This window comes from Azospirillum sp. UENF 312511, assembly GCF_058780635.1.
Genome location: NZ_JBSNCG010000004.1, coordinates 630,842 through 678,784 on the forward strand (window position 1 = coordinate 630,842; position 47,943 = coordinate 678,784).

The 47,943-nt window shown below is 69.3% G+C and carries 45 protein-coding genes and 2 pseudogenes (1 of these 47 running past the window's edge); 32 read left to right on the forward strand and 15 right to left on the reverse strand.

Going from position 1 to position 47,943, the window contains the following annotated elements; all coding sequences use genetic code 11:
• The 10 genes and pseudogenes from ACWPN7_RS28170 to ACWPN7_RS28215 form a co-directional block, all read left to right on the forward strand.
• Positions 1 to 227: the end of an oligosaccharide flippase family protein gene (locus ACWPN7_RS28170; RefSeq protein WP_200476154.1), read on the forward strand. Its footprint begins 1,090 nt before the window's first position; 227 of the gene's 1,317 nt are visible here — the last part of the coding sequence; its start codon lies beyond the left edge, outside the window; the stop codon is at positions 225 to 227.
• A gap of 60 nt (positions 228 to 287) precedes the next feature.
• Positions 288 to 545: a type II toxin-antitoxin system Phd/YefM family antitoxin gene (locus ACWPN7_RS28175; RefSeq protein WP_459196342.1), complete on the forward strand. Its 258-nt coding sequence runs from the start codon at positions 288 to 290 to the stop codon at positions 543 to 545.
• Entirely contained in the window at positions 545 to 931 is a 387-nt protein-coding gene (locus tag ACWPN7_RS28180) for a type II toxin-antitoxin system VapC family toxin (protein ID WP_040137541.1), read from the forward strand. Before ACWPN7_RS28175 ends, ACWPN7_RS28180 begins: the two co-directional genes overlap by 1 nt.
• A gap of 160 nt (positions 932 to 1,091) precedes the next feature.
• Positions 1,092 to 1,598: pseudogene (locus ACWPN7_RS28185) on the forward strand (transposase); the annotation flags it as partial.
• Positions 1,596 to 2,825 (forward strand): ABC transporter substrate-binding protein, encoded by a 1,230-nt coding sequence (locus ACWPN7_RS28190; protein WP_459196408.1) that lies wholly within the window; start codon positions 1,596 to 1,598, stop codon positions 2,823 to 2,825. The pseudogene ACWPN7_RS28185 and the gene ACWPN7_RS28190, both read left to right, overlap by 3 nt.
• Before the next feature lie 8 nt (positions 2,826 to 2,833).
• A complete protein-coding gene (locus tag ACWPN7_RS28195) occupies positions 2,834 to 3,658 on the forward strand; it encodes an ABC transporter permease (protein ID WP_456529340.1) in 825 nt (274 codons plus the stop codon).
• Positions 3,659 to 3,819: 161 nt separating this feature from the next.
• The gene (locus ACWPN7_RS28200) at positions 3,820 to 6,105 is read left to right on the forward strand and encodes a TonB-dependent receptor family protein (RefSeq protein WP_459196343.1); all 2,286 of its coding nucleotides are present in this window, start codon (positions 3,820 to 3,822) and stop codon (positions 6,103 to 6,105) included.
• 20 nt (positions 6,106 to 6,125) lie between these two features.
• Positions 6,126 to 6,899: an ATP-binding cassette domain-containing protein gene (locus ACWPN7_RS28205; RefSeq protein ID WP_459196344.1), complete on the forward strand. Its 774-nt coding sequence runs from the start codon at positions 6,126 to 6,128 to the stop codon at positions 6,897 to 6,899.
• The gene (locus tag ACWPN7_RS28210; RefSeq protein ID WP_459196345.1) at positions 6,896 to 8,110 is read left to right on the forward strand and encodes an NnrS family protein; all 1,215 of its coding nucleotides are present in this window, start codon (positions 6,896 to 6,898) and stop codon (positions 8,108 to 8,110) included. The genes ACWPN7_RS28205 and ACWPN7_RS28210 overlap by 4 nt, the downstream gene beginning before the upstream one ends.
• 26 nt (positions 8,111 to 8,136) lie before the next feature.
• Positions 8,137 to 9,327: an NnrS family protein gene (locus ACWPN7_RS28215; RefSeq protein WP_492273528.1), complete on the forward strand. Its 1,191-nt coding sequence runs from the start codon at positions 8,137 to 8,139 to the stop codon at positions 9,325 to 9,327.
• 45 nt (positions 9,328 to 9,372) lie between these two features.
• Here the strand turns inward: ACWPN7_RS28215 and ACWPN7_RS28220 are convergent, their stop codons facing one another.
• Entirely contained in the window at positions 9,373 to 10,089 is a 717-nt protein-coding gene (locus ACWPN7_RS28220) for a TetR/AcrR family transcriptional regulator (protein WP_349619367.1), read from the reverse strand.
• Positions 10,090 to 10,245: 156 nt separating this feature from the next.
• On the opposite strand from ACWPN7_RS28220, the gene ACWPN7_RS28225 reads away from it, so the two are divergent.
• The 15 genes from ACWPN7_RS28225 to ACWPN7_RS28295 all read left to right on the forward strand — a co-directional run bounded on the left by ACWPN7_RS28225 (position 10,246) and on the right by ACWPN7_RS28295 (position 26,024).
• On the forward strand, positions 10,246 to 11,388 hold the full coding sequence (locus ACWPN7_RS28225) for an ABC transporter ATP-binding protein (RefSeq protein ID WP_247874678.1): 1,143 nt from the start codon (positions 10,246 to 10,248) through the stop codon (positions 11,386 to 11,388).
• A 22-nt stretch (positions 11,389 to 11,410) separates the two neighbouring features.
• Positions 11,411 to 12,475, forward strand: a complete 1,065-nt coding sequence (locus ACWPN7_RS28230; RefSeq protein WP_040137521.1) for an ABC transporter substrate-binding protein — start codon at positions 11,411 to 11,413, stop codon at positions 12,473 to 12,475.
• 14 nt (positions 12,476 to 12,489) lie between these two features.
• Complete coding sequence (locus ACWPN7_RS28235) at positions 12,490 to 13,368, forward strand: ABC transporter permease (RefSeq protein WP_492273529.1); 879 nt, start codon at positions 12,490 to 12,492, stop codon at positions 13,366 to 13,368.
• Entirely contained in the window at positions 13,365 to 14,165 is an 801-nt protein-coding gene (locus ACWPN7_RS28240) for an ABC transporter permease (protein WP_014198829.1), read from the forward strand. The genes ACWPN7_RS28235 and ACWPN7_RS28240 overlap by 4 nt, the downstream gene beginning before the upstream one ends.
• Before the next feature lie 54 nt (positions 14,166 to 14,219).
• Positions 14,220 to 15,845, forward strand: coding sequence for a class I adenylate-forming enzyme family protein (locus tag ACWPN7_RS28245; protein ID WP_459196347.1), 1,626 nt, complete (start codon positions 14,220 to 14,222; stop codon positions 15,843 to 15,845).
• A gap of 58 nt (positions 15,846 to 15,903) precedes the next feature.
• Positions 15,904 to 16,671: an enoyl-CoA hydratase/isomerase family protein gene (locus tag ACWPN7_RS28250; RefSeq protein WP_349619365.1), complete on the forward strand. Its 768-nt coding sequence runs from the start codon at positions 15,904 to 15,906 to the stop codon at positions 16,669 to 16,671.
• Positions 16,672 to 16,715: 44 nt separating this feature from the next.
• Positions 16,716 to 17,711, forward strand: a complete 996-nt coding sequence (locus ACWPN7_RS28255) for an MDR family oxidoreductase (RefSeq protein WP_459196348.1) — start codon at positions 16,716 to 16,718, stop codon at positions 17,709 to 17,711.
• Between the two features lie 328 nt (positions 17,712 to 18,039).
• Complete coding sequence (locus tag ACWPN7_RS28260) at positions 18,040 to 18,333, forward strand: ethanolamine ammonia-lyase light chain EutC (RefSeq protein WP_040137518.1); 294 nt, start codon at positions 18,040 to 18,042, stop codon at positions 18,331 to 18,333.
• Between the two features lie 443 nt (positions 18,334 to 18,776).
• On the forward strand, positions 18,777 to 19,529 hold the full coding sequence (locus ACWPN7_RS28265; RefSeq protein ID WP_103040125.1) for an IclR family transcriptional regulator: 753 nt from the start codon (positions 18,777 to 18,779) through the stop codon (positions 19,527 to 19,529).
• A gap of 75 nt (positions 19,530 to 19,604) precedes the next feature.
• A complete protein-coding gene (locus ACWPN7_RS28270; protein WP_459196349.1) occupies positions 19,605 to 21,134 on the forward strand; it encodes an ABC transporter substrate-binding protein in 1,530 nt (509 codons plus the stop codon).
• 61 nt (positions 21,135 to 21,195) lie between these two features.
• Positions 21,196 to 22,113, forward strand: coding sequence for an ABC transporter permease (locus ACWPN7_RS28275; RefSeq protein WP_103040127.1), 918 nt, complete (start codon positions 21,196 to 21,198; stop codon positions 22,111 to 22,113).
• Positions 22,114 to 23,028, forward strand: a complete 915-nt coding sequence (locus tag ACWPN7_RS28280; RefSeq protein ID WP_103040128.1) for an ABC transporter permease — start codon at positions 22,114 to 22,116, stop codon at positions 23,026 to 23,028.
• 10 nt (positions 23,029 to 23,038) lie between these two features.
• Positions 23,039 to 24,019: an ABC transporter ATP-binding protein gene (locus tag ACWPN7_RS28285; protein WP_459196350.1), complete on the forward strand. Its 981-nt coding sequence runs from the start codon at positions 23,039 to 23,041 to the stop codon at positions 24,017 to 24,019.
• On the forward strand, positions 24,016 to 25,035 hold the full coding sequence (locus ACWPN7_RS28290; protein WP_459196351.1) for an ABC transporter ATP-binding protein: 1,020 nt from the start codon (positions 24,016 to 24,018) through the stop codon (positions 25,033 to 25,035). The genes ACWPN7_RS28285 and ACWPN7_RS28290 overlap by 4 nt, the downstream gene beginning before the upstream one ends.
• Positions 25,032 to 26,024 (forward strand): alpha/beta hydrolase, encoded by a 993-nt coding sequence (locus ACWPN7_RS28295; protein WP_451996850.1) that lies wholly within the window; start codon positions 25,032 to 25,034, stop codon positions 26,022 to 26,024. The genes ACWPN7_RS28290 and ACWPN7_RS28295 overlap by 4 nt, the downstream gene beginning before the upstream one ends.
• 88 nt (positions 26,025 to 26,112) lie before the next feature.
• Here ACWPN7_RS28295 and ACWPN7_RS28300 read toward each other — a convergent pair whose 3' ends face one another.
• Both ACWPN7_RS28300 and ACWPN7_RS28305 read right to left on the reverse strand, forming a co-directional pair.
• On the reverse strand, positions 26,113 to 27,231 hold the full coding sequence (locus tag ACWPN7_RS28300; protein ID WP_040137512.1) for an HD-GYP domain-containing protein: 1,119 nt from the start codon (positions 27,229 to 27,231) through the stop codon (positions 26,113 to 26,115).
• 465 nt (positions 27,232 to 27,696) lie between these two features.
• Positions 27,697 to 28,785, reverse strand: a complete 1,089-nt coding sequence (locus ACWPN7_RS28305) for a LacI family DNA-binding transcriptional regulator (protein WP_459196352.1) — start codon at positions 28,783 to 28,785, stop codon at positions 27,697 to 27,699.
• Positions 28,786 to 28,992: 207 nt separating this feature from the next.
• Between ACWPN7_RS28305 and ACWPN7_RS28310 the strand changes: the two genes are divergently transcribed.
• The 6 genes from ACWPN7_RS28310 to ACWPN7_RS28335 all read left to right on the forward strand — a co-directional run bounded on the left by ACWPN7_RS28310 (position 28,993) and on the right by ACWPN7_RS28335 (position 37,244).
• Positions 28,993 to 30,837 carry a glycoside hydrolase family 2 protein gene (locus ACWPN7_RS28310; RefSeq protein WP_459196353.1) on the forward strand — a complete coding sequence of 615 codons (1,845 nt, stop codon included), beginning with the start codon at positions 28,993 to 28,995 and terminating at the stop codon, positions 30,835 to 30,837.
• Positions 30,838 to 30,851: 14 nt separating this feature from the next.
• Positions 30,852 to 31,835 (forward strand): TRAP transporter substrate-binding protein, encoded by a 984-nt coding sequence (locus ACWPN7_RS28315; protein WP_349619358.1) that lies wholly within the window; start codon positions 30,852 to 30,854, stop codon positions 31,833 to 31,835.
• A gap of 42 nt (positions 31,836 to 31,877) precedes the next feature.
• The gene (locus ACWPN7_RS28320) at positions 31,878 to 32,387 is read left to right on the forward strand and encodes a TRAP transporter small permease (protein WP_040137509.1); all 510 of its coding nucleotides are present in this window, start codon (positions 31,878 to 31,880) and stop codon (positions 32,385 to 32,387) included.
• A 147-nt stretch (positions 32,388 to 32,534) separates the two neighbouring features.
• Positions 32,535 to 33,836 carry a TRAP transporter large permease gene (locus tag ACWPN7_RS28325; RefSeq protein WP_103040133.1) on the forward strand — a complete coding sequence of 434 codons (1,302 nt, stop codon included), beginning with the start codon at positions 32,535 to 32,537 and terminating at the stop codon, positions 33,834 to 33,836.
• 81 nt (positions 33,837 to 33,917) lie between these two features.
• Positions 33,918 to 36,296, forward strand: coding sequence for a glycoside hydrolase family 31 protein (locus tag ACWPN7_RS28330; RefSeq protein ID WP_492273530.1), 2,379 nt, complete (start codon positions 33,918 to 33,920; stop codon positions 36,294 to 36,296).
• 276 nt (positions 36,297 to 36,572) lie between these two features.
• Positions 36,573 to 37,244, forward strand: coding sequence for a TerC family protein (locus ACWPN7_RS28335; protein WP_014199023.1), 672 nt, complete (start codon positions 36,573 to 36,575; stop codon positions 37,242 to 37,244).
• 104 nt (positions 37,245 to 37,348) lie between these two features.
• Here the strand turns inward: ACWPN7_RS28335 and ACWPN7_RS28340 are convergent, their stop codons facing one another.
• From ACWPN7_RS28340 to ACWPN7_RS28395, 12 genes and pseudogenes are all read right to left on the reverse strand, one after another.
• Complete coding sequence (locus ACWPN7_RS28340; RefSeq protein WP_035680290.1) at positions 37,349 to 37,696, reverse strand: RidA family protein; 348 nt, start codon at positions 37,694 to 37,696, stop codon at positions 37,349 to 37,351.
• Positions 37,697 to 37,738: 42 nt separating this feature from the next.
• A complete protein-coding gene (locus ACWPN7_RS28345; protein WP_451996862.1) occupies positions 37,739 to 38,518 on the reverse strand; it encodes a transporter substrate-binding domain-containing protein in 780 nt (259 codons plus the stop codon).
• 35 nt (positions 38,519 to 38,553) lie between these two features.
• Positions 38,554 to 38,916: a RidA family protein gene (locus ACWPN7_RS28350; RefSeq protein ID WP_035680295.1), complete on the reverse strand. Its 363-nt coding sequence runs from the start codon at positions 38,914 to 38,916 to the stop codon at positions 38,554 to 38,556.
• A 38-nt stretch (positions 38,917 to 38,954) separates the two neighbouring features.
• On the reverse strand, positions 38,955 to 40,082 hold the full coding sequence (locus ACWPN7_RS28355) for an NAD(P)/FAD-dependent oxidoreductase (protein ID WP_451996864.1): 1,128 nt from the start codon (positions 40,080 to 40,082) through the stop codon (positions 38,955 to 38,957).
• Positions 40,083 to 40,099: 17 nt separating this feature from the next.
• Positions 40,100 to 40,366 (reverse strand): bacterioferritin-associated ferredoxin, encoded by a 267-nt coding sequence (locus ACWPN7_RS28360; protein ID WP_492273532.1) that lies wholly within the window; start codon positions 40,364 to 40,366, stop codon positions 40,100 to 40,102.
• Between the two features lie 310 nt (positions 40,367 to 40,676).
• A pseudogene (locus tag ACWPN7_RS28365) lies at positions 40,677 to 41,519 on the reverse strand (NAD(P)/FAD-dependent oxidoreductase); the annotation flags it as partial.
• On the reverse strand, positions 41,516 to 41,812 hold the full coding sequence (locus tag ACWPN7_RS28370) for a (2Fe-2S)-binding protein (protein ID WP_349619352.1): 297 nt from the start codon (positions 41,810 to 41,812) through the stop codon (positions 41,516 to 41,518). The pseudogene ACWPN7_RS28365 and the gene ACWPN7_RS28370, both read right to left, overlap by 4 nt.
• Positions 41,793 to 42,926, reverse strand: coding sequence for an NAD(P)/FAD-dependent oxidoreductase (locus tag ACWPN7_RS28375; protein WP_459196356.1), 1,134 nt, complete (start codon positions 42,924 to 42,926; stop codon positions 41,793 to 41,795). The genes ACWPN7_RS28370 and ACWPN7_RS28375 overlap by 20 nt, the downstream gene beginning before the upstream one ends.
• A gap of 8 nt (positions 42,927 to 42,934) precedes the next feature.
• A complete protein-coding gene (locus ACWPN7_RS28380; protein ID WP_456529357.1) occupies positions 42,935 to 43,735 on the reverse strand; it encodes an ABC transporter permease in 801 nt (266 codons plus the stop codon).
• Positions 43,732 to 44,664, reverse strand: coding sequence for an ABC transporter permease (locus ACWPN7_RS28385; RefSeq protein WP_201042402.1), 933 nt, complete (start codon positions 44,662 to 44,664; stop codon positions 43,732 to 43,734). The genes ACWPN7_RS28380 and ACWPN7_RS28385 overlap by 4 nt, the downstream gene beginning before the upstream one ends.
• Positions 44,661 to 45,704: an ABC transporter ATP-binding protein gene (locus tag ACWPN7_RS28390; protein WP_459196357.1), complete on the reverse strand. Its 1,044-nt coding sequence runs from the start codon at positions 45,702 to 45,704 to the stop codon at positions 44,661 to 44,663. Before ACWPN7_RS28390 ends, ACWPN7_RS28385 begins: the two co-directional genes overlap by 4 nt.
• A 67-nt stretch (positions 45,705 to 45,771) precedes the next feature.
• Positions 45,772 to 46,806: an ABC transporter substrate-binding protein gene (locus tag ACWPN7_RS28395; protein ID WP_349619348.1), complete on the reverse strand. Its 1,035-nt coding sequence runs from the start codon at positions 46,804 to 46,806 to the stop codon at positions 45,772 to 45,774.
• A 161-nt stretch (positions 46,807 to 46,967) separates the two neighbouring features.
• Between ACWPN7_RS28395 and ACWPN7_RS28400 the strand changes: the two genes are divergently transcribed.
• Entirely contained in the window at positions 46,968 to 47,873 is a 906-nt protein-coding gene (locus ACWPN7_RS28400; RefSeq protein WP_137118571.1) for a LysR substrate-binding domain-containing protein, read from the forward strand.
• The last annotated feature ends 70 nt before the right edge of the window (positions 47,874 to 47,943 follow it).

Here is a 47,943-nt window from a genome sequence, read left to right on the forward strand (position 1 = left end):
ACATCCTGCTGGCCATGACCGGGCATGGGCGCACGCTGCGCCGGCTGAACCTGCTGCAGCTTGCCGTGTGCATCGTGCTTGGCGCCGTCCTGATCCCGGCCTTCGGCATGACCGGAGCGGCGGCGGTGACGGCCCTGACGGTTGCCCAGGGAGCGATCGGAACGACGCTGGTGCGCCTCCTGCTTTTCAGGAGCCCCAAGGAGTCCGCGATGGCCGGCCGCCTCTAACCAACTTGACCAAGCCATAGGCCCCACCCATATTGGTCAAGCTGGTTAAGGGGAGGGGCCATGGGGCACATCAGCCTGTATGACGCGAAGACGCACCTCTCGGGTCTGGTCGACCGGGCGGCGGCCGGCGAGGAATTCGTCATCGCCAAGAACGGCGTTCCCATGGCCAAGCTGGTTCCGCTGCCCAAGGTGACGGCACCCCGCACCCCGGCCCGCGCGCTGGGCGTCACCCGGATCGCGCCGGATTTCGACGATCCCGACCCGCAGATTGAAGCGCTGTTCGCCGGTGGCAACCCGCATGATGGACCGGACCGCTGATGGACCTGCTGCTCGACACCCACGTCTTCCTCTGGTGGGATGCCGGCGCTGACCCGATCAGCCCGGCGGTGCGGGACGCGATCGCCAATCCGGACAATCGCGTCTATGTGAGCGCGGCCTCCGTGTGGGAGATCGCAATCAAGAGCAGCAAGGGGAAGCTGGCTTTCTCCGGCTCTCCGAGCGCCGCGATTGCCTTGAACAGCTTCCTGCCTCTGGCCATCGACCCGGCGCACGCGGAGCGGGCCGGAGGCTTGGAGTGGTCGCATCCCGACCCGTTCGACCGCATGCTGGTGGCGCAGGCCCAAGCCCGGAACCTGACGCTGGTTCACGCCGATGGCGTGATCGCCGATTACAAGGGCGTTGCGCAGATGTGGGCACGTTCTTAGCGCAGCAACGGATGGGCTAGTGGCGCCATCCCAGAGGTCGCTTTCGCTTCATATTTTCCATAATTTCCCTTATGGAACATTCTGACTGCGCAAGGTAGGTTCTATCCTGAAGTGCAACTCTTGTGTCAGTACAAGAGCTTACCGGCTTCAGGGGGTCAGGATGGGCACGCGGTATTCCCACATCGATTTGGCGGAACGGCAGCGCATTCAGAAGATGCGTGACGCCAGGGTGCCGGTGGCGGTGATCGCAGCCGAGCTGGGCCGGCACCGCTCGACCATCCACCGCGAGATCCGGCGCAATTTCTATCACGATCCCTTCCGTGACCGCTGGGGCCAGGAATACCGGGGCTACTATTGCACCACGGCTGATCACTACGCCCGCAAGCGGCGGGCACGGCGGGCCAAGCTGACGTTGCGCCCTGAACTGCGCGACCATGTCATCGCCAAGTTGCGTGCGGGCTGGTCGCCCCAGCAGATCGCCGGCCGGCTCCGGCGCGCGCCCCTGCCCTGCGGCACCGTCTCGCACGAGACCATTTACCGCTTTGTCTATGGCCCCGATGGCCTTGGTCTGAATTTGTACGCGCTGCTGGCCGTGGCGCGGCGGCGTCGCCGGCAACGCTCGGGGCGCAAGCCGCGCAGCGGTCCGATCCCGGCGGAGCATGGGATGGTGGCCTCTGCCCTGAAGTGCCACTCTTGTGTCAGTACCAAAGCTTACCGGCTGTCGGGGGTCGGGATGGTGGGCGTGCACGAAGCCCGCGGTGATCCTGCTTGCTCTTGCGCAACGATCTCCGGCCCGCCGACCGGCACTGTCGCATCCGACACCGCTCATGAGCATGCGGCCCCGGTCGGAGACACCAATCATGCCCAAAGATCCGCAAGCCTACATTCGATGGCCTTTCCCATGATCCATCCGAACCGCCGCACCGCGCTGGCGGGGATCGCCGCGCTGCTGGCCCTGCCCGCCCTCCACCGCCCCGCCGCAGCCGCCACGACCCCTCTGCCGCAACTGACGTTGTGGGGGCCACCGGCGGGGCCATCAATCACGCTGGTCCATGCCATCGCCTCCGACCTGCTTCGCCCGGTCGCCGACAAGGTGCTGTTCAAGGCGTGGCGCACCCCCGACGAATTGCGCGCTGGCCTGACCTCCGGCACCATGCAGACCTTTGTGCTGCCGACCCAGTCCGCCGCCAACCTGTTCAACAAGGGGCTCGGCGTCCGGCTGGTCAACGTGATGACCAACGGGCTGCTCTATCTGCTGTCGGCCGATCCGTCGCTGACTTCGGTGGCGGCGCTGAAAGGCCGGAGCGTCGCGATCCCCTTCCGCAACGACACGCCGGAATATGTGTTCCGGCGCCTCCTGGCGGCGGAGCGGCTGACCGCCGACGGCGATGTCGCCCTACACTTCACCGGCACGCCGATGGAAGCGATCCAGCTTCTCGTCACCGGACGGGCCGACACCGCCCTGCTGCCCGAGCCGGCGGCCTCCGCCGCCATCCTGCGCGCCGGGATGGCTGGAAAGACGGTGACCCGGGTCCTCGACATCCAGCGGGCCTGGGGCGCCGCCACCGGGTTGGCGACCGTGCTGCCGCAGGCCGGCCTCGGCGTCTCCGCCGCCTTCCTGGCGGAGCATCCCGCCGCCGTCGAGGCGCTGCACGACGCGCTGGTCAAGGCGACCGCCGCGGTCAACGCCGACCCGGCGCGGGCCGCCAACGACGCCGCGGCGCCGCTCGGCCTGCCCTGGCCGGTCATCGAGCAGGCAATCCCCCATTCCAATCTGGTCGCCCAGCGCGCCAGCGCCGTCCGCGAACCGATGGAGGCCGTCTTCCGCGCCCTGGCGGAGTTTGACCCCAAGATCATCGGCGGCGCGCTGCCGGCGGCGGACTTCTATCTGTGAGGTACGGCATGACGACGGCGCGCGCCGACGCGGTTCTCGACCGGCTGGGCCGGGTCGGGCAATTCCTGTGGTCGGGCTGGGCCGGGCTGGCCGGGTTGGCCCTGTTCGCCGCCCTCTGGCAGGCGGGGCATGAGCGCTACGGCGACTTCATCCTGCCGGCCCCGCTGGCGACGCTGGCCGCCGGACTGACCATCGCCGCCGATCCCGCCGCCTGGGAACTGGCCGGACAGACCACGCTGCGCGCGGTCGAAGGCTTCGCGCTGGCCGCCTTTGCCGGTGCGGCGGGCGGGCTGGCCGCCGGCTATTCCCCGGCGACGATGCGGCTGGCCCGCCCGATCCTGACCGTCCTGCTGGGGGTCCCGCCCATCGCCTGGATCGTGCTGGCGATGATCTGGTTCGGCTCCACCGACGGAACGATCATCACGACGGTGCTGGTCGCCGCGATCCCGGTGGTCTTCGTCGGCGTGGCCGAGGGCGCCGTCACCCGCGACCGCGGGCTGGACGACATGGCCCGCGCCTTCGGCGCCGGCCCGCTCGCCCGATTGACCACGCTCGGGCTGCGCCACGTCGCCGCCTTCCTGTTCCCGGCGCTGACCGTGGCGCTCGGCTCGGCCTTCAAGGTGGCGGTGATGGCCGAGCTTCTCGCCAACACCGGCGGCATTGGCGGCGCGCTGGCCGCCGCCCGCGCCAACCTCGACGTGGCCGAGGCGCTGGCCTGGGTGCTGATCGCGGTGACCGGGCTGATCGTCGTCGAATACACGCTGGTCCACCCCATCCGGTCCGAGTTCGAACGCTGGCGCAACGCCGCGCGCCCCTGGGGCGTCAAACGCTGACTGCCAGAGCAGGCGCCAGCGGAAAAATCGACCGTGCACACTGCTTTTCCGCCTCGAACTTGACCGCGGACAAACAGCCCGCCCGAAAGGCCGATAAAATGCGAACGACAATCATTTGCATTTAAGTCCGAGACATCGGCTTTTTCGGGGAAACGAGCACCATGACGACACGGGGACAGGCCGGCCAAGCGGCGTTCCGAACCGCGCGAGCGGACACCGCCACCCGCGCCCCCATCCTTCTGGCCGGATTGGCCCTGGCCTCCCTGGGCGCCGCGGCCTCGCCGCCGGCCCAGGCGCAGTCGGCGGCACCGGGGGCCGCCGTCGTGCTCTCCCCGGTCATGGTCAAGGGACAGGCCGACAGCGCCGAGGCGACCGCCCGCCGCCGTCTGGAGGCGATCCCCGGCGGCACCGCCCTGGTGGCGGAGGAGGATCTGGCCGGCAAGGCGAACGTCACCGTGTCCGACGCGCTGTCCGGGGTGCCCGGCGTGGTGGTGCAGAACTTCTTCGGCGGCAACGACCAGCCGCGCATCCAGATCCGCGGCTCCGGGCTCCAGCAAAATCCGGTGGAGCGCGGCATCCTGGCCCTGCAGAACGGCCTGCCGCTGAACCGGGCCGACGGTTCCTACATCGTCGGTCTGGCCAACCCGCGGCAGGCGGAATTCACCGAGATCTACCGCGGCTACACCGCCAACCGGCTGGGCGCCAGCATGCTGGGCGGGGCGATCAATGTCATCTCCCCCACCGGTTCCTCCGCGCCGGGCTACCGGCTGGGAGTCGAGGGTGGCAGCTTCGGCCAGTTCAACACCAGCCTGCAGGCCGGCGGCAGCGCCGGGAATCTCGACGGGCTGGTCCAGGTCCAGCGCAGCCAGCGCGACGGCTACCGCGATTACAACAGCTCCGAGCGCACCGGCTTCGACGCCAATGTGGGCGCCGTGCTGTCCGACACCGTCACCACCCGCTTCTTCGCCGGCTACACCGACCTGTCCTTCGACGTGGCCGGTCCGCTGACCCGCCAGCTTCTGGAATCGAACCCCAAGGCGGTCTACACCGGCCCCCGCGTGGTCGGCGGCGTCGCCACCAACCCGGGACCGAACGTCGTTCGCGACCGGCCCGAGCGCGAAGCCAGGCAGTTCCGCGTCGGCAACCGGACGACGGCGACCTTCGGGGCGCACCTGCTGGACGTGGCGCTGGGCTACACCCACACGGACGACACGTTCCGCTTCCCGATCTCCTCGGGCATCCGCAAGACGGAGGGCGGCGACGTCACCGCCGTCGCGCGCTACGCCTACAGCCCCGACGCCAGCCAGCCCCTGCCGCTGTTCGAGACGGCCCTGCGCTACGTCATCGGCTCGGCCGACCGCGAGGACTACCTGAACAACGCCGGCAGCCAGGGCCCCCTGTTCGGACGCAGCACGATGGACGCCTCCACCCTGGCGCTCCACGGCGGCCTGAACCTGCCGCTCGGCAACGCGGTCACCCTGTCCCCGGCGCTCACCGTCACCCACGCCACGCGCGAGAACGACGACACCTTCGGCGCGGCGCGGCGGCCGACCATCGCCTTCAACCCGGCCAACCCGCGGGCGGCGCTGCCCGCCGGTTCGATCCCCGCCGGCGACACCAGCTACGACCGCAGCTACACCGGATTCAGCCCCAGCCTCGGCCTGACCTGGAAGCCGCTGGAGGACCACACCCTCTACGCCGCGGTCAGCCGCAGCTTCGAGCCGCCGACCCACGACGACCTGATCGCCACCGTCAACGGCACGCCGAACAGCAGCGCGGGGCGCCCGAACCCGGCCCAGCCCGGCCTCGTCTCCACCGCCTACCGCACACCGGACCTCGAGGCGCAGACGGCGACCACCGTCGAGGCGGGCTGGCGCGGCCGTTTCGGGGTCGTCGCGGTCGATGCCGGGACCTATTACTCCTGGGTCAAGAACGAGCTGCTCAGCCTGCGCGACGCCACCGGGGCCTCGCTCGGCGCGGTGAACGCCGACCAGACGCGGCATTTCGGCGTCGATCTCGGGTTGTCGGCCTTCCTCACCGAGCGGCTGAGCGGCCGGGTCGCCTACACCTTCCAGGATTTCCGCTTCCAGGACGATCCGGTGCGCGGCGACAACCGGCTGGCCGGCGCGCCACGTCACGTCATCAACGCCTCGGCGCGCTACGACATCACCGGCGCGTGGTCGGTGGGGGCGGAGGTGGACTGGTATCCCGGCAGGACCCCGGTGGACAACATGAACAGCGTCTACACGGACGGTTACGCCACCGTCGACCTGCGCAGCACTTACGCCATCAACGAGCGTGTCAGCGTCTATGGCGAGGCGCGCAACATCTTCGACGCGACCTACGCCTCCTCGACCCTGATCGTCGATCAGGCGTCGCCCACCCAGGCGGTCTATCTGCCGGGCGACGGGCGGGCCGTCTACGTCGGCCTGAAGGTCAGCTTCTAAAATCGGAAAGGCACTTAGCCATGACCCGGGAAACGACGGGCGCCGCCCCCTCCCTGACGCTGTCCGGCATCGGCCACGCCTATCTCGGCCGCACGGTGCTCGACGCCGTGGACCTGTCGCTGGCGGCGGGCGAGGTGGCGGCGCTCGTCGGCCCCTCGGGCTGCGGCAAGAGCACGCTGGCGCACATCGCCGCCGGGGTGGTCGAGCCGTCGCGGGGCCGCGTCACGCGGCGCTACCGCCGCCACGGCATGGTGTTCCAGGACCCGCGCCTGCTGCCCTGGGCGACGGCGCGGGCCAACATCGCCTACCCGCTGCGCCTGCTCGGCCTGCCCCGCCGCGAACGGCGGGAGCGGGCGGAGGAGGCCGCGCGTCGGGTGGCGCTCGACCGCGCCGACCTCGACAAATACCCCGTCGAGCTGTCGGGCGGCATGCGCCAACGCGCCGCCATCGCGCGGGCGCTGGCGATCGACCCCGACTTCATCTATTTCGACGAGCCCTTCACCGCGCTCGACGTTGCGCTGAAGCGCCGCATGCAGAATCTGGTGATCGAGGCGGCGCGCGGGGCGCGGTTCGGCGCCCTGTTCATCACCCACGACCTGATGGAGGCGGTGCGCATCGCCCACCGCGTCGTGGTCATGGACGCGCAGGGGCGCGGCATCGCCGGGACGCGCGCCGTTCCCGGCGAACCGGGCGGGCGCGACGACGGCACCGTCTACCGGCTGGTCGCCGGATTCCTGACCGACGACCCGCTGTTCCGCCACATCCACGACATCGACGAAAGGCGGACGCCATGACGGACGCGATCCGAACCGCCCGCGCGCCGACCCTCGCCGGCATTCTCGGCGACGAGGGGCTGCGGCTGTTCTTCCCGCTGTCGGCCCTGCACGCCGCTCTGTGGCCGGTGCTGTGGGCGGTGGTCAACGGCTTCGCCCTGCCCTTCGACGGCGCGATCCCGCCGGGACTGTGGCACGCGCACGAGATGCTGTTCGGTTCCTTCGGCGCGGCGGTGCTCGGCTTCATCACCACGGCCATCCCGGAATGGACCGACAGCCGGCGGCTTCAGGGGCGCGCCCTCTTCGCGCTGGCGGCGCTGTGGGGGATCGGACGGGTCGCCGGGCTGACCGGTGCCGACGGCGCGGCCGTTGTCGCCGCGGTGGCCGACACGGCGTGGCTCGCCGCCCTGCCCGTCTACGTCGCGGCGGTGTCCTGGCGCAAGCGCACGGTCCGGCTGGTCGGCGTTCTCCTCTGGCTGAGCGCGCTCGCGGTGTGCGGTGCCGTGGTTCACGCCGCGTTCGTCATCGGTGACGTGGAACGGGCGCGGGCCGGGCTGCACGCCGCCGGTCTGGTGCTGCTCGGGTTGCTCGGTCTCGTTCTGGCGCGCATTTCGGTGCCCGTCACGAATCTCGTGCTCGACCCCGCTCAGAGCAGTTCGCCCTACCGGCCCCATCCGGGACGCCTCAATCTGGCGCCCGGTCTGGTCGCCGTCGCCCTGGCCGGGGAGATCGCCGGGCTGTCGCCCGCGGTGAGCGCCTATCTCTTCATCGCCGCCGGGGCCGCCTTTCTCGACCGGGTCGCGGAGTCCTTCATCGGACGCGCCGTCTTCCGCGCGGAGATCCTGGTCCTTGCCGGGTCGAGCCTGATGGCGGGCGCCGGTCTGCTGCTGGTCGGCGCTTCCCGGCTGGGGGCCGGGTTCGCCGAAACGCCAGCGCTGCATCTGGCTCTGATGGGCGGGCTGGGCCTCGGCGTGCTGGCGGTCTTCGCCATCGCCGGGCTGTTCCACACCGGCCGGACCTTTCCCCTTCCAGCGGCGGCGCGTCTGGCCGTTGCGCTGCTGATCGGGGCCGTGGTCCTGCGGGTCCTGCCGGAGCTGGGTGTCCTGCCGGCGCCGCCCGGACTGCCCCACGCGCTGGCGGCCCTGCTCTGGGCGGCAGCCTTCCTATCCTGGCTCAAGGTCTATTGGCCCTTCCTGTCGCGGCCCCGCGTAGAGGAGGCCGCCGTGTGCTGATCCCGCGGCGAGACCGGCGAACCCCGATGAATCCCCCCTCCCCCTCCAAAGCCGGCGGCGGCCCTTTCCTCCTCCTCGGAGCGCTCCACGCCGCAGTGCTGGCCGCCGTCTCGGTGCCGTGGTTCCTCGGCCTCATCAGTCCGGAGATGCCGCTCTCACCCCCCTCCTGGCACGCGCACGAGTTTCTGTTCGGCGTCGTGCCGGCCATCATCGCTGGCGTTCTGCTGACGGCGGCGCCGAACCGGACCGGTCATCCGCCTCCGGGCGGCTGGCCGCTGACCATGCTGTTGGCCGTCTGGATCGTCGGGCGGCTGGGCCTAGCCGGATCGGCGGTGCTGGAGCCGCTGACCATCGCTCTGCTTGCCCTGCTGTTCCCGGTGGCCCTCGTCGCTGTGGCCGGACGGGAATTCCTTCTGACGAGAAACGGCCGCAACCTGACGGTCCTCGCCGTCCTTGCCATCCTGGTCGGCGCGCAGGGCCTGTTCCATTGGGAGTTGTGGCGCTTCGGGCGAAGTGTTCACGGCACGCGCCTCGCCGTGGCGGCGCTCCTGGCCTGGACCGTGCTGGAGGCCGGGATCATGCCGGGCATCGCCGGAGGTTGGCGGAAGGCGTACGGCCCCTCCCATCCGCAAGTTCCCTCCTCCCGCATCGACGGGGTGGCGATGGGGCTCGGTCTGCTCGCCCTCGGGATCTGGATCGTTCAAGACGAGGGCATTTTGAACGAACACCTGTCCGGCGCTCTGCTGCTGGCCGCCGGATTCGCGCAGGCGGCGCGACTCGCGCGGTGGCGACCGCGTCACGCACCGTCCGGGCGATCCGTGCCCGTCCTGCGTGTTTCCTGCGCCTTCATCCCGGCCGGGTTCCTGCTGGCGGCCGGGGCCTCGCTGGGCGGCGGTACGGCCTTCAACACCGCGGCGCTCCACGCCTGGACCATGGGCGCCATTGGCGGCATGGCCCTGACGGTGCTGGTGCGGACCGCTGCCTGCCACAGCGGGGCTGCGCCCACGGCTTCCCGGCTGACGACCGGCATCCACCTCGCCGTGGCGGCGGCAGCCTGCGCGCGGATCGCCGCCGCGCTCGACCCGCAGCGCACGATGCTGTTGATTCCCCTGGCGGGTGCCTTGTGGGTCGCCGCTTTCCTGACGTTCGTCCTGCTTCATGGGCGGATGTCAGGCCGCAGGGCGAGCGGGGCCGTGCGGCCGGCGACACCGGACTGAGAGTCCGTCCGGAGAGGGAAACCGGCGCCCGGCTTGGGCAGGGGCTCATGTGGCGTCGGTGGCGGGACCGTCGAAATCCGCCATCGCCTTGTGCCACTGGTCCGACAGGGCTTTTGCCAAGCTGTCGGCGGTGGGGAACGACCGGCACAGCAGCGCGTCGCCATGGACGAAGCGCTCGCGAAGGCTTTCGATCGTCATCGCGATCATCAATCTCAGCACGCCTTCGAATTTACCGCGCTCTTCCTCGGTGAAGGGATGGCCGCGACGGCGGGCGACCACCGCTATGATGCGCTCGACCCACTCGGAATTCATGCGTTCGCGCATGCGCAGCACCTCCGGGTCACGCGTGGCGAGTTCGGAAAACAGGCTGTAGACACCCGCGTTCGCCTCGTAAGCGCGGCAATAGACCGTGTTGGCGTCCAGGATCGCATCGTAACTGCTCCTCGGCCCCCGGGTTGCGGAGCGCCGATACGTCACATGCTCGAAGAACAGGGTGACAAGGACGGCCGCGCACTCGTCCATATCCTTGAAGTGATTATAGAACGTGCCCCGGGACAACCCGGCTTCGTCGAGCAGCGCCTCGACGGTCATCAGCTTTCCCGGAAACGTGCGAAGATGGCGGGCGACGATCGAGAGCAGCATGTAGCGCGTCCGCTCCCGTTTCGGGCGCGTCCGGTCCCGGCTCCACATCGCGAGCACCTCTTCGAAGAACAGCGGAGCGGAGCCTTCGCCGCACGCGGGCTCGCTTCCCGGTTCATCCACACCCTCCCGCATCCTTGCGCCCTCACCCTTCGACCGAATCGGTCCTGACCATGAATGTTGGACAATCGCACTGTACCCACTTGACGCGGTATATTTTTATACATACTGTCATTTTTAGACAATGCGTCATCACTGGACAGGCCGATGGTACCTACGATGGTGGACGTGAATAAACCTTCAAGTGGCACCTTGACCAGGGAGGCGAACCTGCAAACGAGGTCCACCGGCGCGACGATCGAGTTCCAATCCGTCAGGAAGGCCTATGGATCGGTAAAGGCGCTTCATGACTTCTCCTTGACCATTCGTCCGGGAGAGTTCCTGACGATCCTTGGGTCGAGCGGGTCCGGCAAAACCACCGCGCTCAATGCACTTGCGGGCTTTTCCACGGCCGACTCGGGCGATATCCGCATCGACGGGCGTTCGGTGATCGACGAGCCGCCGGAGCGGCGAAACCTGGGGATGGTGTTCCAGAACTACTCCCTGTTCCCCCACATGTCGGTGTTCGACAACATCGCCTTTCCGCTGCGCATGCGCCGTATGCCGCGCCGGGACATCAAGGAGCGGGTGGAGCGGGTGCTGGAGATCGTGCGGCTCGGCCCGTTGGCCGGTCGCATGCCGCGCGACCTGTCCGGCGGACAACAGCAGCGCGTCGCCTTCGCCCGGGCCATCGTGTTCGAGCCTCCGGTCCTGCTCATGGACGAACCGCTGGGCGCCCTCGACCTCAAACTGCGCGAGGCGCTGCAGTTCGAGATCAAGGAAATCCAGCACCAGCTCGGCTGCACCGTGGTCTATGTGACCCACGATCAGCGCGAGGCCCTGGCCATGTCGTCGCGCATCGTCGTGTTGCGCGACGGGCGGATCGAGCAGGTCGGCACGCCGTCCGAAATGTACGACGCGCCGCAAAGCCGCTTCGTCGCCGATTTCATCGGGCAGACCAACCTGCTTGCCGCCGACGTGGCGCAGCCCGGATCGGTGGCCATACCCGAACTCGGCATCACCTATCGGGAAAACACATTCACGGCCCGTGCAGGCTCCTGGTACGCAAGCATTCGCCCCGAGAAGCTGCAGCGCCGCCCGGCCGAAGGGCCGGACATCGCCGTGTCGGTCACCATCCAGGAGGCCGTGTTCCTCGGCGACGTGATCGAATACAGCGCCCGCACCGACCATGGTGCGCTCATCCACTTCCGGGAACAGAGACGCGACAGGGATCGGATCCCGGAACGCGGAGAGACGACGAACCTCGTTCTCCGCCCGTCCGACGTCGTCCTCGTTCCGGACCTCCCCAGAACCAGTCGATGAAAAGCTGAAAGAGGAGCGTTCTATGAACAAGCTGCTGTGGAGCCTCTCTCTCGGAGCGGCGCTCGTCGGCGCCGCGGGTGGTGCGGCGCTGGCTCAATCCCGGGACAAGACGGTCGTGATCGCGAATTACGGCGGCGCCTGGGCGGAAACACTCAACCGCATCTGCATCCAGCCCTTCACCAAGGAGACGGGAATCACCGTCACGCAGGCCGCGACGGAGGACTCCCTCGCCCAGATCCGCGCCCAGCAGACCACCAGGAACATTCTGTGGGACATCGCGCCCACCGAGCGTTCCGGTCTGCCGGTGTCGCAGAAGAACGGTTGGCTGGAGCCCATCGACTGGTCGGTGGTCGACCCCGAAAACAAGCTGCCGCCGATCGCCCGCAAGACCCACGCGATCGGATCGGTGGCCTACTCCACCACCATCGGCGTGCGCACGGACAAGCTGCCGGAAGGCAAGACCTTCACCGGCTGGAAGGACTTCTGGGACGTCAAGCAGTTCCCCGGCCCCCGCACGCTGCGCAACTCCCCGGCCGAGAACCTGGAATTCGCGCTGATTGCCGACGGCGTGAAGCCGTCCGAGGTCTATGACGTGCTCCGTTCGCCGGAAGGCGTGGATCGCGCCTTCAAGAAGCTCGACGAGATCAAGCCGGCGATCACCGTATGGTGGACGAGCGGGCAGCAGCCGGTCCAGCTTCTGGCCAGCGGCGAAGTGTTCTACGCGACCGCCTTCAACGGCCGTATCCAGCAGTTGCAGAAGGACAAGCTCCCGGTCGCGCTGATCTGGAACGGCGGCTCGCTCGACGTCAGCTACTATTCGATCGTCAAGGGCGCCAACAACGCGGCCGCGGCCATGCAGTTCATGAAGTACTGCTGGAACGAGCCGCAGCGTCTCGCCGAGATCGCCCGCGCCATGCCCTACTCCAGCTTCAACCCCGACCTCTACAAGATCCTGTCGGCGGAGGAAGCCAGGCAACTTCCGACCAGCCCGGAAAACATGGATGTGCAGTTCGCGCTGAACGCCGAGTTCTGGGCCGAAAACCTGCCGCGCATTCAGAAGCGGTGGGAAACTTGGCGTCTGCAATGAGCGACGGCGTTTCCATGCCGCGTGATGGGATGGCGGCGGCGCGCCGACGGCGCGCGCCCCTCTCGTCCCTCTGGCTGCTCGCCCCGGCGGCCCTGCTGTTCCTCCTGGCCTTCCTCGTCCCGGTGGGCGAGGTCGCGCTGTGGAGCCTGCAGGGCGACGCCGGGCTGACGGCGGAGCATTACCGGGAAGCGCTTGGCGAGGGTCCCTATCGCACCATCCTGTTCGGGACGTTGCAACTCGCCGCCGGCGTGGCCTTCGCCTGCGTCCTGGCCGGCTATCCCGCCGCCTATTGTCTGGCGTCCTGCCCGCCGCGGCGCCGCACGCTGCTCCTCCTGCTCATTCTGACGCCGCTTTGGGTCAGCGTGCTGGTGCGGACCTTCGGCTGGATCGTCGTCCTGGGCCGCGAGGGATTGGTGAACTCCATGCTGATCGGTGCGGGACTCATCGATGCGCCCCTCCAGATGCTCTACAGCCGAGGGGCCGTGTACATCGCGATGGTGCAGGTGCTTCTGCCGGTCGCCATCCTGGTCATGTTCTCCAGCATGACGACCATCAACCGCTCCCTGCTGCTGGCGTCGCGCATCCTCGGCGCCACCCCGTGGCGTGGCTTCCTCCACGTCTTCCTGCCGCTGAGCGCCGGCGGCGCGGTCAACGCGTGGATGCTCACCTTCGTCCTGGCCCTGGGCTTCTTCATCACCCCGGCCCTGGTCGGCGGGCCGAAGGAAAACATGATCGCGAACATCATCGCGACGCAGATCACGGTGACCCTCGACTGGGGGCTGGGTTCGGCTCTCGGGATGGTGCTGCTGGTCGCCGGCTTCCTGATGGTGGGCGCCGTCGCCCTGCTCTTCCGGCGCGTTACCCGGCTGAGCGGCCATGGAGGGACGCGATGAAACGAACGCTGTGGGAACAGTCCGGACGCTACCTCCTGCCCGTCTATTTCGTCGGCGTCCTCCTCTATCTGCTGCTGCCGCTGTTGCTGGTGGTGCCGATGTCGGTCAGCGAGACCCGCTATCTCAAGTTCCCGCCGACCGGCTTCACGCTGCACTGGTACGAGGACTTCTTCGCCACGCCCGGCTGGATCGAGGCGACGTGGCGCAGCCTGGTCATCGCAGCCGCCAGCGCGCTGCTCGCGACCGTCGTCGGCACGGCGGCGGCGCTCGTCCTGAGCCGCGACGGCCGCGCGGTGCGGATCGCGGGACCGATCTTCCTGGGTCCGCAGGTCGTTCCGGTGATCATTCTCGCCCTCGGCACGCTCCTCGTCTTCAGCCGCTTCGGCCTCTACGGCTCCATGGGCGGCATCGTGCTGGTGCACGCCGTCCTCGCGCTGCCCTTCGTCACGACGACGGTGTCGGGAGCGCTGCGCCAGACCGGCGACACGCTCGCCCGGGCTGCCCGGGTCCTGGGTGCCCGGCCGCACGAGGCCTTCTGGCACGTCACGCTGCCGACCATCCGGCCGGCGGTCATCTCCGCGGGCGTCTTCGCCTTCTTCATCTCCTTCGACGAACTGGTCATCGCCCTGTTCGTGATGGGCCGCAACGAAACCCTGCCAATGCGGATCTGGGCCGACATGCGTCACGACCTGACGCCGGTTGTCGCGGCGGTCGCGTCGCTGCTCATCCTGGCCACCTTTGCGGCGGTTTTCCTGAGCGACCGCATCCAGCGCCGCGCCGCACGGCGCGCGGGATAACCGGTCGCGACATACCCCTCATCTACGGGCCACCCCTCATCTATGGGAAGAGTGATGTTCGCAGATTTTCGCACGGAAGAGCCCGACGCTCTCGCCCGCCGTCTGGAAACGGCAACGCTTCCGGATTCGGTGTTCGACCTCCTGGCGCAAACCGCCGCCCGGCACCCGGACGCCCCGGCGTGGCGGTTCATCGACGACGGTGTCGAGCGGAGCTGGGGCGAGGTGCTGGCCAAGGTCGAAACCGCCGCCGCGGCCTTCGCCGCGCTCGGCATCGGCCCCGGCGTGCATGTCGCGGTCATGGCCTGGAACCGGGAGGAGTTTCCCATCGCGTGGCTGGCTCTGTCCCGCCTGCAGGCGGTGATGGTGCCGGTGAACGCCACCTACACCTCCCGCGAGGTCGAGTATGTGCTGAAGACCTCGCTCGCCGCCTTCCTCATCCTGGAGGCGGAGTTCCTGCCGCATCTCGATGCGCTTGAGACGGTGTCGCTCCCCCCGTCCAGCGTCATCGTCATCGGCGATGGGGCGCTGGGCGGGCATCGCCGCTGGCAGACGCTGATGGACGAGGCGCAGGGCCGCCGCGCACCGTCCACGCCCCGCTCCGCCGACGCGGTCCTCAATCTCCAGTACACGTCGGGCACCACCGGCTTTTCGAAAGCCTGCATGCTGACCAACGACTACTGGCTTTGCCTGGGCTGCAGCTCCACCGAGTTCTTCGCCACGGACCTGCGGCGCTTCTACGTGGGATCGAGCTTCTTCTACATGGTCGGGCAGAGGATCCTGCTGAACGCGATGGTGAGCGGCGGCTGCGCCTTCTTCCCGCGCAAGCCCGGCGCCAAGCGCTTCATGCTCGATGTCGCGCAGCTGGAGTGTGACTACTGCGCGCTCTTCGAAATGGTCTACAAGCAGCCGGCCCGGCCGTCGGATGCGCACAACGCGCTCAAGCTGGCCACCATCTTCGCGTTCGGTCCGGAAAGCCACGCCGACTTCCAGCGCCGCTTCGACGTGTACGGGCAGGAGTTCTACGGCATGACCGAGATCGGCGGCGGCACCTACATGCCGGCGCACCGGATCGCCGAGATGACCGGCTCGGCCAGTTGCGGGGTGGTCGCCCCCTTCCGGGACGCGATGATCGCGGACGAGGACGGCAACCCCGTGCCGACGGGCGCGACCGGGGAGCTTTGCGTGCGTGGCCGCGGCCTGCTGAAGGGCTATTTCGGAAACGAGGAGGCGACGGCGCAGGCGTTCCGCAAGGGCTGGTTCCGCACCGGCGATCTGGCCCGCGTGGACTCCTCCGGGTACCACTACATCCTGGGCCGGACCAAGGACATGGTCCGCCGCAGCGGCGAGAACATTTCGGCCCGCGAGGTCGAGGTGGTGCTGCGCACGCTCGACGGAATCCAGGACGCCGCGATCGTTCCGGTTCCCGACGATTATCGCGGCGAGGAAATCAAGGCCTACATCCAGCTGGCGCCGGGGGTCGATCCCTCGACCTGCACGCCGGCGCGCATCGCCGATCACTGCGGGCGGCATCTCGCGGCCTTCAAGGTGCCCCGCTACTACGAGTATCGCGACTCCTTCCCCCTCACGGATTCGCAGCGTGTGCAGAAGAAGCATCTGCTGGCGGAGAAGCCCGACCTCCGCGTCGGCGCCTACGACTGGCAGGACAAGATCTGGCGCTGACGCCTGCACCCCGTCTTCCTGTGAAAAAAGCCAACCGGCCTCGAAGAGGACTTCTGACATGCCCGAGATTACCGCCCAGACCGAGGGCGCGATCCGCATCCTGACCATCTCCAACGAACCCAAGCGCAACGCGTTCGAAGGCACGATGGCCGCGGATTTCCTAGGCCACCTGAACGACGCGGACAGCGATGGCGCCGTGCGCGTGGTCGTGGTGACGGGCGCCGGCGACATCGCCTTCTCAAGCGGACACGATCTGAACGAAATCGCCTCCGGCGCCCACGCAGCGACGAACCTGGGAGAGGCCCCGTTCCTGCGCCCGCGGGACATGACGAAGCCGGTCATCGCGGCCGTCAACGGGCATTGCTACGCCGCCGCGCTCATCCTCGCTTTGTCCTGCGACCTGCGTGTCGCGAGCGTCAACGCGACGTTCGGGTCGCCGGGCGCCCGCCTGGGCATGCTCCCGGAGGGTGGACAGATCGGCCGGTTGCCACGCCTGATGTCGTCCGCCCGCGCCTTGGAACTGATGCTGACGGCCAATCCCCTGCCCGCGGACGAGGCCTACCGAACCGGCTTCGTCAACCGTCTGGCCGGACAGGGCGAGGCGTTGCAGGAAGCGCTCGTCCTGGCGCGTGCCATCGCCAAGAACGCGCCCTCGGTGGTGGCCGCGATCAAGGCCGGGGTGATCCTGGGGGAGCGCGAGGGGATCGACGCCGCCGGCGCCTATGAGGCGACGGTCGCCCGCCGGCTGGAAAAAGCGGCGGACGCCCGCGAAGGCGTCAGCGCCTTCCTGGAAAAGCGCGCCCCTGTGTTCCGTGGCGGCGCGTGACGGTGCCCATCCGACATCGTCTTCAACGAAGAGAAAGAACCACCATGGCCGAGAACTTCACAGCCTTTGTCATCGAGGACGTCGACGGCAAGCCGAAGGGTGGCTTCACGACGCTGACGCTGGCCGACCTGCCGGACAACGATGTGCTGGTCGAGGTCGCCTGCTCCACGCTCAATTACAAGGACGGACTCGCCGTTTCCGGCAAGGGCCGGATCGCCCGCAAGCTGCCGATGGTCGCCGGCATCGACCTCGCCGGCACCGTGGTCGAATCCCGCTCTCCCGCCTGGAAGCCCGGCGACAAGGTGGTCGTCAACGGCTGGGGCCTGTCGGAAACGCAATGGGGCGGCTACACCCGCTTTCAGCGCCTGAAGGCGGAGTGGTTGACCCGTCTGCCGGACGCCTTCTCGTTCGAAGAGGCCATGGGCATCGGCACCGCCGGCTACACCGCCGCGCTGTGCGTGGACGCGCTGGAACGGTGGGGCGCGGTCCAGCCGGGCGGCAAGGAGGTCCTGGTCACCGGGGCCGCTGGCGGTGTCGGTTCGGTCGCGGTGGCGCTGCTCGCCAAGCGCGGTTACCCGGTGGTCGCCTCCACCGGCCGGCCCGAAACCCATGATTACCTGCGCAGTCTCGGTGCCAGCGGCTTCATTGACCGCGCCGCCCTTCTGGAAAAGGGAGCCCCGTTGCAGAAGGAGCGCTGGGCCGGCGGTGTCGATTCGGTGGGCGGACAGACTCTGGTCAACGCGCTGTCGCAGACGGTTTGGGGCGGTGCCATCGCCGCCTGCGGCTTGGCCGGCTCGTCCGATCTGCCGGGCACGGTCTTGCCGCACATCCTGCGCAACGTCGCGCTGCTTGGCGTCGATTCCGTCATGGCTCCGCAGGACCGCCGTGACGCCGCCTGGACACGGCTGGCTCGCGACCTGGATCGGAGCGCGCTGAAGACGATGTACGAGGTGCAGCCCTTCGACGCGCTTCCCGAACTGGCCACCAGGATTCTCGCCGGGAAAATCCGTGGCCGCGTGGTCGTCGACGTAACCCGTTGAGGACGGTTCCGGCCCGTCCGGCAGCCCCGCCCGGTGCGGAACCTTGTGGTTCCGCGGCGGGGCCGCCCTGAAACGACGTGGCCGGCGCCCCTTGCGCGACGGCGTCCCGTCACTCCGGTTTGCGCACCAACGTCGCGATCAACGAGAGGGCAATGTCCCACACGGTGTCGCTGCGGGCCGAGCCTTTGTGGATGCGGATGCCGTTGCCCGGCTTGGTCTTGCCGATCATGAAGACATCCGACGACACCACGCCGATGCCCCGCTCATAGAGCATTTCGGCGATGGCCGTGGAATCAGCCCCAGCCCCAGCCCCTGCGCGGCGGCCTTCATGCTGGCCAGCACCACCGGGATGGCGTGCTGGGCGCCGGCGGTCGGGGCCCCGGACTCAGCTCGCAACTGCATCTCCAACATCCGGCTGGACGGGCTGGCCCCGGAGCAGGCCGTCGCACGGATCGCCGATCTGGTCCGGGGCGTGTGGCGGGCGCGGGTCAGCGGTGTCGCGCTCGCCGCCGCCGTCGGTCAGCGCCTTGAGCGGAGCAGGCCGGTGTCCACATCGCCCACGGAGCGTGCCGGGCATCGCGGCGCGGACACACCACCAAGCGCCTCCTTCCCAAGGCCGTAAGCCCGCGCGCGAGCGGCGTCCTGCACCGGCGTGAGCGCGGCATCGACGGCGCTGGGCCGAGCGGTCTCCTCCTTTTGACCGTGCGGAACAAGGCCGTCGATCTGCCGTGACGACGCCCGAGCCTCTTTGTCCCTGCGCAAACCGCAAGCCGTTCGGCATGGCCAAGCTCAGCCCAGGCGTCACCGTGCCGCCACTCCATGGGCGGCGGCCCGACGCTCGGGACGCTCGGGACGCTCGGTGCGCGTGTATTCTCATATTATGAGAAATCACTTTCATATTGCGAGAAGATTTGTTGACGCGACGTTTGGGTTGGCCAATCATCCGAACGTCAGCCACACACCGCAGAATTGATCGTTCCCGTGTCAAAAGCATCGTCACAAACCCCAGCCTCTTCTCCCGAACGCGAGGCCGGCAGCGCAGGCCCGAGTGGCGCGCAGGCGATCTTGCGGGCGATCACGCTTCTGCGCGCCGTTGCGCGAACCAACGACCGTGGCGCCCGCGCCAACGCGCTGGCGGCGGAGACGGGGTTGTCGGTCGCCACCACCCATCGCATCCTCGGGGTGTTGGCGCAGGAAGGGCTGCTGACCCACGATCCCTATTCCAAGCTCTATCATCTCGGGATGGAGCTTTCCGTGCTCGGCGCGGCGGCCCAGGAATTCTCCATCCGTGACCGTCTGCGCCCGGCGCTGGAGCAGATCGCCCTGGAGGTCGAGGACACCATTTTCCTGCTGATCCGGTCGGGCAACGACGCGGTGTGCATCGACCGGGTGGAGGGCAGCTATCCGATCCGCACCCTGACGCTCGACATCGGTGCGCGTCGTCCGCTCGGCATCGGTGGCGGCGGTCTGGCCCTGCTCGCCTTCCTGCCCGACGCCCAGCTCGAAGCCGTGCTGGCGGCCAACGCCCAGCGCTATTCCAGCTATGCCGACTTCACGGCGGACGACATCCGGCGCTTCGTCTTCGAAGCCCGTGAACTCGGCTACGCGCTCAACAACGGCATCCTCCGTCCGAACGTCGCGGCGGTCGGGGTGCCCGTCCTTGATGCCGACGGCCGGATCGTCGCCGCCGTCAGCGTCGCCGCCATTCCCGACCGTCTGCCGGAGGACCGGCAGGAGCGTGTCGCCGAAATCATCGCCCATCACGTCCAGCGTGTCTGGGGCCAGCGTGTCTGGAACACCGCCGACGGCCGCCCATGACACCCGCAATGACCCCAGCCCTCTGACCACATCCGACGCGCACCGAAGAAGGCGCGAATCCCAGGAGGAAAAGAAATGAGCCATGCCCTGAGGGCGGCCGCCGCGGCCGCCGCCGCCACCTTTTTGTCTTTTGCCGCCCCGGCGCCGGCGTCGGCCGGCAAGGCCGACGACACGCTGAACATCGCCTGGGCTGGCGAATTGCCGACGCTCGACCGGTACTTCAACGTCCTGCGCGAAGGCGAACTCGTCGCGCGCATGGTCTTCGACTCGCTGCTGACCGTCGATCCGCAGACCTTCGACTACAAGCCGCTGCTCGCGTCCTCGTACCGCTTCGTCGACAACCGGACCATCGAGTTCGAACTGCGCCGTGACGTGCGGTTCCACGATGGCGAGCCGTTCGACGCCGACGACGTGGTCTACACGCTGAACCTGATGGCCGATCCGGCGACCCGGGTCCTCAGCCGGCAGAACGTGGATTGGATCGAGAAGGTCGAGAAGATCGACACGCACATGGTGCGGCTGACCATGAAGGCGCCGACACCGCTGGCCCTGGAGTACCTGTCGGGACCGCTGCTGATCTATCCGCGCGACTATTATTCCAAGGTCGGCAGCCAGGGCATGGGGTTGCGGCCGGTCGGCACCGGCCCCTACAAGGTGACCGCGTTCGACCCCGGCAAGCGCATCGTCTTCGAAGCCAACCGCGCGTATTTCGACGGCAGCCCCAAGGGCCGGCCGACCATCGGCCGCATCGTCCAGCGCACCATTCCCGACCAGAACACCCAGATCGCCGAGCTGCTCAGCGGCGGCGTCGACTGGATCTGGAACGTGCCCAACGATCAGGCGGCCAAGCTCGCGTCCATGCCGAACGTCGTGGTACAGAACGCGCAGACGATGCGCTTCGGCTATCTGGCGTTCGACGCCTCCAACCGCACCGGCCACTCCTCGCCGGTCAACGACGTCCGGGTCCGCCAGGCCATCGCCCACTCCATCGACCGCAAGACCATCGTCAAGCGGCTGGTCCGTGGCGCCTCCGAGGTCATCGACGCGGTCTGCTTCCCGACCCAATTCGGTTGCGTCCAGGACGTGGCGACCTACGACTACGATCCGGTCAAGGCGAAGGCGCTTCTCGCCGAGGCCGGCTATCCCAACGGACTCGACATCGAGTTCCACGCCTACCGCGACCGTCCGGTGGCCGAGGCGATGATCGGCTACATGAAGGCCGTCGGGATCAACGCCAAGCTCACCTACCTGCAGTACGAGGCGCTGCGGGACAAGGTCTACAACGGCGAAACCGACTTCACCTTCATGTCCTGGGGCTCCTACTCGATCAACGACGCGGCGGCCAGCGTCAGCCAGTTCTTCAAGGGATCGAAGGACGATTACGCCCGCGACCCCCAGGTGATCGGCTGGCTGGAGGGCGCCGATTCCGCGATCGATCCGGCGACGCGCAAGGACCTCTACGGCAAGGCGTTGCGGCGCATCGCCGAACAGGCCTATTGGCAACCGCTGTTCACCTACAACGTCAATTACGTCCACAGCAAGGACATCGCCTTCACCCCGACGGCGGACGAGATCCCGCGCTTCTACGCGGTGACCTGGAAATGAACCGCCCACCGGCCGCCGCCCCACCCTCCCGTCACCACTCCTCCCTTCCGTGGAGTCCGCCATGCTGGCCTACAGCTTGAAGCGTCTGCTTCTGGCCGTGCTGGTCGCCGTCACGGTCTCCGTCGGCTCCTTCGCCCTGCTGCGGGCGGCTGGAGACCCGGCGGTGGCCATGGCCGGCCACTCCGCCACGGCGTCCGACATCGAGTTCATCCGCGAAACCTACGGCTTCAACCGCCCCCTGCCCGTCCAGTACGCCGACTGGCTGGTCAAGGCGCTGCAGGGCGACTTCGGGGAAAGCCTGTACTTCCGCATGCCGGTCAGCCGCATGCTGGCCGACAAGCTGCCGACCACCATGACGCTCGGCGGGCTGGCGCTGGCCTTCGCGCTGTGCGTCGGGCTGCCGCTCGGCATCATCGCGGCGATCCGGCCGAACAGCTGGATCGACCGCACGGCGCTGCTGGTCTCCGTCACAGGGCAGGCCATGCCGACCTTCTGGTTCGCCCTGGTGCTGGTCGTGCTGTTCAGCATCACCTTTCCGCTGCTGCCGCCGTCCGGTTCGGGAACCTGGAAGCACTTCGTCATGCCGACCGTGGTGCTCGGCTATTACGCCACACCGGCGATCATGCGGCTGACGCGGGCGGGGATGCTCGAAGTGCTGGCCTCCGACTACATCCGCACCGCGCGGGCCAAGGGCCTGCATCCGGCCGTGGTGCTGCTCAAGCACGCTTTGCGCAACGCCGTGATCCCGGTGGTCAGCCTGTCGGCGGTGCAGTTCGGCTTCATGCTGGGCGGATCGGTGGTGGTGGAGACGGTGTTCGCCCTGCACGGCACCGGCCAGCTCGCCTGGGAATCGATCAGCCGCTCCGACCTGCCCACCGTCCAGGCCATCGTGCTGGTGCTCTCCAGCTTCTACGTCGTCCTCAGCCTGATCGCCGACCTTCTCAACGCGTGGCTCGACCCGCGCATCCGGGTGGCTTGAATGACCATGTCCGAAACCCTCAGGGCACCGGCCGCGCCCGCCGCCGCCGCGCCGCCGCCGACCCCCGGCCAGATCCTGCGCCGCCGCATCCTCGGCCACTGGAGCCTCATGGGTGGGCTCGCCGTGCTCGGCCTGATCCTCCTGCTTGCCGTGCTGGCCCCCTTCGTCGCGCCCGACGACCCCTACCGGCAGGATCTCATGGAGCGGCTGGTGCCGCCGGTGTGGAACGCCGAGGGAAGCTGGACCCACCCGCTCGGCACCGACCATCTCGGCCGCGACTATCTCAGCCGTCTGCTGTACGGCGCCCGCGTGTCGCTGCTCATCGGCTTCGCCGCGGCGCTCGGCTCCGGGGTGATCGGCACGACGCTCGGCGTCTGTGCCGGCTATTTCCGCGGGCGCGTCGACATGGTGGTGACCTTCCTGGTGACCGTGCGGCTGTCCACGCCGGTGGTGCTGGTGGCGCTGGCGGTGGTGGCGCTGTTCGGCGGTTCGCTGGAGGTGGTCATCCTGGTGCTGAGCGCGCTGCTGTGGGATCGCTTCGCCATCGTCATGCGCACTTCCACCATCCAGGCCACCAGCCAGGACTACGTCCTGGCGGCGCAGGCGGTGGGCTGCTCGGTGCCGCGCATCATCTTCGGCGAGATCCTGCCGAACGTGCTCAACAACCTCATCATCGTCGCCACGCTGGAGATGGCGCACGCCATCCTGCTGGAGGCGGCGCTGTCGTTCCTCGGGCTGGGCGTGCAGCCGCCGCTGCCGTCCTGGGGCCTGATGGTCGCCGAGGGGCGTTCCAACCTGTTCTTCGAACCCTGGCTCATCGCCATTCCGGGCGTCGCCCTGTTCCTGCTGGTGCTGGCCATCAATCTGGTCGGCGACGGCGTCCGCGACGTCACCGCCCCCGACGGCCGCACGTGAGGTCCCCGTCATGACCCCCATTCTCGAAGTCGAAGGGCTGTGCGTCGACATCCCGACGCCGGCCGGAACCCTGCACGCCGTGCGCGACGTCTCCTTCCGGGTCGGCAAAGGCGAAATCCTCTGCATCGTCGGCGAGTCCGGATGCGGAAAGTCGCTGACCTCGCTGGCGCTCATGGATCTGCTGCCGGGGCGCGCCCGGCGCGAAGCCCGACGCTTGTCCTTTGCCGGCACCGACCTGGGCACCCTGTCGCCGAGAGCGATGCGGAACCTGCGCGGCAACCGGATGGCGATGATCTTCCAGGAGCCGATGACCTCGCTCAACCCGGCCTTCACCATCGGCAACCAGATGGCCGAGGCGCTGCGCTGCCACACCCGCGCCAGCGCCGCCGAAGCGCGCGAGCGGGCGGCCGAGCTGCTGGCCCTGGTCGGCGTGCCCGCCGGACGGGACCGGTTGAACCAGTACCCGCACCAGCTCTCCGGCGGCCTGCGCCAGCGGGTGATGATCGCCATGGCGCTGATGGGCTCGCCCGACCTTCTCATCGCCGACGAACCGACGACGGCGCTGGACGTCACCATCCAGGCGCAGATCCTTCACCTGCTGGAGGACCTGCGCGACCGCACCGGGCTGTCGATCGTCCTCATCACCCACGACCTCGGCGTCGTCGCCCAGCTCGCCGACCGGGTCGTCGTCATGTACGCCGGCTCGGTGGTCGAGGAGGGACCGGTGGACGAGGTCTTCGGACGGCCGGCCCATCCCTACACGCGGGGTCTGCTGGAGTGCGTTCCGGTTCCGGGGCGCACGCCGCCGGGATCGCTCCTGGGTTCGATCCCCGGCGTCGTGCCGAGCCTGATCGGTGCCATTCCGGGCTGCCCCTTCGCCGCCCGCTGCAGCTTCGCCGCGGACGCCTGCCTGACCCGTCAACCACCCCTGCGGTCTGCCGGCGCCAGCCACAGCCACAGCTTCCGCTGCGTCCTGGAGGGCTCGGCATGATCCCCGTCACCATTCCCGGCCCGGAGCGGGCCGCGTCCACCGACGCCGTCCTCGAACTGCGCGGGGTCAGCCACACCTATCAGGTCCGCCGCTCGCCGTTCCGCAAGAGCGTGCCGTTGCGTGCGGTGGACGACGTGTCGCTGTGCGTCCACCGCGGCGAGGTGCTGGGCCTCGTCGGAGAATCCGGCTGCGGCAAGAGCACGCTGTCGAAGATCCTGCTGGGCCTGCTCCCGCCCAGCTCCGGCGCGGTGCTGATCGACGGCGCCGCGGTGTCCGGGGCCGGGCAGGCGGCGTTCGCCCGCCGGGTCCAGCCGGTGTTCCAGGACCCCTACTCCTCGCTGAACCCGCGCAAGACCGTCGCCCAGATCATCGGCCTGCCGCTGGCCGTGCACGGCGTCGGTGACCGCGCGGGCCGGCGCCAGGCGGTCACCGCCATGCTCGATTGCGTCGGCCTGCCGCGGCGCGTCCTGGACACCTATCCCAAGCAGCTGTCCGGCGGCCAGCGGCAGCGCGTCGCCATCGCCCGCGCCCTGATCATGCGCCCCGAGGTGGTGGTCTGCGACGAGCCGACGTCGGCCCTCGACGTCTCGGTGCAGGCGCAGATCCTCAACCTGCTGACCGAACTGCGCCGCGAGTTGAATCTCGGCATGCTGATGATCAGCCACAACCTCGCGGTCATCGAGCACATGGCGACCTGGATCGCCGTCATGTATCTCGGCCGCATCGTCGAGTCCGGGCCGACCCGCGCGATCTTCGAGCGGCCGCGGCATCCCTACACGCGGGCCCTTCTCCAGTCGGTGCTGACGACGGTTCCGGGACACGGCATCCCCGACCCGCTTCCCGGCACCGCGATCCCCAGCCCGGTCGACCGGCCGGCCGGCTGCGCCTTCCACCCGAGATGCCCGTTGGCGACCGACCTGTGCCGGACCGTTCCGCCCTCGCGGGTCGCCGATGCCCGTCAAGGCGGGTTCGTCGAATGCCATCTGTTCCCGGCCGGCGAAGCGGAGGCGGCATGACCATGCATCGGGGCAACCATGACGACCCGCACACCGTCGTCACCGAAGAGCGCTACATTCCGGCCAAGGACGCCGGCATCCAGCTCTACCTGCGCAACAAGCGCCCGGCCGGTGTCACCGCGTTCGGGGCGGAGCGCACGGTGCTGCTGGTGCACGGCTCCAGCTATCCCGCCCACACCGCGTTCGACCTGCCGCTCGACGGCATGTCGTGGATGGATTACATGGCCGGGCGCGGCTTCGACGTCCACTGCCTGGACCTCCGCGGCTTCGGCCGCTCCACGCGCCCCCCGGAAATGGACCGCGCGGCCGCGGCGGCGGAGCCGGTCGTCGACACCAGCACGGCCCTGCGCGACGTCGCCGCCGCCGTCGAGCACATCCTGGAAAGCCGCTCCATCGACCGGCTCTGCCTGATCGGCTGGTCGTGGGGCGCCACCCTGGTCGGAGCCTACACGGCCGAACACGGCGAGCGCGTGGCGCGGCTCGTGCTCTACGCCCCGCAATGGCTGCGCGACACCCCGCATCCGGCGGGCGGCTGCACGCCCCTGGGCGCCTACCGCACCATTACGGTGGGGGACGCCCGGCAACGCTGGCTGTCCGGCGTGCCGGAGGACCGGCGGGACGCGCTGGTGCCGCCGGCGTGGTTCGACGCCTGGGCCAGCGCGACCTTCGCCTCCGACGCCGTGGGCGCGACCCAGGAGCCGCCGGTCATCCGGGCCCCGAACGGAAACATCGCGGACTCCATGACCTATTGGTGCTCCGGGCGTCCGCTCTACGACCCCGGACGCATCCGCTCCCCCACCCTGGTGGTGGTCGGCGCCTGGGACGCCGACACCCCGGTCGCGATGGCCGAACAGGTGTTCCGGGAGTTGGGGGCGGCCTCCCAGCGCCGCATGGTGGTCATCGGCGACGCCACCCACACCGTCCTTCTGGAGCGGAACCGCATGCAACTGTTTCGTGAGACGCAACTGTTCCTTGAAGAGCAGGGCTGAGGGTGCCGTCAGGCCGGCTTCGCGTCGGGACTTGAGGAGCGGCCGTTTCCGGTCGCCCGTCCCGTCCGAGTGGGCACCGTTGCCGGCCTCAGCGGCCGGCAACAAACAAGCCTGAGGGGATGTCGCGGAACTGCTGCTGGATGGCCTCGACGGCGCTCATGTCCGCGAGCAGAGCCGCGACGCAGTCCGGATCGAACTTCCGGCCCGCCTGCTCGCGGAGGAAGGCCGCCGCGGCCTCGTTCGTCCACGCCCCCTTGTAGGGACGTTCCGATGTGAGCGCGTCGAACACGTCGGCGACCGCGACGATGCGGGCTTCCAGCGGAATGGCCACGCCGGAAAGGCCGTTGGGATAGCCCGAGCCGTCAAAGGCCTCATGGTGACAGCCCACCACATTGCGCAGAATGGCGGCGTGCGGCAGGGCGCCAAGGCCGTGGTCGTGAATCATCGCGTTGATGATGTCCAAGCCCTTGGTCACGTGCGTTTTCATGACCTCGAACTCGTCCGGCGACAGCTTGCCGGGCTTGAGCAGGATGCTGTCCGGCACCGCCACCTTGCCGACATCGTGCAGGGGGGCGTACTGGAGCACATACTCGATGAACTCGTCGGACAGGCCGTGCGTCGGTGCGATTGTCGCCGCGACAAGCTGGGCGTAGCGGCTCATGCGGTTGAGATGAGCACCGGTCTCCTCATCACGGTAGTGGCTGACCTCAAGCGCCGTGTGCACGGCTGCCAGCATGGCGCGCGTGCTGGTCATCTCCGACGCGACGAGCACGCCGATGACCCGCCGGTACGGCAGCAGCGCCGACACGATGGGTTCGGTGAAGAATCCCTCCTTCCTGGAGTTCAGGAAAAGGAAGCCGTACAGATCGCCCTGCCAGTGGATGCGGCTCACACAGCGTGAACGGAAACCATGCTTGAGCAGCCGGCCGCCCGGCCCGGCGGAACCGGGGGCCGACATGATCGCGTTGTCGATCAACGGGCGTCCCGTCCCGGCGACCGCCTGCAGAAGAGGATAATCGCACAGCCTGCCGGAGAGGGGTTCGAGGGGCCGCGGGCCGACGTTGCTGTGGATGAACGTCCGGACCCGCTCACCCCTGGGATCGTAGGTCGCCACGGCGATCCGGTGCAGATGCTCCAGTCCGGGCCATTCGCGGATCTCCTCATGCAACGACTGGAGCCGCTCCTCAAGGCCTCCACTCTGCTCCATCCAAGGATCTTCACCGAACCCGCAGACGAGACTGCCCACTCTCACTTGCCGCACTTGGTTCAAAGAACATCTCCTGGATGACATGAGCTATGAATCAACTATTCGCCGGGTCAGCAATGGGCGTGCCGCGCTATCTGTTCACCGCATGCGCGTGAAGGGTTGCCGGAAGACAGGGAACTCCATAGAACGACCGTCACCTCAAAGGGCATTAGTTGGCGTTGATTTGCGTCAAATCCCTCAACAAATATGTGCAGTGGATTATGGAACCGGACCAGAGGTTGAGGGCCGGGTTCCGTCATCCCCAGAACCCGCTTGGCGGCACGATGGGAATCCGATGCGGATCGAGCCAACCCGGCGTTGAGGCCGGGTCGGTTGCCGAAACGCTCCAGGACGGCGGCGCGGCGTTGATTGGAGGCGGCGGGCTTGCGGAGGACTGCCACGCCGAGGTCCGGGAACCGGGCGGCCTCAGGCGCCGCGTGGCGGGACAGGCCCGGTCTCGCCCGGAAGGCGGGGATTGCGGATGGTCAATTGGTGGGTCAGCAGCAGCGGGTCCGGCCGCTCCTCCCCGCCCCAGAGCCGGTGCAGCATGCCCACGATGGCCGGACCGAAATGGTCGGACGGCACGCGGACCGAGTTCAGCCAGTCGGCGATCCAGGGGTTGATCGGGTTGTCGTCGAACCCGAAGAAGGCCACGTCGCCCGGCACCTCCAGCCCGGCTTCCCGCGCGCGGCGGTAGGCGCCGTAGGCCAGCAGGTCGCTCAGGCAGACGATCACCGGCGGGCGGTCCGGTCGCTCCAGCATCGTTCCCATGGCGTGGTAGCCGGCCACGATGTGATCCAGTCCCGGCCCGGTGGCGCAGGGAATGGCCGCCGTGTCCACCCCCGCCGCGGCCAGCCGGTCGAACAGGCCGAGCAGGCGCCAATGGCCGGCGGTGCGGTCCAGCGAGGCGTGGAGGACGCCGATGCGGCGCACCCCGCGTTCCAGCAGCCGGTCGGCGATCTCCGCCCCGGCCCCGGCGTTGTCGAGCCCGACATAGGGCGAGGACGGGTCGCCGGGGTCCGGGCGGTTCACGAAGACCAGCGTGTCGCCGGCGGCCCGCGCCTCGTCCAGCGCCGGGCTGTCCACCGCCCCCACCAGGATCATCGCGCGGACGAGTTGGGCGCGCATTTCGCGGATGTACTCGTCCTGCACGTCGGCGCGCTCGTGCGTGTCGCACAGCGACATCACCAGCCCCTCCCCGCGCAGCGACCATTCGATGGACGAGGCGATGGCGGCCATGGAGGGGTTGGCGAGGTTCGCGGCCAGGACACCGACGATGCGGCTTTCCCGGCGGCGCAGCGCCCGCCCGACGCTGCCGGGCCGGTACCCCAGCTCGCGGATTGCCGCCCGTACCCGCTCCGCCGTCTCCTCCGTCGCCTTGTTGGCGACGCCGTTGATGACGCGCGAGGCGGTGGCGACCGACACCCCGGCGCGGGCCGCCACCTGGGCGAGCGACGGGGCGAGCGACGCACGCTCCGTGCGCGAGGCGCGCTTGCGGTCGGCTGGCGGGGGCATGGCACCTCGGTCTGCGCAAGAGGGTTGGCGGTGGGCGGCGGCGTGAAAACCGGTTGCGTAGAGATGCACGCCCGCCTATTGTTTCGGCAAGGGTAATCGATTTCCCTCAGCCGTAATATCGGTAACGATGCCGGCGGACGGACGAATTGCCCACCACGCCCCTCCCGCGAGGCGGGCGCGGAAAAAAAGACGAGGGAGAGGACGCTCATGACAGCCGAAGGCGCCGACCGCGCCACGGTCGTTGACCCTTACGACCATCTGCATGACGAGGCTTACGCCGACGCCTTCGCCCGCGGGCGGGTGGGCGCCGCGGCCCTGGTGACCGTCGCCGGGCGCACCGTCGAGTCGCTGGACGGCGACTGGCGCTTCGCCATCGACCCCCATGACGAAGGGCTGCGCCAAGCATGGTACGCCGACGAGCCGGTGCCGGCCTCGGACTGGACCGTTCCGCGCGATTACGACGACGGCGCGTGGCAGACCGCCCCGGTTCCCGCCTGCTGGAACATGCTTCGCCCGGAGTGGCGGCATTACGAGGGCGGCGCCTGGTACACGCGGACGCTGGACCACACACCCGGCGCGGCCGGGGAACGCATCGTCCTGCACATCGGCGCCGCCGCCTATGAGGCTCGCGTCTTCCTGAACGGCCAATTCCTCGGCGCGCACCGCGGCGCCTCGACGCCTTTCTGCGTCGAGCTGACCGGGCATCTGCGCCCGGGCGCGAACCGCCTCCAGATCCAGGTCGACAACGCGCGCCGGACCGACCGGGTGCCGATGCGCCACACCGACTGGTTCAACTACGGCGGCCTCTACCGCTCCGTCGCTCTGCTGCGCCTGCCCGCGCGGTTCATCCGGGACTTCGGCGTGGCGCTGGTCCCGGGCAGCGGCTTCGGCCGCGTCGCCGTGGACGTCGCCCTGTCCGACCCGGTGGACGGCACCGCCACCGTCGCCATCGACGGGCTGCTGCCGCCCTCCCCCATTCCCGTCACCGCCGGGCGCGGGAGGGTGGAGTTCGACCTTTCCCCGGAGCTGTGGTCTCCGGAGACACCCCGCCTCTACGGCGTCACCCTGCGCTTCGGCGCCGATTCCGTGGCCGACCGCGTCGGCTTCCGTGAGATCGCCGTGGCTGGCGAGCGCATCACCCTCAACGGGCGCGACATCACCCTGCGCGGCGTTTCCGTCCATGAGGACGACTTCACGCTCGGCAAGACCAGCGACGAGGCGGACATCCGCCGCCGCTTCGCCGACGCCAAGGCGCTGGGCTGCAATTTTCTGCGCCTCGCCCACTACCCGCACGACCCGCGGGCGGCGGCCATCGCCGACGAGGTCGGGCTGATGCTGTGGTCGGAGATTCCGGTCTACTGGGCCATCGACTTCGCCAACCCCGACACCTACGAGGACGCCGCGAACCAGCTGGCGGAGCTGATCGCCCGCGACCGCAACCGGGCCAGCACGATCCTGTGGGGCGTCGGCAACGAGAACGCCGACACCGACGCCCGCCTGTCCTTCATGGCGCGGCTGGCCGCGCTGGCCCGCAAGCTCGACCCGACACGGCTGGTGACCGCCGCCTGCCTGATCGACCGCGAGCGCTTCGCCATCGCCGACCGGCTGGCCGACCATCTCGACGTGATCGGGCTCAACGAATATTTCGGCTGGTACGAGCCCTCCTTCGACGGGCTGCGCCGGCTGCTCGCCAACTCCGCCCCCGGAAAGCCGGTCATCATCTCCGAATTCGGCGCCGACGCGGTGGTGGGCTTGCGCGGCGGCCCGCGCGACCTCTTCACCGAGGACTGCCAGGAGGCGGTCTACCGCGAGCAGCTCGCCATCCTCGCCACCGCCCCCTATGTGCGCGGGATGACGCCCTGGGTCCTCTACGACTTCCGCACCGAGCGGCGGCAGACCGCCTTCCAGCGCGGCTGGAACCGCAAGGGGCTGATCGCCGAGGACAAGACCACCCGCAAGCGGGCCTTCGCCGTCCTTGCGGAGCATTACCGGGCGGTGGCCGACGCCGAGGCCCCCGCATCGCCGCACACCCAAACAGTCAAATCACGATAACCGGAGGATTCGTCATGTTCGCGTTGAACCGCCGCCACGCCGCCCTTCTCGCCGCCGCCGTTCTGGGCTTGACCCTCGCCGGGCCGGCCGCCGCCAAGACCACGCTGCGCCTCGGCCACGGGCTGGCCAAGGGCCACCCGGTGGACGTCTCGCTGGACGAGTTCGCCAAGCTGGTGCGCGAGCGCAGCAAGGGCGAGCTGGACATCAAGGTGTTTCCCGCCGGCCAGCTCGGCCAGCAGCGCGAACTGATCGAGCAGATGCAGAACGGCGCGCTCGACCTCGTGCACGCCAACGCCTCGCCGCTCGCCGCCTTCGAGCCGGGCTTCGGCGTCTACGACATGCCCTTCCTGTTCCGCGACAACGACCATTTCTTCAAGGTGGTCGAGGGCGCGGTGGGCGATGAGATCCTCGCCTCCAGCCGCGCCAAGGCCTTCGTCGGCCTCGCCTACTACGACAACGGCACGCGCAGCTTCTACGCCAACAAGCCGCTGGCCAAGCCGGAGGATCTGAAGGGCCTGAAGGTCCGCGTCCAGCCCGGCCCGATCGCCACCCGCATGATCAACCTGCTGGGCGCCACCGCCACCCCGCTGGCCTGGGGCGAGGTCTACACGGCCCTGCAGTCCGGCGTCGTCGACGGGGCGGAGAACAACGTGACCGCCCTGACGCTGGCCCGCCACGGCGAGGTGATGAAGGTCTACACCCGCGACGAGCACACCCGCGTGCCCGACGTGGTGCTGGTCGCCACCTCAACGCTGGACCGCCTGAAGCCGGAACAGCAGGAGCTTCTGCGCCAGGCCGCCCGCGACAGCGCCAAGGCCCACAACGCCCGCTGGGCGGCCGAGCTGGAGAAGGCCGAGGGCGAGGCGGCGAAGATGGGCGTCAAGTTCGTGGACGCCGACAAGGCGGCCTACCGTCAGGTGGTGCAGCCCATGTACGACGACCTGAAGACCACGCCGGCCCTCGCCACCCTCGCCGACCGCATCCAGGCGGTCAAGTAAGCCCCCGCCCGCTCGCCGCGTCGAAACAGAGGAGCGCTCCCCATGCTGGCATCCATCCACCGCACGCTCGACCGCTTCGTGCTCGCCATCACGATCCCGCTGACGGTCGCCATGCTGGGCTGCGTGGTGTGGCAGGTCGTCGCCCGCTACGCGCTCAACGTCTCGACGTCGGCGACGGACGAGATCGCCCGCTTCGCCTTCATCTGGGTCAGCCTGCTCGGCTCGGCCTATGTGCTGGGCAAGCGCGGGCACATCGCCATCACCGGGCTGGTGGACCTTCTGCCGGCCCGGCCGCGCGGCGGCGTCGAGATCGCCATCGCGGCGCTGGTCGCGCTGTTCACCGTGACGATCCTGTGCGGCGGCGGCTGGCTGCTGGTGGACAAGGCGCGCACGCTCGGCCAGGTCACGCCGGCGCTCCAGCTGCCGATGTGGATGGTCTACGCCGTGATCCCGCTGTCCGGCGTGCTGACCCTGATCTACATGGTCATCGCCCTGCTGGAGAGCCTGCGCGAAGGGCCGGGCGTGACCAGCCACGCCGTCTCGCTCGACTGATACGGCTGGAAAATGATCACTTCCATCATTTTCCAGCCGTGAAACCCGGCAGATCAATGCCTTGGCATTGATCGAGAGGGTCATGCCGGCGGCGCCTTCAGGTGCCGTCGGTATGACGCCCACCCCTTCCGTCGCGGAAACGCAGCCATGGACTTCTCCCCCGCCCTCGTCCTCAGCGCCGCCTTCGTCGCCTTTCTGGCCTTCGGCGTGCCCATTTCCTACGCCACCGGGCTCGCCTCGATCACGGCGCTGCTGACCATCATGCCGCCGCTGCCGGCGATCTCGGTGACGGCGCAGCGCATCGCCACCGGCCTGGACAGCTTCGCGCTGCTGGCGATCCCCTTCTTCTTCATGGCCGGCTCGATCATGAACCGGGGCGGCATCGCCCGCCGCCTGATCGACTGCGCCAAGGTCTTCGTCGGCTGGATGCCCGGACCGCTGGCGCAGATCACCATCCTCGCCAACATGATGTTCGGCTGCGTGTCGGGGTCGGCGGTGGCCGCCGCCTCGGCCATCGGCGGCACCATGCAGCCGTCGATGGACAAGGCCGGCTACGACCGCAGCTACACCGCGGCGGTCAACATCTCCTCCTGCATCACCGGGCTGCTGATCCCGCCGTCGGGCGCCTTCATCGTCTATTCGCTGGTGTCGGGCGGCACCTCCATCGCGGCGCTGTTCGTGGCCGGCTACCTGCCCGGCTTCCTGCTCGGGTTGGCGGTGATGATCCCGGCCTGGATGATGGCGAAGAAGCGCGGCTACGCCCGCCTGCCCTCCCCGACCCTGTCCCAGTCCTCGCGCGCCATGCTGTCCGCCCTGCCCAGCCTGGGGCTGATCGTGGTGGTGATCGGCGGCATCGTCGGCGGCATCTTCACCGCGACCGAGGGATCGGCCATCGCCGTCGTCTACGCGCTCGCCCTGGCGCTCGCCTACCGGGAGCTGTCGCCGGACGACATCATGCAGATCCTGATCGACACCATCGTGGCGACGGCGGTGGTGGCGCTGATGGTCGGCACCTCCATGGCGATGGCCTACGTGATGTCGCTGGCCGAGATTCCGCAAATCATCGGCGACTGGGTGCAGTCGGTGTCCGGCAACTGGATCATCGCCCTGCTGCTGGTCAACATCGTGCTGCTGCTGATGGGCACCTTCCTCGACATCACGCCGGGCATCCTGATCTTCACGCCGATCTTCCTGCCGGTGCTGGTGGAGCTGGGGGTGGACCCGGTGCATTTCGGGGTGATCCTGGTGTTCAACCTGTCGCTCGGCATCGTCTCGCCGCCGACCGGCAGCGCCCTGTTCATCGGCTGCGCCGTGGCGCGCGTGTCGATCGAGCAGGTGATCCGGCCGCTGATCCCCCTCTTCGCCTGGAGCACCGCGGCGCTGCTGGTGGTCACCTACGTCCCCGGCCTGTCGCTCTGGCTGCCCAGCCTGTTCGGCCTCATCAAGTAAGCGGGACGCAAGCCGGGCCCCGCCCCCGGGACCCGACTCCCCACAAACCCCAGGTCTCATGACGTCAGGAGTTCACGCGCCATGCGCACGCTGACCGGCGCCTCCCTCGTTGCGCCCGCCCTGTCCCGCGACGGGGCGCAAGCCGGCCCCCAAGGGATCGCCTTCGACCTCGACCGCGGCTACCGCCTGACCCTGTTCCCGCTGGGGCCCGCGCTGGCGCGCGTCCTCATCGAGCGGCCCGCCGGGCTGCGCGCCCCGCGCACCTGGTCGCTGGCGCCCGAGCTGTCGGGCCAGACCGACCCCGCGCTGGCCGACCCCATCGACGGGCGCGACCGCCGCGACCTGACCGGTTTCCCCGGCACGCCGGCGGCGGTCGAGGAAAGCGCCGACAGCGTCACCGTCACCACCCCCGGCTGGCGCGTCGTGGTCCAGCGCGCGCCCCTGGCGCTGCGCTGGTACGAGCCGGCGGCGGAGGGCGACGGCTGGCGCCTCGTCCTCGCCGACCGGCCGACCCAGCCCTACCTGTTCGACGACCGCTCCCCCCGCTTCGCCCACCATCTGGTCAGCCACGCCGGGGAGCGCTACCACGGCTTCGGCGACAAGAGCGGCGGCACCGACAAGCGCGGCCGGCGCCTCGCCATGGGGACGACCGACGCGCTCGGCTACGACGCGGAGACCAGCGACCCGCTCTACAAGCACATCCCCTTCTGCCTCAGCGTGCGGCCGGAGCGCGGCGGGGCGGCGGTCGGCGTCTTCTACGACAACCTGTCGCGCGGTCTCTTCGACCTCGGCCAGACCATCGACGCCTACCACGGCGACTTCATCCGGTTCGAGGCGTCGGACGGCGACCTCGACTGCTACGTCCTGTTCGGCCCGAGCGTTCCGCAGGTCGTGGCGAATTTCACCGCCCTGACCGGCCGCACCTCCTTCCGGCCGCGCTGGGCGATCAGCTATTCCGGCTCGACCATGCAGTACACCGACGCGCCGGACGCCGGGGTGCGGCTGCTGGGATTCCTCGACGCGCTGAAGGAACACGGCCTGCCCTGCGGCTCGTTCCAGATGTCGTCCGGCTACACGATGATTGGCGACAAGCGCTACGTCTTCCACTGGAACCGCGACAAGTTCCCCGAGCCGGAGGCGGTCACCGCCAAGTTCGCCGAAGCCGGCGTCCATCTCGTCGCCAACATCAAGCCGGCGCTGCTCGACGGCCATCCGAAATTCGCCGAGGTCCAGGGCTTCGGCGGCTTCGTGCGCGACAGCGACGCCCCGGACCGCCCGCAGACCACCCAGTTCTGGGGTGGCGACGGCGCCTATCTCGACTTCACCAACCCCGCGACCACGCGTTGGTGGATGGGCAACGTCACGCAGGAGCTGCTGGAGCGCGGCATCGGCTCGACCTGGAACGACAACAACGAGTTCGAGATCTGGGACGACGCGGCGGTCTGCGACGTCAACGGCCATGGCGGCACGATGGCGACGCTGCGCCCGGTGCAGACCCATCTGATGATCCGCGCCTCGCACCTTGCCCAGGTGGCGCACGCGCCGGACAAGCGCCCCTACCTGATCTCGCGCTCCGGCGGGCCGGGCCTCCAGCGTTACGTGCAGACCTGGTCGGGCGACAACCGGACGAGCTGGAAGACGCTGCGCTGGAACCTGCGCATGGGGCACGGCTTCAGCCTGTCGGGCCTGTTCGACTACGGCCACGACGTCGGCGGCTTCGCCGGTCCCCGCCCGGAGCCGGAACTGCTGATGCGCTGGATCGAGCAGGCGGTGTGGTGGCCGCGCTTCACCATCCATTCCTGGAACGACGACGGCAGCGTCACCGAGCCCTGGACCTATCCGGAGCTGCTGCCCCAGGTGAAGGCCGCGCTCGACTGGCGGGAGCGGCTGGTGCCGCTGCTCTACACGCTGCTGTGGCGGGCGCACCGCGACCATGACCCGGTGATGCGGCCGCTGTTCTTCGACTTCCCCGACCAGCCCGAGGCCTATGGTGAGGAGGACAGCACCATGGTCGGCGACCGGCTGCTGGTCGCTCCGGTCCTCGACCCCGGCCGGACGGAGCTGGAGGTCTGGCTGCCGGCGGTGCCCGGCGGCTGGTACGATCTGCGCGACGGCCGGCGCTATGACGGCGGCGGGCGGGTCACCGTGGCGGCGCCGCTGGGCGTGGCCCCGGCCTTCGTGCGGGCCGGCACGCTGCTGCCGCTCGGCCCCGCCCCGTCCTGGGCGGAAGGCCCGCTGACCGTCCGCTGCTTCCCCGGCCCGGAGGGCTACGCCCCGCTGACCCTGTTCGACGACGACGGGGAGAGCGTGTGCCGCGACGAGACCATCTGCCTGCTGACCATCAGCGGCACGGACGCGGCCTCGCTGTCGGTGAGCCGCAGCGGCGGCCGGGCGCCGCGCTGGACCTCCCTGTCCATCGAGACGGCGGACGGCACGCCGGTCGGCACCCTGCCCCTCTGACCGGATCAAACGGCACGCCCACGTCCAAGGGCGTGCCGCCCCACCCCACACAGGATCGCATGGCCGCCCCGGCGAAACCGAAGTGGTGGAATCCGGCGTGTTGGTATAAAGACCGGCTTACCAGGCCGGGCCCCTCTGACAGTTCCCTGAACTGTGATGTCGGACTGGAGACATACAGAGTGGCCCCCGCCCGCCCCTGCCGGCAGCGTTTCTGCCGTGTGCCTGGTCCCGCCCGTGGGTGCTGCTCTCTTGCCCTATGCTAGAGGAAGGCACCGCATGACCGATCTGTTCACAGCCGAAGCGCTCGCCGCGCTGCTTCAAGTCATCGCCATCGACCTCGTTCTGGCCGGCGACAACGCCATCGTGGTCGGCATGGCCGCCGCGGCGGTGCCGCTGGCCCAGCGCCGCAAGGTCATCTTCTGGGGGATCGCCGCCGCCATGGGGCTGCGCGTGTTCTTCGCCCTCATCACCACTCAGCTCCTCGCCATCATCGGCCTGACCCTGGCGGGCGGCGTCCTGCTGCTCTGGGTGTGCTGGAAGATGTTCCGCGAGCTGCGCAGCCACGGCGCCGACGAGATCGCCCCCGACGAGGCGATGGACGCGCCCGACCCCTCGGGCACCGTCACCGCCGGTGTGGCGGGCAACGCCGCCGTCGCGGCGGCCGGAGCGACCACCTTTGGTGCTGCCATCTGGCAGATCGTGGTGGCGGACGTGTCGATGTCGCTCGACAACGTGCTGGCGGTGGCCGGCGCCGCCAAGGAACACCCGACCATCCTGGTGATCGGTCTGGTGCTGTCGGTCGTTCTGATGGGCGCCGCCGCCAACATGATCGCGCATGTGCTGCACAAGCACCGCTGGATCGGCTGGGTCGGCCTCGCCATCATCTCCTACGTCGCGCTCGACATGATCTGGCGCGGCAGCAACGAAGTCCTCCGCCACATGGCGTGAGGACATGGCGTGAGGCCGGCCGCCGATCACGGTCGGGCTCGTTGACCGGGGGCGCCCGCCGCACCATGACGGTGCCGGGCGCCCCCGTTCTTTTTTACCCGCCGTTAAACGGCCGCCGTCACCACGACCTCGATCAGGATCGACGGGTCGCCCAGGTCGGCAACGCCGATGGTGGCGCGGGCCGGCAGGTCGTCGCCGTTCAGCCACTCCAGCCACGCGGCGTTCATGCCGTCCTTGGCCTTCATGTCGGTGATGAAGAGCTGGGCGGACAGCAGCTTGGTCTTGTCCGTGCCGGCCATGGCGAGCACGGCGTCCAGCTTCTTGCAGATCTGGGCGGTCTGCTCCTGCATGCCGACGCTGACGTCGTCGGCGATGATGCCGCCGAGGAAGGCGATGCCGTTGCTGACGACGACGCGGTGCATGATCTTGGTCTTCTCAACGCGCTTGATCACGAGAACTCTCCCGGTTTTGGTTGGTATCGGTACGGTTGTTGGTCAGGGGGTGACGGTGAAGTCGACGTACTTGGCGGCGATGCGGGCCAGCGTGCCGTCCTGGACGACCGAGGCGATGGCGGCGTCGAAGGCGGCCTTGAGGTCCGCGTCCTCCTTGCGCAGGCCGACGCCCACGCCGGGGCCGAACACCTCGGCATCGACCAGCGGCTTGCCGACGAGCTGGAGCGATTTCGAGGCGTCGGCCTTCACCCAGTCGGATGCGGTGGCGCCGGTGGTGATGGCGGCGTCGATGCGCCCGCTCTTCAGGTCGGCCAGCAGGTTCGACGCGGTGTCGTAGTTCTTCAGCGAGACGGTCTTGCCGAAGTGCTTCTCGACGTAGCGGTAATGGGTGGTCGAGGTCTGGGCGCCCACCGACTTGCCGGCCAGGGTAGCTTCGGTTCCGTCAATGCCGCCGCCGGTGGCCGCGACGAAATAGGCCGGTACGACCATGTAGGGGGCGGAGAAGGCGATGGCCTTCGCGCGCTCCGGCGTGATGTTCATGGTCGCCATGATCGCGTCGTAGCGGCGCGACAGCAGGCCGGGGATGATGCCGTCCCAATCCTGGGCGACCAGGGTGCAGCGCCGCTTCATGCGCTCGCACAGCGCGTTGGCCAGTTCCACCTCCAGCCCGCCGAGCGTGCCGTCGGGAGAGGTCATGTTGAAGGGCGGGTAGGCGCCCTCCGTCGCGATGCGCAGCGGCGGACCGTCGGCGCGCGAGGCCGTGGGGACGGCCGCCGCGAGGGCGCACAGGCCCATCGCCAGCCCGAGGGCCAGACGTTTCATGGAAAACTCCGGTTTGGTAAGTCGGTGGGAGCCGGTCAGAGGGCGGCGATCACCTGGATCTCGACCAGCAGGTCGGGGTCGGCGAGCTTGGCCTCGACGGTCGCGCGGGCCGGGGCGTTGGCGCGATCCACCCAGGCGTCCCAGGCGGCGTTCATCGCCGCGAAGCCGGCCATGTCGGCGAGATAGACGGTGGCGGTGAGCAGCCGGCTCTTGTCCGTGCCGGCGCGCTCCAGCAGAACGTCGATCTGGCGCAGCACGTCGCGGGTCTGCGCCGTCACGTCGTGGGTCACGCCGCCCATGGCCTCGAAATCGGCGATCTGGCCGCACAGATAGACGGTGCCGTTATGAACGACCATCTCGCTCATCCGCGGGCCGCAATCGAAACGCTGAATCGTCAAAACGTGGGTCTCCTGAAAAGGCCGCTCCGCCGGAGCGGTCACGCGGCGGCCGCCGTGTGGCGGAATCGCTGGATGCGGAAGGCGTCGATGGGCAGGTCGCTCGCCCCGCGGGTGATGAGGTCGGCGGTGATCCGCCCGACGATGGGGCCGAGCTGGAAGCCGTGGGCGGAGAAGCCGAAGGCGTGGAACACCCCCTCCTCCGTACCGCTGGGGCCGATCACCGGGATGTCGTCGGGCATCCGCGCCTCGATCCCCGCCCAGGCGCGGACGATGGTGGCGCTGCGCATGATCGGGAACAGGTCCCAGACCGTGCGGGCGTTGGTGGTGACGTTGGCGAAGTCCAGGTCCGTCCGGTTCTCGTCGCGGTAGGCCCGGCCCAGCAGCCCGCCGCCGATCAGCACCGTCCCGTTGGGGAACTGCTTGAAGGACAGGGTGCGGCCCGTCGCCCCGACCACCGGCTTCAGGAAGGGGGGCACGCGGGCGGTGATCATCAGCATGGGCGCGATGACCTCCAGCGGCACCGGCTCGCCGAGCTGGGCGGCCAGCCGGTCGGCCCAGGCCCCGGCGCAGTTGACCAGAACCGGCGCCTCGTGCGCCACGCCGTCCGCCGTCTCCACCCGCCAGTTGCGGCCCGAGCGGGCGACCCGCGCCACCGCCGCCCCCTCGTGGAAGCGGGCGCCCAGGCTCTCCGCCTTGCGCTTGAAGGCGAAGGTGGTGCGGTAGGGGATGGCAGCCCCATCGCGGCGCGACACCAGGGCGCCGAGGCAATGCTCCACGATGGACGGGACGAGGCGGCGCAGCTCCGCCTGATCCACCACCTCCTCATGCGTGAAGCCGAGTGCCGCGAGCTGGGCCGCCCGCTCCCGGCAGGAGTCCAGCTCCGCCTCGGTCTCCGCGACCTTGATCTGGCCGTGGCTTTCGAAGCCGCAATCGTCGTCCACGAGGTCGCGGATGCCGTGCCACAGCGCCATCGAGGCGACGGACAGCGGCACCTCCGCGGCGTGGCGGCCGAGCTGGCGCACCCCGCCGGCGTTCACGCCGGAGGCGTGGCGGCCGATGTGGTCCTTCTCCAGCACCAGCGCCCGGACCCCGCGCATGGCGAGGTGCAGCGCGGTGGAGCAGCCGTGCAGGCCGCCCCCGACGATGATGACGTCCGGCTCCGACATGGCGTCCCCCTGCCCCGTCAGTGGTGCATCACGGCGGCCACCTCGTCCTCGGCCTTGGGCAGCGAGGCGAGTTCGGCCAGCGTGATCGGCTTCACCGGCGGGCGCAGCCGGTAATAGCCGACCTCCGCCGGGGAGACGCCGCGGGCGTCGGCGATGACCTCGACCACGGTCGGGCCGCACAGCCGCCCCTGGCACGGCCCCATGCCGCAGCGCAGGAAGGACTTGGTCTGGTTCGGCCCGCTGACGCCCAGCTTCACGGCCTCGCGCACCTGCCCCGCCGTCACCTCCTCGCAGCGGCAGACGATGGTGTCGTCGGCGGGGACGCGGAACTCCCGGCCCGGCCGATAGAGCGCGTCGAGGAAGTCGCGGCCGCGCAGCGCCCGGTCCAGAGCCTCGCGGTGCGGGGCGGCGTCGCGGTCGCGGGTGGCGCGGTCGATCGCGCCCAGCCGGTGCAGGGCGTCCAGCGCCGTCAGCCGGCCGCGGTGCTCCGCCGCCAGCGCGCCGCCGATGCCGGCCCCGTCGCCGGCGATGGAGAACTCCCGCCACCGACGTGGCGCCCCAGCCGTCGACGTCCGGCACCCAGCAGCGCTGCGCCTCGTCCCAGGACTGGGCGCAGCCGGTAGCGTTGGCGAGGTTGATGTTGGGGATCACGCCATGGTGCAGCAGGAGCGTGTCGGCCGGAAGGCGCTGCTCCGTCCCGTCGCCCTGGCGGTAGACGACCGACTGCACGCGCCCGTCTCCCTCGGCGCGCAGCGCGGAGACGTTGCCGATCACCTTGATCTTGCGCCGGACCTCCAGCAGCAGCTTCAGCCCCTTGCCGACATAGCCGGAGCGGGCGAAGGCCGAGAGGTGCGGCATGGCCTGCCGCCAGTTCTCCCGCGGCGTGGTGTCGAGGATCGCGTCGATGCGCGCGCCGGCCCGCAGATACTGCCAGGCGAGCAGCCAGAGCAGCGGCCCGCTGCCGGCCATGACCACGTTGCCCGAGGCGACGAGGCCGGAGGTCTTGAGCAGGATCTGCGCCGCTCCCGCCCCCATCACGCCGGGCAGCGTCCAGCCGGGAACCGGGAAGGGCCGCTCCAGCGCGCCGGTCGCCAGGATGACGTGCCGCGCCGGCAGGATTCGCGCCGCACCGTCGCGCGACAGGCCGATGTCGAGCGTGCGCGAGACGCTCCACACCGCCGCACCGGGCAGATAGTCGGCGCCGCTGTCGCGGAACGGCCCGACCAGATCGGCGCCGTGCCAGTAGTCGGTCCCGAGGACGCTGGGATTCTTCACCGGCGAGCGGGTGATGGCGCGGTAGATCTGGCCGCCGGGAGCCGCCTGCTCGTCCAGCAGGACGGTGGACAGGCCGTGCTTGGCGGCCAGCGTGGCGGCGGCGAGGCCGGCCGGGCCGGCGCCGATCACCGCCAGATCGTAACGAGGCTTCAAGTCGGTCACCGGTCGATCTCCCGCTTGCCGTTCTGGGTCTCAATCCGCATGCCGGGGCGGACGCGGATCTGGCAGCCCTGCTGGTTTCCGGTGCCGTCGATGGTCACCAGACAGTCGAAGCACACGCCCATCATGCAGTAGGGACCGCGCGGCGCGCCGGACACCGGGGTGGTCCGGCAGGCGCCGACCCCGTTGGCGATCAGGGCGGCGGCGACGCTGTCGCCGGACAGCGCCTCGGCCGGGCGGCCGTCGATGGTGAAGGAGACGCGCTCTCCGCCCGCGTCAGGCAACCGCTGGAACATGGAACCTCCGGGCGCTGAAGGCCGAGAATTCGTCGGGCAGGGTGCCGGCGGCGATGTGCGGCGCCAGCGCCAGCGCGTGGTTGGCGGCAAGCGTCACGCCGCTGTGGCAGGTGGCGACGAAGGCGCCGGGCATGGGGGTGGACTGCTCGTAGATCGGGAAGCCGTCCGGGGTCAGCACGCGCAGCGCCGCCCAGGTCCGCACCACGTTCAGCTTGCCGAGCAGCGGGAAGATGCGCAGCGCGCGGTCGGCGATGGTCGAGGTGACGCCGTTGCGCACCGTCGTGTCCAGCCCGGCATCCTCGAAGCTGTCGCCGATCATCACCCCACCCTCGTCGGTCTGGCGGATGAAGCCGACCGGAAACTTCAGGAAGGGGGCGGTCTTCTCCGTCACGATGATGTGCCCGCGCTCCGGCCGCACCGGGGCGTCCAGCCCGACCATGGGGGCCAGCCGGCGGGCGTCGTGCCCGGCGGCGATGACCACCTTGCCCGACCGCACCTCGTCCCCCGAGGCGGTGACCATGCGGAATCCGCCGTCGCGCGGCTCGATCCGCTCCACCCGGTGGTGCGGCATGTAGCAAACCCCGGACTGGACCATCCCGGTGTGCAGGGCGCGCAGCAGCTTCAGCGAGTTGCAATGGCCGTCGAGCGGGCAGTAGCTCGCCCCGACCACGTCCTTGCCGATGAAGGGCATCTCCTTCGCCACGGCGGCGCGGTCCATCATCTCGTAGTCGTAGCGGACGACGTTCGGCTGGTTGTGCAGGCGGCGGAGCTGGCCGGCGCGCCGCTCCATCTCCTCCTCCGACAGCAGGGGCAGGAAGCCGCCCGGCCGGCGGTAGCACACGTCGATCCCGGTCTGCTCCTGAAGCCGCTCGGCGAAGCCGGTCCAGCTGTCGGAGGACATCTTGGTCCAGCCGGCGTATTCCGGCAGCCCCAGACCCTTGCCCTGCACCCAGACCAGGGCGAAGTTGCCGCGCGACGGGCGGACGGCGACGTCCCCCTCGTCGAGGACGGCGACCGTCTGCCCCTGCTGGGCGAGGCCCCAGGCGATGGCCGACCCGACCAGCCCGCCGCCGATCACGGCGACGTCGCAGTCGGACCTCGTTCTCTCGGTCATGGTGACGCTTACTCCTGTCCGCGGCCGACCAGCAGCCGCTCAAGCCCGTAGAGCCGGTCGAGCACCAGCATCGCCGCCACCGTCATGAAGATCAGCGAGGCGGACACCGCGGCGACCAGAGGGTCGATGTTGTCCTGGATGTAGAGGAAGAGACGCACCGGCAGCGTGGTCGTCTCGGGCGAGGCGATGAAGACGGTCATCGTCACCTCGTCGAAGCTGTTGATGAAGGCCAGCACCCAGCCGCTCGCCACACCCGGCAGGATCAGCGGCAGCGTCACCCGCCGGAAGGTCGTCCAGGAGGTGGCGCCGAGCGAGGCCGCGGCGTTCTCGATGGAGCGGTCCATGCCGGTGGAGGCCGCCAGGATCAGCCGCAGCGCAAAGGGCAGGATGATGACCACATGGCTCAGCACCAGCCCGGCGAAGGTGCCGCCCAGCCCGATCTGCGTGAAGAAGCGCAGGAAGGCGATGCCCAGCACGATGTGCGGCACCATCAGCGGCGACAGGAACAGCGCCGTGATCGCCTCGCGCCCGCGGAACTGGTGGCGGGCGATGGCCAGCGCCGCCGGGACCGAGAAGGCCACCGCGATGGTGGAGCTGACCGCCCCCAGCAGCAGGCTGTCGCGGAAGGCCCGCGCGAATTCGGGGTTGTCGCCGATGGCCTTGAACCAGCGCAGCGACAGCCCCTCGGTCGGCAGCGACAGATAGCCCTGCGAGGTGAAGGCGACCACGCAGACGACCAGGATCGGCGCCAGCAGGAAGGCCAGGAACAGCGTGTGGAAGACCAGGGCGACGGAGCCGTTGCGGTTCATTCGAACACCTGCTTGTAGCGACGTTCGACCAGCCGGTTGCAGCCGACGATGATCACGATGTTGGCGAGCAGCAGGAGGATCGCGATGGCGGCGCCCAGCGGCCAGTTCAGCGTGTTCAGGAACTCGTCGTAGGCCAGCGTCGCCGCCACCTTCAGCCGCCGCCCGCCGATGATCGCCGGGGTGGCGAAGGCGCTGGCGGCCAGCGCGAAGACGATGATCGAGCCCGACAGGATGCCCGGCACCACCTGCGGCAGCACCACCCGGCGCAGCACGGTGAAGGGCTTGGCCCCCAGCGACAGCGCGGCGTTCTCGACCTGCGGGTCCAGACGCTGCAGCGACGCCCAGACCGACAGCACCATGAAGGGCACCAGCACGTGGGTCAGGGCGATGATGACGCCGGTCTCGGTGTACATGAACTCGATCGGCGTCGCGATCAGCCCGACCGTCATCAGCGCCGTGTTGATGATGCCGGTGGAGCCGAACAGCAGCGCCCAACCGAGCGTGCGCGACACCACCGAGATCAGCAGTGGCCCCAGAACGATCAGCAGGCACAAGCCGCGCCAAGGCGACCGCATGCGCCGCAGGATGTAGGCCTCCGGCGCGCCGAGCACGGCGCACAGCAGGGTCACCACCACGGCGATGCGGAAGGTGCGCAGGAAGATTTCGTGGAAATAGTCGTCGGTGACGATGTCGATGTAGTTGCCGAACTGCCAGACGTCCTGGATGCCCGTGTAGAATCCGAAGCTGTTCAGCGACAAGAGCCCGGTCATGACCAGCGGCACCAGCAGCAGCACGGCGAACAGCGCCAGCGCCGGCAGGCTGAGCAGGTAGGGTGCCAGCGAACGCCGCTCCGGCCGCGGCGGCGGGGCGGAATCGGCAGCCACGTCTGGGGAATCGATCAGGGATTTATGAGCGTCCACGGCGGTCATGCCTCACCCGCCATCACGCGCATGTCCTCCGCCCGCCAGCCGACCATGACCGGCTCGTTCTCCGCCGGCAGAGTCTGGCCGTCGTGCTGGCGGATCACCGTCAGGTCGCCGGCCTCCGTGCGGATTTCGAACAGCCATTGGGTGCCCTGGAAGACCCGCGCCCGCACGAGGCCCGGCACGCCGGCGCCGTCCACGAAGCGGACCTTCTCCGGCCGCACGGTCAGCAGGCCGGGACCGTCCGGCACCTCCGCCGCGACCGGCCACGCCGTGCCGGCCACGTCGATCCGCCGCCCGGCGCCGTCGCGGCGCACCACACCCTGGAGCAGGTTGGTGCGGCCGAGGAAGTTGGCGACGAAGGCGCTGGCTGGGTTGTCGTAGGCGTCCTGCGGGGCGGCGACCTGCTCGACCCGGCCCTTGTTCATGATGACCACCCGGTCGGACAGGGCCATCGCCTCCGCCTGGTCGTGGGTGACGAGGATCATGGTGGTGCCGACGCTGCGCTGGATGCGCCGCAGCTCGATCTGCATCTCCTCGCGCATCTTGGCGTCGAGGTTGGACAGCGGCTCGTCGAGCAGCAGCAGGCTCGGCTTGATGACCATGGCGCGGGCCAGGGCCACGCGCTGCTGCTGGCCGCCGGACATGCGCCGCGGGTAGCGGTCGCCGAAAGCCCCCAGCCCGACGAGCTGGAGCGCGTCGCGCACCATGCGGTCGCGGTCGGCGCGCGGGATGCCGCGCATCTCCAGCCCGAAGGCGACGTTTTCCGCCGCCGTCATGTGGGGGAACAGGGCGTAGCTCTGGAAGACGATGCCGAGCCCGCGCTCGTTGGGCTTCCTGGCCAGCAGGTCGGCGCCGTCCAGCGTGACGCGCCCGGCGCTGGGGTCGAGGAAGCCGGCGATCATCTGGAGCGTCGTGGTCTTGCCGCAGCCCGACGGGCCGAGCAGCGAGACCAGCTCCCCCTTCTCCACCGTCAGGGACAGGTTGTCGACGGCGACCCAGGGGCCGAACCGCTTGGTCAGCCGATCGAGGACAAGGTAAGGCATGGCGTCGTCTCCCACCAAGGAGCCTGGAAAAGTCCGGCCCGCCGCGGGTGCGGGCCGGATGCGGGGGTCAGCGCTCGATCTCGCGGGTCCAGCGCTTGTTCCAGGCCTCGCGGTTGGCGTTGATGGTGTCCCAGTCGACCACCAGCAGCTTGCCCATCTGCTCGGGGCCGTAGGGGATGCCCACCTGCTGGTCGGCGCTCAGGGTGACCGTCTTGTTCACCGGGCCGAAACCGGCGCCGGTCGCCATCACGGTCTGCACCTCGGGCGACAGCATGTGCTGGATGAACTGCTGGGCCTCCGCCGCCTGCTTGCTGCCGGTGATGGCGCAGGCCGCCGAGGCCAGCACGACGCCGCCCTCCTTGGGGTAGACGAAGGCGGCGGGGAAGCCGGTGTCGGCCAGCGCCTTGGCGCGGCCCGAGCCCCAGACGGCGACCGTGGCCTGCCCGCTCTGGAACAGCTCGGTCATCTTGCCCGGCGACGGCTCGTAGGCGAGCACGTTCGGATTCACCTTGTCCTTGAAGGCCTTGAAGCCGGGATCGATGTTCTTCTCGCCGCCGCCGTCGAGCCGCGCCATCATCACCAGCGCGTGCAGGCCGTAGCTGTTGTTGATCGGCGGGACGACCAGCTTCTTGCGGAACTTGGCGTCCTCGATGTCCTTCCAGGAGGCGGGGGCGGCCCAGCCGTTCTCGTCGAAGACCTTCTTGTTGTAGACGATGCCGGTGCCGACCGCGCCGACGCTGACCGCCTTGCCCGAGGGGATCTTCGCCAGATCGTAGAGGTCGTCGTAGACCGGCGCCTTGGCGATGTCGGTGCAGAAGCCCAGCGCCACCGCCTGGTACATCGGACCGTCGTCCAGGATCACCACGTCGATCTGCTGGTTGCCCTTCTGGGCCTGGAGCTTGGCGAGGTTGTCGGTGGAGTTGCCGGCGACATACTCGACCTTCACGCCCGTCTTGCTCTCGAAGGCCGGGATGATGTCCTTGCGCATGGTCTGCTCGAAGGACCCGCCGTAGGCGGCGACATACAGGGTCTTCTGCTGCGCCTGCGCGGCGCCGCATCCCAGGGCGGCGGTTGCCATCAGGCCGTACACCAACGCTCGCATCTGTCCCTCTCCTGTTCCGGTTCGTTTCGCCGCGGTTGCGCGTTTTGTCGCACCCCCGGAGCGTCGCGCCCCGCTGGCATAATCGTCAAATCGAATTGTTTGTGGTGTCTATAACTGAATGTTATACTGCAACGCATCTGACACCCTTGGACCGCACCGGAATGCTCAATCCCCGCCAGATCGAGGCGTTCCGCGCCGTCATGCTGACCGGCGGGATCACCGCGGCGGCGGAGCTTCTGAACATCTCCCAGCCGGCGGTCAGCCGCCTGATCGCCGACCTGCAATACGCGCTGAAACTGACCTTGTTCGAGCGGCGCGGCTCGCGCATCGCGCCGACCAGCGAGGCCATGTCGCTGTACCAGGAGGTGGAGCGGTCCTTCGTCGGGCTGGAGCGGATCGAGCAGGCGGCGCGCGACCTGCAGGAGCGGCGGGCGGGCACGCTGCGGGTGGCCGCCATGCCGGCGATGGCCATCGGCTTCCTGCCGCGCTTCGTCGCCCGCTTCCTTGAGGAGCGGCCGCGGGTGGACGTGTCGCTGTGGGGCAGCAGCTCCCCCCAGGTGCTCGATTGGGTGGCCGCCGGCCAGTGCGAGCTGGGCTTCGGCCAGTCGGCGGTGGAGCACGCGACGGTGCTGTGCGAGCGGATGCCGCGGGTGCGGGCGGTCGCCGTGGTGCCGAGCAACCATCCCCTGGCCGCGCGCAAGCGGCTGGTCCCGGAGGACTTCGCGGGCGAGGCGTTCATCGCGCTCGGCGCCGCCACGCTGATGCGCTATTCCATCGACGCGATGTTTGCCGAGCACGGTGTCGCCCGGACCATGCGGGTGGAGACGCAACTCACCATGATCGCCTGCGCCATGGTCGCCGCCGGGGCGGGAATCTCCATCGTCGATCCCTTCACGGCGCAGGAGTATGCGGGGCGCGGCGTCGCCATCCGCCCCTTCGAGCCGGCCATCACCTTTGAAATGGCGGTGCTGCATTCGGCGCAGCGGTCGCTGTCCACCCTCGCCCAGGATTTCCTGGGGGGGTTCCGCGACGCCGTCGCCACCTTCCGCCTGCCCGAGCAGGAGTGAAACCCCGCGTCAGCCGCGGGTGTGGAAGTGGCTGAGGAAGGCGCGGGTGGCCTCCTGCTGCGGCCGGTCG

Bases quoted from the DNA above. Each gene is read 5' to 3' on its own strand.
- ACWPN7_RS28210 (WP_459196345.1), top strand. From the start codon at position 6,896: ATGACGGACGCGATCCGAACCGCCCGCGCGCCGACCCTCGCCGGCATT.
- ACWPN7_RS28285 (WP_459196350.1), top strand. From the start codon at position 23,039: ATGACCCCCATTCTCGAAGTCGAAGGGCTGTGCGTCGACATCCCGACG.
- ACWPN7_RS28400 (WP_137118571.1), top strand. From the start codon at position 46,968: ATGCTCAATCCCCGCCAGATCGAGGCGTTCCGCGCCGTCATGCTGACC.
- ACWPN7_RS28290 (WP_459196351.1), top strand. From the start codon at position 24,016: ATGATCCCCGTCACCATTCCCGGCCCGGAGCGGGCCGCGTCCACCGAC.
- ACWPN7_RS28375 (WP_459196356.1), bottom strand. From the start codon at position 42,926: ATGACCGAGAGAACGAGGTCCGACTGCGACGTCGCCGTGATCGGCGGC.
- ACWPN7_RS28390 (WP_459196357.1), bottom strand. From the start codon at position 45,704: ATGCCTTACCTTGTCCTCGATCGGCTGACCAAGCGGTTCGGCCCCTGG.
- ACWPN7_RS28355 (WP_451996864.1), bottom strand. From the start codon at position 40,082: ATGTCGGAGCCGGACGTCATCATCGTCGGGGGCGGCCTGCACGGCTGC.
- ACWPN7_RS28200 (WP_459196343.1), top strand. From the start codon at position 3,820: ATGACGACACGGGGACAGGCCGGCCAAGCGGCGTTCCGAACCGCGCGA.
- ACWPN7_RS28370 (WP_349619352.1), bottom strand. From the start codon at position 41,812: ATGTTCCAGCGGTTGCCTGACGCGGGCGGAGAGCGCGTCTCCTTCACC.
- ACWPN7_RS28380 (WP_456529357.1), bottom strand. From the start codon at position 43,735: ATGAACCGCAACGGCTCCGTCGCCCTGGTCTTCCACACGCTGTTCCTG.
- ACWPN7_RS28260 (WP_040137518.1), top strand. From the start codon at position 18,040: ATGCTGGCCAGCACCACCGGGATGGCGTGCTGGGCGCCGGCGGTCGGG.
- ACWPN7_RS28300 (WP_040137512.1), bottom strand. From the start codon at position 27,231: ATGGAGCAGAGTGGAGGCCTTGAGGAGCGGCTCCAGTCGTTGCATGAG.
- ACWPN7_RS28330 (WP_492273530.1), top strand. From the start codon at position 33,918: ATGCGCACGCTGACCGGCGCCTCCCTCGTTGCGCCCGCCCTGTCCCGC.
- ACWPN7_RS28395 (WP_349619348.1), bottom strand. From the start codon at position 46,806: ATGCGAGCGTTGGTGTACGGCCTGATGGCAACCGCCGCCCTGGGATGC.
- ACWPN7_RS28230 (WP_040137521.1), top strand. From the start codon at position 11,411: ATGAACAAGCTGCTGTGGAGCCTCTCTCTCGGAGCGGCGCTCGTCGGC.
- ACWPN7_RS28270 (WP_459196349.1), top strand. From the start codon at position 19,605: ATGAGCCATGCCCTGAGGGCGGCCGCCGCGGCCGCCGCCGCCACCTTT.
- ACWPN7_RS28245 (WP_459196347.1), top strand. From the start codon at position 14,220: ATGTTCGCAGATTTTCGCACGGAAGAGCCCGACGCTCTCGCCCGCCGT.
- ACWPN7_RS28335 (WP_014199023.1), top strand. From the start codon at position 36,573: ATGACCGATCTGTTCACAGCCGAAGCGCTCGCCGCGCTGCTTCAAGTC.
- ACWPN7_RS28235 (WP_492273529.1), top strand. From the start codon at position 12,490: ATGCCGCGTGATGGGATGGCGGCGGCGCGCCGACGGCGCGCGCCCCTC.
- ACWPN7_RS28240 (WP_014198829.1), top strand. From the start codon at position 13,365: ATGAAACGAACGCTGTGGGAACAGTCCGGACGCTACCTCCTGCCCGTC.
- ACWPN7_RS28295 (WP_451996850.1), top strand. From the start codon at position 25,032: ATGACCATGCATCGGGGCAACCATGACGACCCGCACACCGTCGTCACC.
- ACWPN7_RS28180 (WP_040137541.1), top strand. From the start codon at position 545: ATGGACCTGCTGCTCGACACCCACGTCTTCCTCTGGTGGGATGCCGGC.
- ACWPN7_RS28305 (WP_459196352.1), bottom strand. From the start codon at position 28,785: ATGCCCCCGCCAGCCGACCGCAAGCGCGCCTCGCGCACGGAGCGTGCG.
- ACWPN7_RS28325 (WP_103040133.1), top strand. From the start codon at position 32,535: ATGGACTTCTCCCCCGCCCTCGTCCTCAGCGCCGCCTTCGTCGCCTTT.
- ACWPN7_RS28275 (WP_103040127.1), top strand. From the start codon at position 21,196: ATGCTGGCCTACAGCTTGAAGCGTCTGCTTCTGGCCGTGCTGGTCGCC.
- ACWPN7_RS28320 (WP_040137509.1), top strand. From the start codon at position 31,878: ATGCTGGCATCCATCCACCGCACGCTCGACCGCTTCGTGCTCGCCATC.
- ACWPN7_RS28255 (WP_459196348.1), top strand. From the start codon at position 16,716: ATGGCCGAGAACTTCACAGCCTTTGTCATCGAGGACGTCGACGGCAAG.
- ACWPN7_RS28195 (WP_456529340.1), top strand. From the start codon at position 2,834: ATGACGACGGCGCGCGCCGACGCGGTTCTCGACCGGCTGGGCCGGGTC.
- ACWPN7_RS28315 (WP_349619358.1), top strand. From the start codon at position 30,852: ATGTTCGCGTTGAACCGCCGCCACGCCGCCCTTCTCGCCGCCGCCGTT.
- ACWPN7_RS28225 (WP_247874678.1), top strand. From the start codon at position 10,246: ATGGTGGACGTGAATAAACCTTCAAGTGGCACCTTGACCAGGGAGGCG.
- ACWPN7_RS28205 (WP_459196344.1), top strand. From the start codon at position 6,126: ATGACCCGGGAAACGACGGGCGCCGCCCCCTCCCTGACGCTGTCCGGC.
- ACWPN7_RS28280 (WP_103040128.1), top strand. From the start codon at position 22,114: ATGACCATGTCCGAAACCCTCAGGGCACCGGCCGCGCCCGCCGCCGCC.
- ACWPN7_RS28345 (WP_451996862.1), bottom strand. From the start codon at position 38,518: ATGAAACGTCTGGCCCTCGGGCTGGCGATGGGCCTGTGCGCCCTCGCG.
- ACWPN7_RS28310 (WP_459196353.1), top strand. From the start codon at position 28,993: ATGACAGCCGAAGGCGCCGACCGCGCCACGGTCGTTGACCCTTACGAC.
- ACWPN7_RS28175 (WP_459196342.1), top strand. From the start codon at position 288: ATGGGGCACATCAGCCTGTATGACGCGAAGACGCACCTCTCGGGTCTG.
- ACWPN7_RS28385 (WP_201042402.1), bottom strand. From the start codon at position 44,664: ATGACCGCCGTGGACGCTCATAAATCCCTGATCGATTCCCCAGACGTG.
- ACWPN7_RS28215 (WP_492273528.1), top strand. From the start codon at position 8,137: ATGAATCCCCCCTCCCCCTCCAAAGCCGGCGGCGGCCCTTTCCTCCTC.
- ACWPN7_RS28250 (WP_349619365.1), top strand. From the start codon at position 15,904: ATGCCCGAGATTACCGCCCAGACCGAGGGCGCGATCCGCATCCTGACC.
- ACWPN7_RS28190 (WP_459196408.1), top strand. From the start codon at position 1,596: ATGGTGGCCTCTGCCCTGAAGTGCCACTCTTGTGTCAGTACCAAAGCT.